The following is a 55597-nucleotide window of genomic DNA, read 5'->3' as shown; positions in this document are numbered from 1 at the left end:
GACCCTTGTCGCCGAAGAGCTCGCCGTAGGCGAGGTAGGGCGCGTCCCTGCGCAGGTCGACGTCGAGGCCACTGGCGCGCGCGATCGGACCGGAGACGCCGTAGGCCTCGACGGTCGCCAGGGGCAGCACGCCGACGCCCCGGGTCCGTGCCTCGAGGATCTCGTTGCCGACGATGAGGCGCTCGAGGTCGGGCAGACGCTTGCGCACGTTGGCGATGGCCTTGTCGACACGGCCCATCCAGCCGGCCGGGAGGTCATCCTTGAGGCCGCCGACGCGGTTGAACATGTAGTGCATGCGCCCGCCCGAGACCTCCTCCATCACGGCCTGGAGCTCCTCGCGCTCGCGGAACGCGTGGAAGACGGGCGTGATGGCGCCGAGCTCGAGGGGGTAGGAGCCGAGGAACATCAGGTGGTTGAGCACGCGGTTGAGCTCGGCGAGGGCGGTGCGCGCCCAGACGGCGCGCTCGGGCACCTCCATGCCGAGCATCTGCTCGACGCCGAGCACGACGCCGAGCTCGTTGGAGAAGGCGCTGAGCCAGTCGTGGCGGTTGGCGAGCACGAGGATCTGGCGGTAGTCGCGCACCTCGAAGAGCTTCTCGGCGCCGCGGTGCATGTAGCCCACGATCGGCTCGGCGCTGATGATCCGCTCGCCGTCGACGACGATGCGCAGCCGCAGGACGCCGTGGGTGGCCGGGTGCTGCGGGCCGATGTTGAGCACCATGTCGGCGGTCGCGAGCCCACCCGCGCCGAGGCCGACGGTCAGGGCCCGATGCCGTCCCGGCGCCGAGGCGGTGGTCTCCGTCATGCGCCCGAGCCTACGGCCCACACCCGGGTCGTATGCCGTGTGGCCCCTCCCCGGGGCGCGCCCGGTCGGGCAGAGTGTGGGGGTGACCGCCTCGTTCGACCTCACCGACCCCGCGTTCGTCGCCGACCCCTACCCGGCGCTCGCCGAGGCCCGCCGGCAAGGACCGGTCCTGCGACACGAGGGCCTCGGGCTGTGGGTGACGACGACGCACGCGGCGGCGAACGACGTGCTGCGCGACCGGAGGCTCGGTCGCATCCTGCGGCCGCGCTCGCCGGGGGACGACGCGTGGACGACGTTCGACTGGTTGCACGCCGACTCCATCCTCGACTCGGAGCCGCCGAAGCACACGCGGCTGCGACGCCTCGTTGCCGGCGCCTTCGCGCGTGGCCACGTGACGCGGCTTCGCCCCCGGGTCGAGGAGATCGCGGCCGGCCTGCTCGACGAGGTGGAGCGGGTCCTGGCACGTGATGGCCGGGTCGACGTCATCGCCGGCTACGCGGAGCCGCTGCCCGTCCTCGTCATCTGCGAGCTGCTCGGCGCCCCGACGGCCGACTGGAAGGTGCTCCGCGACTGGTCCCAGGCGATCGTCCGGATGTACGAGGTCGACCCGGACGACGAGGCCCAGCGGGACGCCCAGCGCGCGTGCGACGAGTTCGCCTCTTACGTCGAGGCGCTCGCCGCCGAGCGGGCCCAGGCTCCCGGCGACGACCTGCTGACCTCGCTCGTCCAGGAGCGTGACGGCGGCGACCGCCTCTCGCCGCGCGAGCTCGTCGCGACCGTCGTGCTGCTGCTCAACGCCGGGCACGAGGCCAGCGTCAACGGTTTCGGCAACGGCCTGGCGTCGCTGCTCGTGGACACCGCGCAGCGCGACGCCGTGAACGCCGGACTCGATCACCCGGTCGTCGTCGACCGGCTCGTCGAGGAGATGCTGCGCCACGACTCGCCGCTCCACCTCTTCGAGCGCACCGCCACGGCCGACGTCGAGCTCCACGGCGTGACGGTCCGGGCCGGTGAGAAGGTCGCCGCCCTGCTCGGCGCCGCCAACCGGGACCCGGCCGTCTTCGCCGAAGCCGACCGCTTCGTCGCCGACCGCGACCCGAACCCGCACCTGGCCTTCGGCGCCGGCATCCACTTCTGCCTCGGGGCGCCGCTGGCCCGGATGGAGCTGCAGATCTCGACGCGGGCGCTGCTCGAGCGGCTGGGGTCGCTCGAGGTCGTCGAGGCGGTGCGTCGCCCGACGTTCGTGCTCCGCGGCTACGAGCGGCTCGTCGTCGCACGGGCCGGTCGCTCGACCTGAACGGACCCACAGGAACAGGGAAGGAGAACGCCATGGGTGAGCTGACGCCCTACATCTGCGTGGCCGACTCGAGGGCCGCGATCGAGTGGTACCGCGAGCACCTCGGCGCCGAGGTGACCGTCGACCCCATCGTCATGGAGGACGGGCACGTCGGACACTGCGAGCTGGCCGTCGACGGCGCCCGCTGGATGATGTCGGACGCCTTCGAGGCCGTGGGCGTCGCGCCCCCGGACCCCGCCCGCGGCAACGCCGTGACGCTCCACCTCACGGTCACCGACGTCGACGAACGCTGCCGCCGGGTGCAGGAGGGAGGGGCGACGCTCGACCGGGGGCCGGAGGACAACCCGCCGATCGGCCGCCTCGCGGTCTTCCACGACCCCTTCGGGCACCGCTGGTTCCTCAACCAGCCCCTGCCGGAGCCCGACTGACGGCGGCAGGGCGAGGTCAGGCCGGGTCGCTCCGTCAGGCCCGGTCAGGCCCGGTCAGGCCCGGTCAGGCCCGGTCAGGCCCGGTCAGGCCCGGTCAGGCCCGGTCAGGCCCGGTCAGGCCCGGTCAGGCCCCGCTGTCGGCGCCGCGACCACGGAGCACGAGGAACCCGCCGACCCCCAGCAGCACGACGGTGCCGACGATGGTGAGCAGGATCGGCACGAGGAGCGAGCCCTGGGCGTCGTCGGCGCCGGAGACGGGCTTGACGTGCACCGTCGCACCCGCGGTGGCGGTGGACCCGTCGAGCCCGATCGTGGCGTGGAACGAGAAGGTGCCGGTGACGGGGTGGCCGTCGTCGGAGGTGACGCGGTAGGAGACCGTGTAGTCGCCGCCCGGTGCGTTCGGGGCGAGCGCCTGCGTGACGGCGCGGCCCTCGATCGTCGGGCTGCCGGACGACACGGGCCCCGACGGTCCGGTGACGACGACCTGGGTGCCGATTTCGAGCGGGGCCTCGGAGAAGGTGAGCACAACCGCTCCGGGCAGCTGCGCCACCGTCGTCCCGTCGGCCGGGTCGGTCCGCTCGAGGACGTCGTGGGCGAAGGCCGTCGTCGGCAGTGCGACGAGAAGTCCGAGGGCGAGCAGCGCAGAGGCGAGACGACGCATGCCGCTCAGGTTACGTCGTGCCCGGGGACGCGCTTCACCGCCCACCAGAAGCCGCCGAAGCCGTGCCGGTCGAGCAGCCGTGCCTCCGTGCTGGCCCGCTCGAGCGCGGCGAGGTACGAGAGCGGGTCGCTGCCGGCGAGTGCGTGCGCCGGGGTGGCTCCCGTGAGCCCGAGTGCCCGCAGCGCCTCGCGCTGGGTGCGCACCTCGTCGACGTCGAGGGTGTCCATGGCGACGTGGGCCGTCACGTCGCACGAGCCGTCGGGCACGGGTGCCGTCAGCCGACCGCTGGCGTATGCCGTGAGCGTCCCTCCGGGGGGACGTGTCGTCGCGACGTGGCCGTAGTCCACGGCGAGCAGGAGGCCGGAGCCGACGCGCGAGACGAGGTCGGCCCAGGCCTCGTCGCGGGCGAGGCCGATCTCGAGGCGGTCACCGGGGATCCTCGTGGGCCAGTGGGCCTGCGCCCAACGTCGGTCGGCGCCCGCAAGCGCATCGCCGAGCGACTCCTCGCCGGTCGCGGGGTCGACGAGCACCTCGCGTGCGGTGCCGTCGGCGTCGACCTCGGCGACGGTGCACGGCACGACGTCGAGCCACTCGTGGGCGATGACGAGGGCGTCGTGCAGGCCGGGCAGCTCGGGCGGCAGGGCCGCGCCACCGGGGGAACGGAGCCACTCGACCCGATCGTCGAGGCCCTCGGGCCGCTCGACGACGTCGACCGCGACCACCCGCGGTCGAGGTGGTCCGTCGTGACCGGCCGCGACGGCATACCCCGACCCGGAGGAGGCGTCGTGGGGTCGAGGTGCTTCGTCGTGACCGGGCGCGACGACATCCCTCGAACCGAGGTGGTCGAGGGCGGCGAGCAGGTGCGTCGCGAGCTCGCCGCGTCCTGCGCCGACGTCGACGACGACCGAGGGGGCGGCGGTTCCGTGCTCCGCGGTCCACAGCGCCAGCAGGGCCTCGGCGAGCACCCGGCCGGTCGGGCCGTGCGTGGCGGTGGTGAAGTGGGCGGCCGGGCCGCCGCGCGTCACGTAGAAGCCCCGCCCCACGGCATACAGCGCCTCGTGCCACGCGTCGCGCCAGGGAAGGGGATCCACGCCTGCCGACTGTAGGCGATAGCGTGCCGTGGGTGAGCACCCCGCACGAGCGTCCCGCGCGCTTCGACGTCGGCGTCGTGGGCGCCGGACGCGTCGGATCCGTCCTCGGAGCCGCCCTGGCCCGGGCCGGCCACGTCGTCACCGGCGTCTCCGCCGTCAGCGAGGAGAGCCTCGAGCGGGCGGCGGCACTGCTGCCCGGGGTGCCGGTCAAGCCGATCCCCGAGGTCGTCTCGGGCGCGGACCTCGTCGTGCTCGCCGTGCCGGACGACGCCCTCGCCGACCTCGTCGCGGGCCTCAGCGCCACCGGCACCTTCACACCGGGCCAGCTCGTCATGCACACGTCCGGGGCGCACGGCATCTCGGTGTTCGAGGCGGCGGTGGACAGCGACATCGTGCCGCTCGCGCTGCACCCGGCCATGACGTTCACGGGCACTGAGCTCGACCTCGACCGGCTCCACGACTGCTGCTTCGGCGTGACGACGACCGACCTCGCGCGACCGCTCGGCGAGGCGCTCGTCATCGAGATGGGCGGTGACCCGGTGTGGATCTCCGAGGAGGACCGCGTCACCTACCACGCCGCCCTCGCGCACGGCTCGAACCACCTCGTCACGCTCGTGGCCCAGTCGATGCAGCTGCTCGGCGAGGCCGGCGTCGACGACCCGGCGCGTGTCCTCGAGCCGCTGCTGACGGCGGCGCTGTCCAACACCCTCCAACGAGGTGACGCAGCCCTCACCGGTCCGGTGGCGCGCGGCGATGCCGGTACCGTTGCCGGGCACGTCGCGATGCTGCGCAAGGTCGCCCCGGACATCCGCCCGACCTACCTGGCGCTGGCCCGCGCGACGGCACAGCGGGCCCTGCTCAGCGGGCGCCTCCGCGCCTCCGACGCCGGCCCGCTGCTCGAGCTGCTCGCGCACGAGGAGGACCAACCGTGACCGACACCACCGCAGACACCACCGCACACACCGCCACCGACACCGTGGCCGACACCCCAGACGTCGACGCCGCCGAGACGAGCGCCGACACCACCACGCCGCCCACGGCTCCCGTGGTCGCCCGGACGAGGGACGAGCTGCGCGAGGCGCGCGCGGCGCTCGACGACGGCGACGTCGCCGTCGTCATGACGATGGGAGCCCTGCACGAGGGGCACGCGACCCTCATCCACCAGGCCCGCAAGACCCACCGCCACGTCGTCGTGACGATCTTCCTCAACCCGCTCCAGTTCGGGCCCAAGGAGGACCTCTCGCGCTACCCGCGGACGTTCGACGCCGACCTCGACATCTGCACGGCCGCGGGCGTCGACCTCGTCTTCGCCCCGACGCCCGACGTCATCTACCCCGACGGCGACCCGGGGGTGCGCGTCTCGGCAGGACCGCTCGGCGACGTCCTCGAGGGCCAGGCCCGTCCCGGGCACTTCGACGGCATGCTCACGGTCGTCGGCAAGCTCATGCACCTGACCCGGTGCAGCGCGGCCTACTTCGGGCAGAAGGACGCCCAGCAGCTGCTCCTCATCCGCCGGATGTGCCGCGACCTCGACTTCCCGGTGCGCGTCGTGGCCGTGCCGACCGTGCGCGAGCCCGACGGCCTCGCGATGTCGAGCCGCAACACCTACCTCACCGACTCCGACCGTGAGACGGCCCTGTGCCTCTCGGCCGCTCTCCGCGCCGGGGCCGACGCCGCCGTCGAGGGCCCGTCGGCCGTCCGTCGCGCCGCCCGGGCCGTCCTCGTGCGCGAGCCGCTCGCCCTCGTCGACTACCTCGTGCTCGTCCACCCGGACACGCTCGAGGACGTGCCGGAGTGGTACCGCGGCGAGGCACTGCTCGCCGTGGCGGGGCGAGTGGGTACGACTCGTCTCATCGACAACCTGCCGGTGCTCGTCGGACCGGGCGGCGGCGCGCTCGAGACCTTCTCCCAGCCCTGACCGACCAGAGTCCCCCTCTCGCGCAACGACGCTCCAGCCAGCAACCCGAGGAAGCCACATCGTGCAGCGTTTCATGCTCCACTCGAAGATCCACCGGGCCACCGTGACGCAGGCCGACCTGCACTACGTCGGCTCACTGACGATCGACCGCGACCTGCTCGACGCCGCCGACCTGTGGCCGGGCCAGCAGGTCGACGTCGTCGACGTCGACAACGGCAACCGCCTGACGACCTACGCGATCGAGGGCGAGCGCGGCACGGGCATCGTCTGCATCAACGGGGCTGCCGCCCGGCTCATCTCGCCCGGTGACACGGTCATCATCATCGCGTACGCCGCGATGGACGATGCCGAGGCACGCACCTTCGAGCCGCAGGTCGTCTTCGTCGACGAGCACAACCGGGTGGTCGAGGTGGGGCACGATGCAGGTGACGTGCCCGACGGCTTCGGTCTGCTGACCTCGGCCGTCACCGAGCGTCACCACGAGTACCAGGACTGAGAGGCCAGCCGTATGCCGCAGAGCGGGCTCCCCGACGTGACCGTCCCCCGGCGGCTGCGCGCGCCCGCGCCCGGCTGGACGGCGACCGCCGACGTCATCGTCGTCGGCTCCGGCGTCGCCGGTCTCACGACGGCCCTGCGGCTGAGGCGCCGTGTCGACCGCGTGCTCCTCGTGACGAAGACCGTGCTCGACGAGGGCTCGACGGCGTGGGCGCAGGGCGGCATCGCCGCCGTCATGTCCCCGGAGGACAGCGCCGCCGAGCACATCCACGACACCCTCGTCGCCGGCGTCGGCCTCTGTGACGTCGACGCCGTGGAGGCTCTCGTGCACGAGGGCACCGACGCCGTCTGGGACCTCATCGCGCTCGGCGCGGAGTTCGACCGCGGCGACACCGGCGGGCTGTCGCTGACGCGCGAGGGCGGCCACCACCGCGACCGCATCCTCCATGCCGGTGGCGACGCGACCGGCCGCGAGATCAGCCGTGCCCTCATCGCCGCCCTCGACCGGGTGCGCGACGACCCCGGCATCGAGGTCATCGAGCACGCCCTCGTCGTCGACCTCCTGGCCGACTCCGACGCCCGCGTGTGCGGCGTGACGCTCCACGTGATCGGGGAGGGCCAGGTCGACGGCGTCGGCGCCGCGCACGCGCGCGCCGTCGTGCTCGCGACCGGTGGCCTCGGCCAGATCTACGCCTCGACGACGAACCCGTCCGTCGCCACGGGTGACGGCATGGCCGCCGCGCTGCGGGCCGGCGCCGTCCTCGCCGACCTCGAGTTCGTCCAGTTCCACCCGACGGTCCTCTGGCTCGGTGAGGGCTCGCGCGGGCAGCAGCCGCTCATCTCCGAGGCGGTGCGCGGCGAGGGCGCGTTCCTCGTCGACGAGGCGGGCGAGCGCTTCATGCAGGGCCAGCACCCGCTCGCCGACCTCGCACCCCGTGACGTCGTGGCCCGCGCCATCATCGCCCGGATGCGCGAGAGCGGCACCGACCACGTCTACCTCGACTGCCGCCACCTCGGCGCCGAGTTCCTCGAGCAGCGCTTCCCGTCGATCGTGCAGCGCTGCCGCGAGCTCGGCTTCGACCCGGCCACGCAGCTGCTCCCGGTCGCACCCGCACAGCACTACGCGAGCGGCGGCGTGCGCACCGACCTGCGTGGACGGTCGTCGCTCGAGGGGCTCTACGCGTGCGGCGAGACGTCGTGCACCGGCGTCCACGGCGCCAACCGCCTTGCCAGCAACTCGCTCCTCGAGGGCCTCGTCTTCGCCCGCCGCATCGCCGACGACCTCACGGCCCGGCTCGGTGCCGGCGAGCTGCCGGAGACCGCTCCCGTCGCGGTCGACGGCGAGCCGGAGCTGATCCGCGGCAAGCGTCGCCTCGACGTGCAGCGCGCCATGACCGCCGGTTCCGGCACCGTGCGCTCGGCCGCCTCGCTCGCGGCGACGCAGGAGACCCTGGCCGCGCTCGCGACCCGCGCCGTCACCGACGACGCCGACAAGCCGGGCGGACCCAAGAGCTGGGAGACCACCAACCTGCTCCACCTCGGACGAGCGCTGACGTATGCCGCCGCGCTGCGTGACGAGACCCGCGGCGGTCACGTGCGCGAGGACTTCCCGGCCCGCGACGACGAGCACTTCCTGCACCACGTGCACCTCCAGCGCTCCGACGCCGGCGTGCTGGAGGCCATGGTCGTGCCCGTGCCGCGCTCCAACCTCGACGGCCTCGACCTCGACGGCTCGGTGCCGCTCGACGTGCTCGACGAGGACCGCGCGGACGGGACGCGACCCGCGAACGGGGCCGGACGGCATACGCAGCCGGTGGGATCGACGGAGGAGACGCAGTGAGCGACGACGGTCTGAGCGGGTTCCCGCACGCGTGGGCGCGCGAGCTCGTCACGGTGGCGCTGCGCGAGGACCTCGGCCCCGAGGGCGTCGACGTGACGACGCTCGCGACCATCCCCGCCGACCAGACGCGCACGGCCGAGATCGTCGCACGGGCACCGGGCGTCGTCGCCGGCGTGCCCGTCATCGGGCTCGTGCTCGCGGCGGTCGCCGAGCAGATCGGCGGCGCGGTGCCGACGGTCGAGGTGGTGAACGACGACGGTGCGCGACTCGTGCGCGGTGACGTCATCGCGCGACTGACCGGGCCGACCCAGGTCGTCCTCGTGGCCGAGCGCACCATCCTCAACATCCTGAGCCGGCTCTCCGGCGTCGCCACCCACACGCGGCGCTGGGCCGACGCGCTCGAGGGCACCTCGACGATGGTGCTCGACACCCGCAAGACGACACCCGGCATGCGCTGGCTGGAGAAGTACGCCGTGCGCTGCGGTGGCGGCACCAACAAGCGCATGGGCCTCTACGACGTCGCGATGATCAAGGACAACCACAAGCTCGCGGCCGGCTCGGTCGCCGCGGCGTACGCGTTGGTGCGCGAGCGCTTCCCCGACGTCGACGTGCAGGTCGAGGTGACGACGCCGGCCGAGGCGCAGGAGGCGTACGACGCGGGGGCGCGCTTCATCATGTGCGACAACATGTCGGTCGACGTGCTGCGCGAGACCGTCGGGCTGCTCAGGGCCGCAGGCGAGCCCGTCGAGATCGAGGCCACCGGCGGGCTCACCCTCGAGGTCGTCGCCGAGCACGCTGCGACGGGGGTCGACTTCGTGTCGGTCGGCGGTCTGACGCACAGCTCGCCCATCGTCGACATCGCCCTCGACCTCGTCGACTGACCCGTCGAGAGGCCACAACTGGCCGCCCGTGACCCGTCGAGAGGCCACCACTGGCCGCCCGTGACCCGTCGAGAGGCCACCACTGGCCGCCCGTGACCGTCGAGAGGCCACCTGTGGCCGGGGACTGGAATGGCCACTCGACCGCCGCGAAGCGGCCGATCGTGGCCTCTCGACGGTTGGTGATGGGGTGACGCTCCGGGCGGCGGGCGTAGCCTGCGACGGAGGAGGGTGCCGTGGGTGTCGTCGACGAGCTGGTCCGCGCGAGAGCCGAGTTCGAGCGCGGTGAGTGGTCTGCCGCCCTGGACCGGTGGTCCGCCGTCGACGCCGACGGCCTCACGGCGGACGACCTCGAGTCCTCCGCTGCCGCGGCCCACCTGCTCGGTCGGATGGGCGACGCCGTCGAGCGCTACCGACGCGCCTTCGACTCCCGCGTCTCCGAGGGCGACACCGCTGGAGCCGCGCGGTGCGCCTTCCACCTGTCGATGATCGGGCGCACGAGCGGTGACCAGTCCGCGGGCGCGGCCTGGCTGGCGCGCGGCGAACGCCTCGTCGAGGCGCTGCCCGAGGGGAGCCTCGAGTCCGGCTACGTGGCCTTCGCCCGCATGTTCTCTCACCTCGGCGCCGGCAGGTTCGCGGAGGCCGGCGCCTGTGCGGTCGAGGCGACCGAGGCGGGCCGCCGCCACGACGACGCGGCCCTCCTGGCGACCGGGCTGTGCGCCCAGGGGCGGATGGCGATCTACGGCGACCGCGTCCCCGACGGCCTCTCGCTGCTCGACGAGTCGATGCTCGAGGCGACGAGCCGCCGGGTGGCGCCCGTCATGCTCGGACACGTCTACTGCACGGCCATCGAGGGCTGCCAGGAGGTGTCGGACCTGCGCCGGGTCGTGGAGTGGACGCAGCTGCTGCACCGCTGGTGCACCGAGCAGCCCGGGCTCGTCACCTTCACCGGCCAGTGCAGTCTGCACCGCGCCCAGGTCATGCGGGCACACGGGGCGTGGGATGCCGCCCTCGACGAGCTCACCGCCGCGATCGAGCGCTACCGGCTCGCGGGCGCCACCGATGCCGTCGGCCAGGCCGCGTGCGAACGCGGCGACCTCCTGCGGCTGCGCGGTGACCTCGAGGCTGCCGAGGCGGCCTACCAGCGCAGTGCCGAGCACGGCTACGACCCGCAGCCCGGTTCGGCCCTGCTGTGGCTCGCTCGGGGGCGGACCGCAGCGGCGCTCGGGGCCGTCCGGCGGCTCCTGGCCGAACCCGGGCCGTCGGTGCGTCGCAGCCGGGTCCTGCCCGCCGCCGTCGACGTCCTCCTCGCCGCGCACGACGTCGACGCCGCTCGCGACTGTGCGCGGGAGCTCGACGGACTCGCCGAGTCGTTCGGCTCCGAGGTGCTCGCCGCGGCGGCCTCGACGGCGTGGGGTCGGGTCCAGCTCGCCTCGGGCGACCCGGCGGGGGCGCTGCCGTACCTGCGCAAGGCGCACCAGGCGTGGGTGCGCCTGGACATGCCCCACGAGGCGGCGCTCGCGCAGGCGGGCACGGGTCGGGCGTTGGTCGCCCTCGGTGACCACGAGTCCGCCCGCCGCGCGCTCGCGTCGGCGCGCGGGGTGCTCGTGTCGGTGGGGGCCGGTCCGGACGTGGTCGACCTCGACGGCGTGGGCTCGACCGCCTCACGCCCCGCCCGTCTCACCGAGCGCGAGGTCGAGGTGCTGGGTCTCGTTGCCGAGGGGCGGAGCAACGCGCAGATCGCGTCGGCACTGGTGCTCAGCGACCGGACCGTGGCCCGCCACCTCAGCAACATCTTCACCAAGCTCGGGGTCGGGAGCCGAACGGCCGCAGCGGCTTTTGCCTTCGAGCACGACCTCGTACGCCGTCAGGGCTGACCGTCCGGCGCCCGACGGGTGCCCACCGTGCCAACGGACGGCGGACCGTGCAAGACGGGTGCCGGACCGGTCGCACGCATCCGACCGGTCCGGGACCGTCCCTCCCCGGACGGTCAGCGGCCCGCAGCCTCGACCGCGGGCGCCCTCGAGGTCGTGGCCGAACGCCGGGCGATGTGGCTCGCGACGTGGGCGGCGTCGCGACCGACGCCGGGCAGCACCATCGAGGCGAACGCGTACTGGAAGGCCAGCCCGCAGAAGAAGAGACCCGGCACGTCGCTCGAGACGCCGCGGTACTCCCGCGGCCACCCGTCCTCGCCGAGGACGGGCAGGTCGATCCAGTCGAAGCGCTGGTCGAAGCCGGTGGCCCAGACGACGTTGGCGGCGTCGACCACCGTGCCGTCGTCGAGGGTGGGGCGGCCGTCGGTGACTCCGGCGACGCGCTGCACGTGGCGCTCGACGCCGCGGGCGGCGAGGTCCTCGCGCTTGACCCGCAGCATCGGGCCGCCGTGGTGGCGGATCTCCGCCATCATCCTCCGGCCGACCGGTGTCCGGCGCGTCAGAAGGTGGCGCCACGCGAAGAGCAGGACGGGGAAGGCGACGTGCACGGCAGGCGTGTCCCAGCGCACCGGGATCTGCCCGCAGTCCCGACCGGCCAGGACGGTCGCTCGGCTCTCGGCGAGCTCGTAGGCGATGTCGCAGCCCGAGTGCGAGGCGCCGACGACGAGCACCGGGCCGTCCCGCAGCTGGCTGGGGCGCCGGTACTGGCTCGAGTGCAGCTGGAGGATCGACGGGTCGAGGTCGGAGGCGAAGGCCGGCACGTGAGGCGCACGCCCGAAGGTCCCGGTCGCCACGACGACGTTGCGACAGGCGATGCTGCCGCGGTCCGTCGTCACGACGAAGCCGTCACCGGCCGCGGCGGCGGCGAGCTGCTCCACGCGCACACCCAGCCGGACGGGCAGGCGGAAGTGGGCGGCATAGGACTGGAGGTAGGCCGCGACGTCGTCCTTGCCGGGGAAGGACCGCGGGTCGCCGGGGAAGGGCATCCCGGGCAGCGAGTCGTGCCGCACCGAGGAGTAGAGCCGGAGCGAGTCGTACTGCTGTCGCCAGCCGTCCCCGACGGCCTCGTTGCGTTCGAGCACGACGCACTCGTGCCCGCGGTCGACGAGCTCGCGCGCCGTGGCGACGCCGGCCTGGCCTGCGCCGATGATGACGGTCTCGATGGTCTCCATGGTGTCCCTCCGGGTGGTCGATGTCTCGACCGTAGGAAGGGCAGGGCCGTCACCGCGTCGGCCGCGGTGCCCATCCCCGGGGCAGGGCATGGGTAGGAATGACCACGCGCCCTGGCCTCTCGACCGGGTCGGGGCGGCCAGAGGTGGCCTCTCGACGGGTCAGTAGCGGCGGTGCCAGAGGTTGAGGGCGTAGTCGACGCCGGTCGCGTCGGGGTGCTCGGCGAGGATGAGGTCGGCGTGCTCGGGGGCGAACTCGATGCCGACGACGGCCTCGAAGTCCGCCCGCGAGTCGAAGTCCCAGCGGATGTCGAGCCGCTCGCGCTGCCAGCCCTGGCGCTCCCAGAACCGCTCGACCGCGCGCGGGTCGTAGCCCGGCAGGGCCCGCCGGAACCACTGCCCGAACGTCGACCGGGTCGCGTCGTTGTCGATGACGAACGCCGCCCCACCCGGGCGGACGATGCGTTCGAGCTCGGCGAGACCGGGCTCGCACCCGGGCCCGAAGAAGTAGGCCCACCGTGCGTGCGCCACGTCGAACGACCCGTCGGGCACCCCGATCGCGGCGGCGCCCTCCTCGCGGACCGACACGGACGGCATACCCGAGACGCGTTGTGCCGCAAGCGAAGCGAGCGGTGGGTGCGGTTCGACGCCGACGACCGAGCGGGCGTCGTGCGCGAAGAAGGGCAGGTGGTAGCCCGTGCCGCAGCCGATGTCGACGACGTCGAGCCCCGACCAGTCGAGCACGGCACGCATGGCGTCCTCGATGACGTGGGCGCGGTCGACGCCGCGGTTCTCGACCTCGTAGACGTCGGGTGTCTCCCAGACGTTGGGGGACGGGATGATCTCCGGCGCGCCGCTCACGTGGACCGCTGGGCCTCGATGGTCGCCGGGTGCACGAGCAGCGGCAGCAGCTTGCGCACACCGCGCGCCCGGACGGCCTTGACCTGGGCCAGGTGCGCCTCAGCGCGGATCGCCAGCTCGGCGTAGGCGAGCGGCCCCATCAGCTCGGTGAGCTCGGGCGCGTTGGACCGGTAGACGGGCTCGCGACCGACGTGCGCCTCGGGGTTGCCCGAGCAGTACCAGTCGAGGTCGTGGCCACCCGGACCCCAGCCGCGGCGGTCGTACTCGGTGATCGTCACCTCGAGGTAGCTCGTGTCGTCGGGCAGCTCGACGGTACGGAAGGTGCGTCGGATCGGCAGCTGCCAGCACACGTCGGGCTTGAGGGTGTGCGGCTCGACGCCGGTCAGGACCGCGTGCTGGTGCAGGGCGCACCCGGCGCCGGCGGGGAAGCCGGGACGGTTGAGGAAGATGCAGGCGCCGTCGACGACCTTCGTCTTGCGCGCACCGTCCTCCTTCTCGGTCCAGTCGTCCTTGCTGCCCGTGGCTCGACCGACGGAGTGGTACTCCCACTCGTCCTCGCCGAGCTCCTCGACGGCCTTCGCGACGCGCTTCCAGTCGTCCTTCTCGGTGAAGTGGGCGCCGAGGGTGCAGCAGCCGTCGTCGGGCCGGCCGGCGTAGATGCCCTGGCAGCCGCTTCCGAAGATGCACGTCCAGCTGCTCGTGAGCCACGTCAGGTCGCAGCGGTAGCGCTGGTTCGTGTCGGCGGGGTCGGTGAACTCGACCCAGACGCGGGGGAGGTCCAGAGGTGCTTCAGCCACCGGCTCACCCTATGCCGCGGAGGTTTCCGGCGCGCCGACGAGGACCACCTCGTGGATGGTGCGTCTCGGGCGGAGACCGCCGGCGTATGCCGTGTGCTCCCGCGTGCGGGGACGCGAGCGTACGCTGGCGGTGGCGTCCAGGTCGCCTCCGGTGCGCGGGAAGGGGCTCAGCCTCCCTGGGCACGACAGCATGCGGTCCGACCTCCTTTCGGCCCGGCGAGCGCACGCGGGCACGACGAGAGGAGGCCGTCATGGCCCTGTCCCTGCCCGGCAACCCCGACCTCGAGCGCCTGCGACGCGATGCGCGTCGGCTGCAGCGCGGTGTCCGGTCCGCCGATCCCGCTGCACTGGCCCTCGTGGCACGACACCACCCCGCGGGGCTGCCGGACAAGACGGCGTCGTTCTCGCTGTCCGACGCGCAGCTGGTCGTGGCGCGCGGGTACGGCTTCGCGAGCTGGCCGCGACTGCGCGCCTACCTCGCGGTGGCCGCAGACCTTGGTCGTGACCCGGTCGTGCTCGATCCGGTCGCGGCCGATGGAGTCGATACGGAGGCCGAGTCTGCCTCTGTCACAACGGCGCTCGCGTGCCTGACGTACACCGACCGTGACGAGCCGGCACGGTGGGCCCGTGCCGCCGAGCGGCTCGCGGCCGACCCGAGGCTCGTGGAGCGCGACGTTTTCGTGGCGGCGGTCGCCGGTGACGCCGAGGCCCTGCGCGCCCACGTCGCCGCCGACCCCGGCGCGGCGACGAGGGAAGGGGGGCCGTTCCGGTGGGCACCGCTCCTCTACGTCGTCTACTCCCGGATGCCCCAGGTGGACCCCGTCGCGTCGGCCCGGCTCCTGCTCGACGCCGGCGCCGACCCCGACAGCGGCTACCTCTGGCAGGGGTTCCCGAGCGCGTTCACCGCACTGACCGGCGCCTTCGGCGAGGGCGAGGCGGGACCGTCGCGCCAGCCGCGACACCCGCAGTGGCGCGCCCTCGCCGAGCTGCTGCTCGATCGCGGCGCCGACCCCAACGACCGGCAGACGCTCTACAACCGGATGTTCAACCGCGACGACAGCCACCTCGAGCTGCTCCTCGCGGGCGGGCTGGGCCGGCCGGCCTCCGAGGTGTGGGCCCGACGCACGGGCGAGCCGGCCGAGACCATCGACGAGATGCTCACCCGTCAGGTCGAGTGGGCGCAGGGCCACGGGTTCGCGGCGCGGCTGGAGCTCCTCGTCGCGCACGGCCTGGCCGATCCCGAGGTGACCGCCGCCGCCCCCGGGACGGCGGCGTCGCCGGGCAGGACGCCTCTTCACGAGGCTGCCTTCATGAACGACGTCGAGCTGGTGCGGGCGCTCCTCGGCTCCGGGGCGGATCCGGAGGCGCGCGACGCGGTGCACGGGACCCGACCCTACGAGTGGGCGGCGTGGGCGCGTGCCGACGACACCGCGGCCGTGCTGCGCGAGGTCACGAGCGGCCTCACCGCCGAGGGCTAGCGTGAGGGCATGACGTCGAGGGCGAGCAGCGAGGCGACGCCGAAGGGGCGCGGACGTCGCCCGGGCGGCGTCGACACGCGCGCCGCCATCGTCGACGCCGCGCGAAAGTCCTTTGCCGCCAAGGGCTACGACAAGGCGAGCATGCGTGGCATCGCTCGCGAGGCGGGCGTCGACCCGGCCCTCGTGCACCACTACTTCGAGGGCAAGGCGGCGCTCTTCGCGGAGACGCTCGACGTGCCGGTCAACCCCGCCGAGCTCATCGAACGGATCACGGCGGGCGACGTCGACCGGCTCGGCTGGCGGATCGTCGAGACGTTCCTGACGGTGTGGGAGCCTCCGGAGCGGCGCGACGCCCTCGTGGCCCTCGTGCGTTCGAGCATGACGAGCGAGGAGGCCGCGCGGATGCTGCGGGAGTTCCTCGGGCGGGAGGTGTTCGGACGCATCGCGGCGAGCACGGGCGCGGCCGACCCGCAGCTGCGTGGCGCCCTCGCCGCGTCGCAGATGATCGGGCTCGTCGTGGCGCGCTACGTCATCCGGGTGCCGGCGATGGCCGAGGCGACGCGCGAGGAGCTCGTCGAGCGGATCGGCCCGGTGCTCCAGCACCATCTCGTGGACAGGCTGCCCGAGCAGGAGTAGATTTCATCACATGATGAATAACAGTGGTCCGGCGGTCGCCGTGAGCGGCCTGCAGGTCGTGCGCGGGAAGCGCCGCGTGATCCCGGACCTCGACCTCGAGATCCCCGCCGGCCAGGTGGTGGGCCTGCTCGGGCCGTCCGGCTCGGGCAAGTCCACGCTCATGCGCTGCATCGTCGGCGTGCAGATCATCGAGTCGGGCACCGTGACCGTGCTCGGCCATCCGGCAGGCTCGCCCGTGCTGCGCGACCGCGTCGGCTACGTCACCCAGAGCCCCAGCGTCTACGCCGACCTCAGCGTCCGCGACAACGTCGTCTACTTCGGCCGCGCGGTCGGCCTGCGCGGGACCGAGCTGCGCGAGGCCGTCGACCGCACGCTCTCCGAGGTCGACCTCGTCTCCTACGCCGACCAGCTCGTCCAGGACCTCTCGGGCGGCCAGGAGTCACGCGTCTCCCTCGCCGCCGCGCTCGTCGGCCGCCCCAGCCTGCTCGTCCTCGACGAGCCGACCGTCGGCCTCGACCCGGTGCTGCGCCGCGACCTGTGGGAGCTCTTCCGCCACCTCGCCGAACGCGGGCACTCGCTCGTCGTGTCGAGCCACGTCATGGACGAGGCCACCCGCTGCGACCGGCTCGTCCTCCTGCGGGAGGGTCACGTCCTCGCCGACGTCACGCCCGCCGAGCTGCTCCAGCAGACCGGGGCCGTCGACGCCGACGCCGCCTTCCTCGCCCTCATCGACGCCGAGACCACCCGGTCCGGGGAGAGGAGCGCGTCGTGAACGCCGGGCTCACCGCTGCCACCTCGGGCCGCGTCCTGCGCCAGGTGCGCACCGACCACCGCACCATCGGGCTCATCATCATCGTGCCGTGCGTCCTGCTCGGCCTGCTCGCGTGGATCTACAACGGGACGCGGGTCTTCGACGCGATCGGCCCGGCCCTGCTCGGGGTCTTCCCGATGGTCGTCATGTTCATCGTCACGTCGGTCGCGACCCTGCGCGAGCGCCAGTCCGGCACCCTCGAGCGCCTGCTCACCACACCGATGGGCAAGGGCGACTTCATGCTCGGGTATGCCGTCGCGTTCGGAGCGCTCGCCGTCGTGCAGGCCGTGATCGCAACGGGATTCGCCGTCTGGGTGTGCGGCCTCGGCGTCGCCGGGCCGGTGTGGCTGCTCGTCGTCGTCGCCGTCTTCGACGCCGTCCTCGGCACCGCGCTCGGGCTGCTCGCGAGCGGCTTCGCGCGCACCGAGTTCCAGGCCGTGCAGTTCATGCCGGCGTTCCTCCTGCCGCAGTTCCTGCTCTGTGGGCTGCTCATCCCGCGCGACCAGCTGCCGACCGTCCTCGAGTGGGTGAGCAACGTCCTGCCGCTGTCCTACGCCGTCGACGCGATGAAGGAGATCGCGCGCAACCCCGACCCCGTGACCGCGGTGCTCGGCGACCTCGGCATCGTCGCGGCCTTCATCGGCGGGGCCCTCGCCCTCGCCTCGCTCACCCTGAGCCGCCGCTCCGCCTGACGGGCCCACCCCGCAACACGGCATACGCCCCCTCGCCCCGCTTCCCCCACCGAACGCAGCGTTCGGTCGCGAACTCAGCGTTCTGCCAACGCGTTCGCCGCCGAGGGCCGCGTTCGGTGGGGAAGGGAGTCGGGGCTCGAGGGGGCCGGAGGTCGCGGCACTAGGGTTGGGGCATGCGCCTGGGCGTCATCGACATCGGGTCCAACACGGTCCACCTCCTCGTCGTCGACGCACACCCCGGCGCGCAGCCGCTGCCGGCGTTCTCGCACAAGACCGAGCTGCGCCTGTCGGAGAGCCTCGAGGCCGACGGAAGGGTCAGCGACTCGACGGCCGACCGGCTCGTCGCCTTCATCCTCGAGTGCCTCGGGGTCGCCGAGGACCAGGGCGTCAGCGACCTCTTCGCCTTCGCCACGTCGGCGCTGCGCGAGTCGCCGAACGGTGACGTCGTCATCGAGCGCGTGCGCGCCGAGACCGGCGTGGAGCTCGAGGCGCTCAGCGGCGCCGACGAGGCGCGCATGACCTTCCTCGCGGTGCGTCGCTGGTTCGGCTGGTCGAGCGGGCGCCTGCTCGTCGTCGACATCGGCGGCGGGTCGCTCGAGCTGGCGAGCGGTCTCGACGAGGAGCCGGACGTCGCGCTCAGCCTGCCGCTGGGAGCCGGACGCCTGACCCGCGAGCGCCTGCCCGGGGACCCGCCGAGCGTGGCCGCCGCGCGCGAGCTGCGCGCTCACGTCCGCTCGGCCCTCGCCGAGCACGTGCGCCCCCTGCTGACGTCCGGCAGCCCCGACCGCGCGGTCGGCACCTCCAAGACGATGCGATCGCTGGCCCGCATCGCCGGTGCCGCGCCGCGCGCCGACGGCCAATTCGTGCCGCGCACCCTGTCGCGCGACGACCTCCACGCGATCGTGAACAGGCTCGCGGGCCTCGACACGGCCGCGCGCGCGACCCTGCCCGGGGTCTCCGAGGGCCGCGCCCGCCAGCTCTACGCCGGCGCGCTCGTCGCCGAGGCGGCGCTCGACCTGCTCCAGGTCGAGCAGCTCGACATCTGCCCGTGGGCCCTGCGCGAGGGCCTCATCCTCCGGCGGCTCGACCACCTCATCTCGTGACGCACCCGCCCCGCCCGCCGCACCTGCCCCGCCCGCCGCACCCGGACCGGCCCGCGGCCGCCCTGGGACGGTGGCGCAGAATGGCCGCATGACCATCCGGGTCGGACTGTCGACCGCCTCGCTCTACCCCGACAACGCGGCGACCGCCTTCGCGACCGCTGCGCGGCTCGGCTACGACGCGATCGAGGTCATGGTCTGGACCGATCCGGTCACGCAGGAGGCGGGGGCCCTGCGGGCGCTGTCGGAGCTGCACGCCCTGCCGATCGTCTCGGTGCACGCGCCGACCCTGCTCCTGACCCAGCGCGTGTGGGGCACCGACCCGTGGGGCAAGGTCGACCGCTCGATCGACCTCGCGCTCGAGGTCGGCGCGGGCACCGTCGTCCTGCACCCGCCCTTCCGCTGGCAGCGGGAGTATGCCGCCGGGTTCGTCGACGGGGTGGCCCTGCGTGAGCACGAGTCGGGCATCAAACTCGCGGTGGAGAACATGTACCCCTGGCGCACGGCGCGACGCGAGGTGATGGCCTACCTCCCGCACTGGGACCCGGTCGCCCAGCCCTACGACAACGTGACGCTCGACCTCTCGCACACCGCGACAGCCGGGTCCGACGCGCTCGCCATGGCACGGGGGCTGGGCGAGCGGCTGGCGCACCTGCACCTCGCCGACGGTCTGGGCTCGTTCCTCGACGAGCACCTCGTGCCGGGGCGTGGAGCCGAGCCGTGCGGGGCCGTGCTCGAGCACCTGGCCGACAGCGGCTGGGTCGGCGACGTCGTCGTCGAGGTGTCGACGCGCAAGGTGGGACGCGAGCAGCGGGAGGTCGACCTCGCCGAGGCGCTGGCCTTCGCGAGGCTCTCCCTCGTGCCGACCCGCGGAGCCAGCCGCATCTGACGCCCCCACCTCGCAACACACCGAGAAGGTCGCAACACACCGGCACCCGATCCCGGTGCGTCGTGACCTTCTCGGTGTGTTTTGCCCGGGGCGACGATCGGATGGTCAGTCGGCGGACGGGCGCCAGCCACGCGGGCGCACCGACACCATGTCGACGCTCGCATCGGGCCCGGCGTCGATCGCGAGGCGTGCGGCCCGCACGACCGAGTCGACGTCGAGGTAGGAGTCCGCGTCGTACTCCGCGCCCTCGAACTCGACGAGCTCGTGCTGCATGTCCGTGTCGACGCGGCCGGGGTGCAGCGACGTGACCCGGACGCCGTGCTCGCGCTCCTCCTGACGCAGCGAGTCGCTGAACGCGCGGAGGGCGAACTTCGAGGCGCAGTAGGCGCCAGAGGCCGGCGTCGCCGTGAGGCCCGACCCGGAGTTGATGGTGACGACGAGGCCGTGGGCGGTGCGCAGCGCGGGCAGGAGGGCCTGCGTGACGGCCGCGACGGCGACGACGTTGACGGTCATCGAGTCGGCCCAGTCCTGGACCGGCGAGTCGGCGACCGTGCCGTTGCGCAGGACGCCGGCCGAGTGGACGAGCACCTCGACGCGGGGGAGGTGACGCACGATGGAGTCGAGCGCGGTCGCGAGCGACCCGCCGGGGGAGCAGTCGGCCAGGTCGGCGATGAACCCCTCGGCCGAGGGGAGGGATGCGACGACGTGGGCGACCGAGTCGGCGCTGCGACCACCGATGACGAGGTGGTGTGTCGGCGCCAGGTCCCGGGCGATGGCGAGCCCGATGCCGCGCGTCCCACCCGTGACCACCGCGACCGGCCGGCGGTCCGGGTTGGTTGCGCGGGCGTCGGACAGGGGCGCAGGGCTCATGGCGCCACCCTACGAGCCCACCCCCACTCGAGTGAGCGCGCAGCCTCACGATCCGGGGTGCCGGTGTGGAGGGGCGCTCACTCGACGGGGAGGGTGGGGGCTGACTCGCAGAGGGAGGCGACGGCATACGCCATCGGTCGGGCGGGCGGGAGGTCAGGCGAGGCCGAGGGCCTGCGCCTCCTCCCACAGGTCGTCGCGGACGCGCGGGTGGGCGCACTTCTCGATGATGTCGTGGCACTGGTCCTTCTCGCTGCGGCCCCACAGCGGCGCGACGCCCAGCTCGGTGACGATGGCGCTCTGCTGGAAGCTCGTCACCGGCTCGTCGAGCAGCGGGACGATCGTCGACACGTCGGCCCGCGGGTGCCATGAGCGCAGCGCGATGAACGACTGGCCACCTGCGGAGTGCAGCGCGCCGACGATGAAGTCGGTCTGTCCGCCGAAGCCGGAGTGGATGCGGGCGTTGATGCGCGAGGCGTTGGCCTGCCCGAAGAGGTCGACCTCGAGCGCGGTGTTCACCGACGTCATCTGCCGCTGCGAGGCGATGAGACCGGGGTCGTTCGTCTTCTCGGTGCGCATCATCCGGACGCGCGGGTTGCCGTCGAGCCAGGCGTAGAGGTCGGTCGAGCCGAAGCTGAACGACGTGACGAGCGGGTGGTCCGGGTCGAGCGCGCCGGCCTCGTCGAGCGCGAGGACGCCGTCGGAGAACATCTCGGTCCACATCCGGATACCGCGGCGCGAGGTGAGGGCCGAGAGGGTCGCGTCGGGCACCGCGCCGATGCCGAGCTGCATCGTGGCGCCGTCCTGGACCATGGCGGCCACGCGCTCGCCGATGAGACGGCTCTCGGGGTCGGGCTCCGTCGCGGCGTGCGAGGGCATGGGCGCGTCGACCTCGACGAGCAGGTCGACGTGCTCGAGCGGCACCTGCGCGTCACCGAAGGTGTAGGGCATCTGCGGGTTGACGACCGCCACGACGAGCCCACCACGGGCCCGGCACGCCTCGAGGGCGGCAGGGAGGACGTTGACCTCGAGCCCCATGCTCACCTGGCCGTCGCGCGGGGGCGCGCAGTGCAGCAGGACGGCGTCGGGTGGCAGCGCCCGGTCGTAGAGCAGCGGCACGAGCGAGAGACGCGACGGCACGTAGCGCAGCCGCGGGTGCCGACGCATACCCGGGCCGACGAAGCACGTCTCGACGGTCACGCCGTCGCGGTCGGGCAGCCCCGCGGGCGCGTTGAGCGCGTGGAGCACGTAGGTCGGCTGGGCCGCGTCGAGCGCCCGGACCGCCTCCCACGGGACCGCCATGTTGCCGCTGACGACGACACGAGGGTTCTCCGGGAGCGCTCGAAGCCGTTGGGTGAGCTCGTCGATCGTCGCCGTTCGCACCCCTTCATCCTCGCGCGGCGCGTGCCGCGGCGAGGGCGTATGCCGTCCGACGTGACCAACGTCGCTCGGCGGGGGCGACGAGAGGCGAGTGGCGAGCGACGAATGGCGAGCGGCCGAGGGGTCAGCTGGCCTTCTTGGCGGCGGTCTTCTTCGTCGTGGTCTTGGCGGCGGACTTCTTGGCCGTCGTCTTGCTGGCGGCGGTCTTCTTCGTCGTCGCCTTGGCGGTGCTCTTCGATGCGGACTTCGCCGCCGTCTTCGACGCGGTCTTCTTCGCCGGCCCGTCGGCCGACGATCCGGACTCGTCGGAGGACCCACCGGTCCTGGCCGCCTTGGCCTTGTCGACGCTGCGCTGCAGGGCGGCGAGCAGGTCGACGACCTCGGTCTCCTCGCCCTTGGCCTCGGGCGTCTCGGTGATGTCGCCGCCTTCGATCTTCGTCGCGACGAGCTGGGTCACGGCCTCGGCGTAGTCGTCCTCGAACTCCTCGGGCTCGTAGTCGCCCGACAGGGAGTCGACGAGCGAGGAGGCCATCGCGAGCTCCTTCGCCGTCGCGTGCGTCTCCTCCGACAGCGACTCGAACTCGGGGGCGCGCACCTCGTCGGCCCAGAGCAGCGTCTGGAGCACGATGACGCCGTCGCGCACACGGAGCACGGCGAGGGTCATGCGGGTGCGCACCGACACGGTGACGAGCGCCATCCGGTCGGCCTTCTCGAGGGCGTCGCGCAGCAGCACGTACGGCTTGAGGCCGGTCTTGTCGGGCTCGAGGTAGTAGCTCTTGTCGAAGAGCAGCGGGTCGATCTGCTCGGACGGCACGAACTTCTCGATCGAGATCTCCTTCGTCGACCGCGTCGGGAGGCTCTTGAGGTCCTCGTCGGTCAGCACGACCATCTGGCCGTCGGCGGCCTCGTAGCCCTTGGCGATGTCGGCGTAGGGCACCTCCTCGCCGTCGATCGAGCAGACGCGTTGGTACTTGATGCGGCCGCCGTCCTTCTCGTGGACCTGCCGGAACTGCACGTCGTGGTTCTCGGTCGCCGAAAAGAGTCGGACCGGCACATTGACGAGGCCGAACGACACGGCGCCTTTCCAGATGGCTCGCATGAGAACAAGAATGCACCCATGCGCCCCATGCTCGCGACGCCCACGACGACCATTCCGGTCGGCGACCGCTGGCAGCACGAGGTCAAGTGGGACGGCATGCGGGTGCTGGCCGACGTCGTGGACGGCGAGATCCGCCTCTTCTCCCGCACGGAACGCGACGTCACCGTGGCCTTCCCCGAGCTGCGGGGGCTCGCCGACGAGTACGCCGACATGCTCCTGGACGGCGAGATCGTCTCGATGCGCGACGGCGTGCCGTCGTTCGCCGCGATGGCCGAGCGCTTCCACGTCACCGATGCGCGCCGGGCGACGATGCTCGCCGAGGCCGCGCCCGTCACCCTGATGACCTTCGACCTGTTGCGGCTCTACGGCGTCGACCTCATGCCGCGCACCTGGTCCGACCGGCGCGCCACCCTCGAGCGGCTCGAGCTGGCGGGCCCCCGGTGGCAGACGCCGCCGACGTTCGGCGACGGGGTGACGCTCCACGCCGCGACGAAGGAGCAGGGCCTCGAGGGCATCGTGTCCAAGCGTGTCGACTCGGTCTACGTGCCCGGCCTCCGGTCGCCCCACTGGCTCAAGTCTCCCCACCGCGGCACCGTGTCCGTCGTCATCGGCGGGTGGCGCCCGGAGTCCACGGGCACCGTGTCCCGCCGCCTCGGCGCGGTCCTCGTCGGCGTCCCCGGCCCGGGTGGCCTGCGCTACCTGGGACGCGTCGGCTCGGGCCTCGCGGGCAAGACCGGACAGGCCCTGATGCGTGACCTCCAGACCCTCACCTCCGCCGAGTCCCCTTTTGCCACAGACGTCCCCGCCGAGGACGCGAACGGCGCGACGTGGGTGCACCCGGTCCTCGTCGCCGACGTGCAGTCGCTGGGACTGAGCAGTCAGGGGAGACTGCGCCAGCCGGCATACAAGGGCCTGCGCAGCGACCTCACCCCCGGTGACGTCGACGACCACGGGGACGGTGAGTGATGCCCTACGAGGCGCCGAAGGTGACCGTCGAGGTCGACGGACGGCGGATGAGGCTGTCGAGCCTCGAGAAGGTGATGTACCCGAAGGCCGGCACGACCAAGGCCCAGGTCATCGACTACTACGCGCGCATCGCGCCGGTGATCCTCCCGCACCTGCGCGACCGTGCCGTCACGCGAATCCGCTTCCCGCACGGGGTGGGCGACATGCAGTTCTTCGAGAAGAACATCCCCGCCGGCACCCCGTCGTGGATCCGCCGCGCGGGACGCGACCCCGTCTTCCCGCTCATCGACGACCTCGCCGGGCTGACGTTCTTCGCCAACCTCAACTCCCTCGAGCTGCACGTGCACCAGTGGCGCTACGCGGGGGAGGGGCGCGACGCGGAGGCGCTGAAACCCGACCGTCTCGTCATCGACCTCGACCCCGGGCCGGGGACCGGCCTGCACGAGTGCGCCCGCGTCGCGCTCGTCGTGCGCGAACGGCTCGGCCGCATCGGGCTCGACACGGTCCCGGTGACCAGCGGCAGCAAGGGTCTCCAGCTGTATGCCGTCCTGCCCGGGGCGCACACGAGCGACGAGATCCGCGACACCGTGCAGCAGCTCGCGCAGGAGCTGACCAAGGCCCACCCAGACCTCATCGTGTGGAAGATGGCCAAGGAGCTGCGCCCGGGCAAGATCTTCCTCGACTGGAGCCAGAACGTCGCCGCCAAGACGACGGTCTGCCCGTACTCCCTTCGCGGACGAGACCGTCCGACCGTGGCGGCGCCCCGCTCGTGGGACGAGATCGAGTCGGGCGCCGACGGCGGAGAGCTCGAGCAGCTGACGGCCGACGAGGTCCTCGACCGGGTGGCGCTTGACGGCGACCTCGCCGCCGAGATCAGCGCCTGAGGCGTCCACGGCCCGCGGCCGCCCCAGCCGCAGCAGTCAGGCGACGCACATGTGCACGTGGCCGTCGTGGACAGGCTCGAGGAGGTCGTATGCCGTGTGGTGGCCCGGGTGCCCACGGCGGGGTGTGCCCGCCGGAGAGAGCGCAAGGGACGTGACGGCATACGCCCTCGGAGCATGCGAGAGGGCCCGGCACGTGGAGTGCCGGGCCCTCTGACTGCGTCGGTGACCGGAGGTCAGTGCGCCTTGTCGTAGGCCGCCTGGACGTCGGCCGAGATGCGGCCGCGGTCCGAGACCGTGTGGCCGTTGGCGCGGGCCCACTCGCGGACCGCACCGAGGTCGCTCCGCTTTGCCGTGCTCGCGCCGGCCCGACGACGCGAGGCGGCCTTGGCTGCACCCGCCCGACGTGCATGGCCCGTCCACGTCGCGAAGTCATCGCGAAGCTTGCGGGCATTCTTGTCGGACAGGTCGATCTCGTACGAGACGCCATCCAGGGCGAAGGTCACCGTCTCGGCAGCCTTTCCACCGTCGATGTCGTCGATCAACACCACTTCGACACGCTGAGCCATGTTTCTCCATCTGAAGTTGTCTGCTATTCGGAGGGGATTCCGCGAATGCGCGACTCGCGGGCAGCATCAATTTAGCGCGAAGAGCCCGCAATTGCATTTCCTTCGAAAGCAATGGCGCGCATCGATAGGTAAAAGAGATGCGCCAAACTGTGCCGGAATGACAGAAAAGCCCCTGTCCGTGCCGTGTGCGGCGAACTGTCAGCGCTCCGTCGTCGGGGTCACGGAGTCGGCCTCGGTCGAGGTTTCGGCGGCCTTCGCCCGGCGGTCGTGCTCGGACTCCCACCGGGCCTGGGCGAGGCGCTCGCGACGGTCTCCTTCGAGGATGCTCTTGATGACGAAGTAGAAGAGGACGCCCACACCGACCGTCGGGACGATGGCGAGCACATAGGGCATGACCGATTCCATGCCGACATTTTCTCACGCCGCCACGCCCGCCCCTCACGAGCGGTGTCGCACCCCGGCCCTACGGTCATGCCATGGCTACAAGGACGACGACCCGACGCACGCCCGGCTTCCGCTGCGGTGAGTGCGGGTGGACCACCGCCAAGTGGGTCGGCCGCTGCGGTGAGTGCCAGGCCTGGGGCACGGTGGCCGAGACGGGTGCGCCCGCGGCCGCTCGCACCACCGCCGCCTCCGTCGTGACCCCGGCGCTGCGCATCGCCGACGTCGACGTGACGCGCGCGGCCGCCAGACCGACGGGCGTGGCGGAGTTCGACCGCGTCCTCGGTGGCGGCCTCGTGCCGGGCGGCGTGGTCCTCGTCGCCGGTGAGCCCGGCGTCGGCAAGTCGACGCTGCTCCTCGACGTCGCCGCGCGCGCGGCCCGTTCGGGCTCCGAGGTCCTCTACATCAGCGGTGAGGAGTCGGCTGCGCAGGTGCGCACCCGCGCCGAGCGCATCTCGGCGATGGCCGACACGCTCTACCTCGCCGCCGAGACCGACCTCGCCACCGTGCTCGGCCACGTCGAGGCGCGCGCGCCCGGACTGCTCGTCGTCGACTCCGTGCAGACCATCGCCAGTGCCGACGTCGAGGGCCAGGCCGGCAACGTCTCGCAGGTGCGTGAGGTGGCCGGTGCCCTCATAGCGGCCGCCAAGGCGCGCGGCATCGCGGTCCTCCTCGTCGGACACGTGACCAAGGACGGCTCGATCGCCGGTCCCCGCGTCCTCGAGCACCTCGTCGACGTCGTCATCCAGTTCGAGGGCGACCGACACTCGCGGCTGCGCCTCGTGCGCGCCGTCAAGAACCGCTTCGGGCCGACCGACGAGGTCGGCTGCTTCGACCTGTCCGACGTCGGCATCACCGGGCTGGCCGACCCGAGCGGGCTGTTCCTGTCGACCCGCGACCACGCGGTGCCGGGCACGTGCGTCACCGTGACCCTCGAGGGCCGACGCCCGCTCGTGGCCGAGGTGCAGGCGCTCGTCGCGACCTCGACGCTGCCGTCACCCCGGCGCACGTCCAGCGGGCTCGACGCCTCTCGGCTCGCGATGATCATCGCCGTCCTCGACAAGCGCGCCGGGGCGCCGGTGGGCTCGCGAGACATCTTCGCGGCCACCGTCGGAGGGGTGCGCATCACCGAGCCGGCCGCCGACCTCGCCATCGTCTGCGCCGTCGCCTCGTCCGTCATCGACAAGCCCCTCGCCACCGACGTCGTCGCCTTCGGGGAGGTGGGGCTGGCCGGTGAGGTGCGACGCGTCACGGGCCTCGACCGCCGCCTGGCCGAGGCGGCCCGGCTCGGCTTCCGGCACGCCCTCGTGCCCGCCGGCAGCCTCACCGACTCGTCCGTGCCCTCCGGGATCCGTGCCGTCGAGGTCGCCGACGTCCCGAGGGCCATCGAGGCGATGGGACGCCTCGCCGGTGGACGGTCAACGAACGCACCGGCCGTCGGCACCGTCTAGACTGCGACCGACCGGGGTGGACGCGCTCGGCGCCCCCATTGCGAACAGGGAAGTGATGGACCGGAACGACGAGCTGCTGCTGCGTGCGGCCCTCGCCGCCGTGGCACCCGGAACGGAGCTGCGCGACAGTCTCGAACGCATCCTCCGTGGACGCACCGGAGCCCTCATCGTGCTCGGTTTCGACCGCGTGGTCGACTCGATCTGCACGGGCGGCTTCGTGCTCGACATGGAGTTCTCGGCGACGCGCGTGCGCGAGCTGTGCAAGATGGACGGCGCCGTCGTGCTCGACCGTGAGGGCACCCGCATCCTGCGCGCCGCGACCCAGCTCGTGCCCGACTCGCGCATCGAGACCACCGAGTCCGGCACGCGCCACCGCACCGCCGAGCGGGTGGCCAAGCAGACCGGCTTCCCCGTCATCTCGGTCAGCCAGTCGATGGGCGTCGTCGCGCTCTACGTCGGCGACCTGCGCCACGTCATCGAGGGCTCGCCCACGACGCTCTCGCGCGCCGACCAGGCGCTGCAGACCCTCGAGCGCTACAAGGCGCGCCTCGACGAGGTCACGGGCACGCTGTCGGCGCTCGAGATCGAGGACCTCGTGACCATCCGCGACGTCACCGCGGTGCTCCAGCGCCTCGAGATGGTGCGGCGCATCTCGGCCGAGATCCAGGACTACGTCGTCGAGCTCGGCACCGACGGGCGCCTGCTCAGCCTGCAGCTCGAGGAGCTCGTCGGCGGCCTCGGCAACGACCGCGAGCTCGTCATCCGCGACTACCTCCCGGCGACCAAGTCCGGGCTCAGCCTCGGCGACGCCCTCGCCAACCTCCAGGCCCTCAACTCCGTCGAGCTGCTCGACCTCGCCGCGGGCGCCCGGGCCGTCGGCTTCTCCGTCGTCGGCGACAGCCTCGACGCCCCCGTGTCGCCGCAGGGCTACCGCCTCCTGACCAAGGTGCCGCGTCTGCCCACCGCGATCGTCGACCGGCTCGTGTCGCACTTCGAGTCGCTCCAGCGTCTGCTCGCCGCCGGCATCGAGGACCTCATGCTCGTCGAGGGCGTCGGCGAGGGACGGGCCCGCGCCGTGCGCGAGGGCCTCTCGCGACTCGCCGAGTCGAGCATCCTCGAGCGTTACGTCTGACCGGCTCTGCCGCCGCTTGCCGTATGCCGTCCCGTGAGGTCCCGCTGTCGCTGCTCCACGAGCGCGTCAACGGGTGGTACGCCGAGGCCGGGCGCCAGCACCTGCCGTGGCGCGAGCCCGACTGCAGCCCCTGGGGCGTCTTCCTCTCCGAGGTGATGTCGCAGCAGACGCCGCTCGCGCGGGTCGAGCCGATCTGGCGCGAGTGGATGGAGCGGTGGCCGACGCCGGCCGACCTCGCGGCCGCTGCGCCGGGAGATGCCGTGCGGGCCTGGGGACGGCTCGGCTACCCGCGCCGGGCCCTCCGGCTGCACGAGGCGGCAGGGGTGATGGTCGAGCTCCACGGCGGCGAGGTGCCGGACACGCCCGAGGGGCTGCTGGCCCTTCCCGGGGTCGGTGCCTACACGGCCGCAGCGGTGTCGTGCTTCGCCTTCGGCATCCCCGAGGTCGTCGTCGACACCAACGTCCGGCGTGTGCTGGCCCGCACCCTCGAGGGCAAGGCCTTCCCGAACCTCACGCTCAACCGGGCCGAGGCACGGCTGGCCGCGGACTCGATGCCCGCCGACCGCGCGACCGCGAACACGTGGAACGTCGCCGTGATGGAGCTCGGTGCCCTCGTCTGCGTGGCACGAGGTCCGCGCTGCGACGAGTGTCCGATCGCCGACCTGTGCGCGTGGAACGTCGCCGGTCGGCCGGCCTACGACGGACCGCCCCGGCGCGGCCAGTCCTGGCACGGGACCGACCGTCAGGTCCGGGGCGAGCTGCTGCGCCGCCTGCGCGACGCCCACGCGGCGCTCCCGCTCTCGCGTCTGGAGGACTCCGCCGACGACCGGGTGCAGGTCATGCGCTGTCTCGACTCGCTCGTGGCCGACGGTCTCGTCGAACCCCTGTCCCGCAACCGCTTCAGCCTCCCCACCTGACGGACTCTCCTTCCCGCCCCGACCACCCTCGAGAGCGTGGGACGCAGCGCCCAGTCGACTGTGACCAGGCGCTCACCCGAGGCGGCGGGGGCTCGGTCGAGGGGACGGGCGGGCGTTCAGAGGTTGCCGAGGACGGACCGCACGTCGACGGCGATCACCACGCGCTCGGGGTTGGGGCGAGGCTCGCGGTAGCGGGCGGCATACCGCTGCTCGGCATCGGCCACGGACGCCGGGTCGTCGAGGACGCGCGCCGTGCCCTGGAGCGAGAGCCAGTGGCGGCCGTCGACCTGACAGAGCACGGCCGGGCAGCCGGCAAGGGCGTTGCGCGCCTTGCGGCTGCCCCGGCTGGTGATGACCCGGGCGATCGACGTCTCCGGGTCCCACGTGAACCCGACGGGCACGACGTGCGGCGAGCCGTCCGGTCGCAGCGTCGTCAACGTGGCGAGGTGGCGCACCGACATGAACTCGAGGGCGGCAGAGGACAGGTTACGGGGAGGGGTCGCCACCCGGGCCAGACTACGAGACGCCGTGTCCGGCGGTCCCGGACGTGTCCCGTTGAAGCCGAGCCGGCTCCTCGGTAGCGTGGCCCCTTGTGCCTGCCCTCGTCCGACCGTCGTGAAGACCTTCTGGCTGCTCGTCCGAGCCGGCTTCAGGAGGCACTCGACGTACCGGTTGGCGCTCCTCGCCGGGATGACGACGAACTCCGTCTTCGGTTTCATCCGCGCCTCGATCCTGCTCGCAGCGCTCGCCTCGGCGGGCACGGCCATCGGCGGCTACGACGCTCCCACGACGATCGCGTTCGTCTGGTGGGGTCAGGCGCTGCTCGGCACGGTCAACCTGTGGGGATTCGCCGAGGTCAAGGACCGGGTGCGCACGGGTGACATCGCCGTCGACTTCCTGAGGCCCGTCAATCCCCAGATGGCTTATCTCGCAGGCGATCTCGGACGGGCGGGCATCAACCTCGTCGGTCGCGGCCTGCCTGCCCTCCTGCTCGGTGCGCTCCTCTTCGACATGGCCTGGCCGCCGTCCGCCGTCAGCTGGGCCTCGGGCGCGGTGTCGGTCCTGCTCGCGGTCGTCGTCGCCTTCGCCGGCAACTTCGTCATCAACCTGCTCGCGTTCTGGCTCGTCGAGATCCGCGGCATCACGCTCCTGTGGATGATCACGGGTGGCCTGCTCTGCGGTCTCTACCTGCCCGTGCCGTGGTTCCCGGACTGGCTGCGCACCATCGCCAACTGGTCGCCCTTCCCGTCGATGCTGCAGAACCCGATCGACATCCTGGCCGGTCGCGTGGTCGGGGTCGACATCGTGTCGGCGGTCGGGGTGCAGGTCTTCTGGGCCGCCTCGCTGCTCGTCCTCGGCCAGGTCGTGCTGCGCGCCGGTCGCCGCCGTCTGGAGGTGCAGGGTGGCTGAGGTGACGCTCTCCCAGCGGCTGCGCCCCTACCGGGTGCTGCTCGCCTCCCGTGCCCGCGCGCAGATGCAGTACCGCGCCTCGTTCGTCACCGACATCCTCGGAACCGTCGGCGTCGGTCTCGCCGAGTTCGCGGAGGTGTGGGTGATCTTCCACAACGTCGACGTGCTCGGCGGGCTCGACTTCACCGCGGCCCTGCTCGTCTTCGCCCTGTCCAACCTGGCGTTCTCGCTCGCCGACATGTTCGTCGGTCACCTCGACCAGCTGCCGCGCTACATCCGCGCCGGTCAGGTCGATGCCTTCTACGTCCGTCCGCTGCCGCTGCTGGCCCAGCTCATGACGAGCGACCTGTCGCTCCGGAGAGTCGGGCGCCTGTCCGTGGCACTCGTCGCCCTCACCGTCGCACTGACGACCGCCGACATCACCTGGTCGGCGGAGACCGTGGCGCTCATCGTGCTGAGCGTCGTCAGCGGCACCGCGATCTTCTCGGCCCTCTTCACCGCCGCGGGCGGCCTCCAGTTCTTCCTCGTGGACGGCGCCGAGTTCACCAACGCCTTCACCTACGGCGGGTCGTATGCCGCCCAGCAGAGTCAGCAGGTCTTCCCCGACCCGCTCCGCATCTTCTGGACGTTCGTCGTGCCGACGGCGTTCGTCGCCTACATCCCGGCGGTCGCGATCCTCGACATCGAGGACCCTCTCGCGCCCACCTGGCTCGCCTGGCTCACACCCCTGGCCGCACTGCTGGCCTGGGGCATCGCGGCGGCGTGCTGGCGACTCGGGACCCGTCACTACCAAGGAGCAGGCGGATGAGCATCATCGAGACCCGCGACCTCGTGCGCGACTTCAAGAAGACGCGCGCCGTCGACCGGATGACCTTCTCGGTCGAGCCCGGTGAGGCGGTCGGCTACATCGGCGCCAACGGCGCCGGCAAGTCGACGACGATCAAGATGCTGACCGGCATCCTCAAGCCGACGTCCGGGCACGTGCGCACGTGCGGGCTCGACCCGATGCGCCAGCGGGTGGAGGTCGCGCGTCGCGTCGGGGTGGTCTTCGGCCAGCGCTCGCAGCTGTGGTGGGACCTGCCGCTCCGCGACTCGTTCGCGATCCTCGGGGCGATCCACCGGATGGACGAGCCGTCGACCCGGGCCCGCACCGACGTGCTCGTCGAGCAGCTCGAGATGGGGCCGCAGCTGGGCACGGCGGTGCGCTCGCTCTCGCTCGGCCAGCGGATGCGGGCCGAGATCGCCGCCGCGCTGCTGCACTCGCCGGAGCTGCTCGTCCTCGACGAGCCGACGATCGGTCTGGACGTGCTGTCCAAGCAGCGGCTGCGTGAGTTCCTCGTGGCCGAACGTCGGGAGCAGGGCACCACCCTGCTCCTGACGACGCACGACATGGGCGACATCGAACGGCTCTGCGACCGGGTCCTCGTCGTCGACCACGGCCGGCTCGCGTTCGACGGCACGTTGACCGGCCTCGCCGGCACGGTCGGCGCTCAGCGCATCCTCGTCATCGACCTGGCGCAGCCGACACCCGACCTCGCCGACGTCCCCGGCGCGACCCTGGTCGAGAGCGAGTCGGACGGGCTGCGCCAACGGCTCTCCTTCGACGCCGAGGCCACGACGGTGGCAGCCGTGCTCGCCCACGTGTCCTCGCGCCACGAGGTGCGCGACCTGACGATCGAGGAGCCCGACATCGAGGACGTCGTCCGGCGCATCTACGCGGCCTCCGGTCGCGGCTGACGTCAGCGTAGAGAGACCACGTCCCCGCTTCGTCGCCTTTCGACGGTGGGGAGGGGGCCGGACGTGGCCTCTCGACGGTCAGAGGGCGCGGAGCATCCGGGTGTTGCCGAGGGTGTTGGGCTTGACGCGCTCGAGGTCGAGGAACTCGGCGACACCCTCGTCGTAGGAGCGCAGCAGCTCGGCGTACACGTCCATCGGGACGGCCTGGCCCTCGATGACCTCGAAGCCGTGCCGGACGAAGAAGTCCGTCTCGAAGGTCAGGCAGAAGAGCCGCTCGACACCGATCTCCCGCGCGTCCTGCACGAGCTCCTCGAGCAGCCGGCCACCGAGGCCGGTGCCGAGCTGGTCGGGGGCGACGGCCAGGGTACGGATCTCGGCGAGGTCCTCCCACATGACGTGCAGCGCGCCGCAGCCGACGACGCGACCGTCGAGCTCGGCGACCCGGAACTCCTGGAGGCTCTCGAAGTACGTCACAGCCTCCTTGCTGACGAGCACCCGGCGCTCGGCCAGCGGCGCCACGAGGGCCCGGATGGCACGGACGTCGGAGGTCCGGGCCCGCCGGATCACGGGAGTGTCGCCGCTCACGAGAGGTTCCCGTCGCGGAACTCGGCGAAGAGGCTGCGCGCCTGGTTGCCGAGGACGACGATCGACTGCTGGCCCGCCCAGCCGAAGGCCCCCTGGGCGACCCCCCGTCCCACCTTGAGCGGGCTCAGCTGGTGCAGGCCTGCGGTGAAGGTGAGGATCTGCTCGGCCGAGAGGTTGCTCTTCCCGACCTTGCTGAAGCTCGTCAACGCCGACGGGATCGCGATCGGCCCGGCGAGCTTGGCCTTGATCGCCGCGGCCAGGATGACCTCACCCTGGTGTCGAGACCTGCCGAAGTCCCCGTCGGGCAGGGTCTTTCGCTCGCGTGCGTAGGCGAGTGCCTCGGCGCCTGACAGCGTCTGGGCGCCCGCCTTGATGACGAGGTTCTTGGCGTGCGATGCCACCACGGTCTTCGGGATGACGATGGGGACGCCGCCCTCGGCGTCGACGATCTTCTTGAAGCCGCTGAAGCCGAGCACGACGTAGCCCTCGAGGGGCAGTCCCGTCACGGACCGCACGGTGCTCACCTGGGCGCGCGGGCCGCCGAACACCATGGCCGAGTTGATCTTGCCCTTGCCGCCGGTCGACAGGGGGACCCACAGGTCGCGGGCCATGCCCATGACACCGCCGCCGCCCTTGCCGTCGACGCCGATGACCTGGAGCACGTCGGCGCGGGTGCGCTCGAGAGGCTGGCCCTTGCGAGCGTCGGACCCGATGGCGAGCACCCAGCGCGGGCCACCGCCGAGGCTCGGCGTCGGCACCCCCAGGGACGGCCACCAGCCGCCGACGACCTTCCACGTCGGTCCGACGGCCAGGGTCACGTCGTCGCCGGCGGTGACCACGGCGACGGGCGTGCCCATCCACGACCCCACCTTCGCCGTGGCGTCGACCGAACCCGTCGCGGCCTTGCGCGTCGTGAGCGCCTTCGCCGCGGTGGGGGAGGACGTATGCGTGAGGTCGCCTCCGGCATACAGGGTGGAGACGAGCGCGGCGAGCGGCGCAGGCGCCCCGCTGACGTGGACACCCGAGGTCGCGGAGCCGGATCCCGACGGGCTTCCCTCGGACGAGGAGGCGGGGCCCGACGACGCGCCGGGACTGCTCGGGGCGCCGCTCGAGCACCCGGCGAGCGCCAGGGCTGAGACCGTCACCGCCGACCCGACGCGCACCACGACGGACCTGTGAGCACGCGCCGGACGACGGACGACGGACGGGGTCACGGGCGGGTCCACGGGGTCGGCGGGGCGGTGCTCTGAGATCACCGCCCCACCGTAGACGAACCGTTCATGCGACGCGGGACGCCGTCCGCACGAGCGACCGCGATGCCAGCACGGAGGCCAGGACGACCGCCCCGGCGACGGCCGACGTCACGACGAACCGCACGACGAGGGCCCCGTCGAGAGCGCTCGAGAAGGGCAGCATGAGCACGAGCACGAAGCCGGCCGACAGGGCGATCGTCATCGCCAGGGGCAGCGCGACCTCGAGGGCGCGGGCACGGTGCAGCGAGCGCTCGCTCGTGCCGGCGAGGGCCAGTGCGCGGTACTGCTCGCGCTGGTCGAGGACCCGGGCTGCCTGGACGACGCCCGTCGACGTCGCACCGACGATGGTGATGATGACGAGCGTGACGAGCGCGCCCGTGCCGAGGTCGTCGGCGAGGTAGCGCTCGAGCGGCGTCGTGGGGTCGTCGACCGAGGCGAGGCTGGTGAACCCCACGATGACGACGGCGAGGCCGAGGGCGCCCACGGCGCGCCACGTGCTCTTCGGGTCGTCGGCGATGCGCCTCGCTGCGAGCAGGCTCGCGGCGGTGGGGGCGAGTCGGGCTGCGACGCGGCCGGCCACCATGACGACCCACGGGCCGACGGCGTTGACGGCGAGGATCATCGCGCCGAGGACGAGCACGATCGTCATCCGCTGCGGCTCCTTCATCGGGGTGATGACGAGCATCCAGGCGGCCCCGGCAGCCAGCGCGAGGACCACGCGCAGGACGCTGAGGCGCTTCGGGCTCGTGCGCGCCGCGACGCCGAGCGGGCTGATCGCGACCCGTGCGAGGCTCGACGCGCCGGACACGATCGCCACGACGACGACGGCGGCGACCACGGCGAGCGTCTGCCCGAGGGGCAGCACGAGTTCGCGCAGCTCGAACGGCCGGCCCTGGAAGCTCAGCCGGGCCACGAGCGGGAGGACCGCGAGGTAGACGACGACGCCGGCCAGCGCGCCGAGGACGGCCTGGGCCGCGGCCTCGGCGAGCGTCATGAGCGTGACCTGTCCGGACGTGGCCCCGGCGAGCCGGAGCGCGGCGAGGCGCTGGTCGCGGCGGGCGATGGCGAGGCGCGCGGCGACGCCGCCGAGAGTGAGGATGGGGATGACCATGCACGTCGTCGCGATCCAGGCGAGCGTCACGTAGAGGTTGCCGAGCGCTGCCTCGTCGGACAGACGGCCCTCGAGTCCCCCGGGCGGGAGCGGGTTGCGCGCCTCGAAGGCCCGGAGCCCCGCGACGCAGACGAGCAGGGCCGCCGTCGCCACGGCGAACGAGACGACCGCGAGGACCCCGGGCACGCGGTTGTCCGCCGCTCCCGCGCGACGGAGTCGCCACCACAGACCGGTCGCAGCCCTCATCGCGCCACCACCGCAGCCGGATCGGCCGGGTCGACAGCGTCGACAGCGTCGGCTGCGTCGGCCTCGGCGGCGATGCGACCGTCGCGGACGCGGACGACCCCGTGGCACCAACGGGCGACGTTCTGGTCGTGGGTCACGACGACGAGGGAGGCGCCGGTGTGCGTCGCGAGCTGCGTCAGGTGGTGCATCACCTCGGCGCTCGTCGTCTGGTCGAGCGCACCGGTCGGCTCGTCGGCGAAGACGACGCCGGGACGGGCGACGAGCGCGCGGGCGATGGCCACCCGCTGGGCCTGCCCTCCCGAGAGCTCGCCCGGGCGGCGCTTCTCCAGGCCGGAGAGACCGAGGGGTGGGAAGAGGGCCGCCGCTCGTGCCGTGGCCTCCGAGCGGGACGTGCCGCCCAGCATGAGCGGCAGGGCGACGTTCTCGATCGCCGGCAGCTCGGGCAGCAGCATCCCCTGCTGGAAGACGAAGCCGAAGTCCTCACGGCGCAGCACCGTCCGCTCGCGGTCGGACATGCGTGCGATGTCGCGGCCGCGCCACAGCACCTGGCCGCCCGTCGGTCGCAGGATGCCGGCGAGGACGTGCAGCAACGTCGTCTTGCCCGAGCCGGACGGACCCATGACGGCGAGGCTCTCGCCGGCCCGGATCGTCAGGTCGACACCGCCCAGCGCCGGCGGACCCGCGGAGGCCGAGCGTCCGTAGGTCATCACGAGGCCGCGGGCCACGAGGTCGCTCCCGGGGTCGCCGCCGGGGTCGCGGCCGGAGTCGCGCCCGGGGCTGCGCCCGGCGTAGACCGCCGGCGCAGGCGACGGGACGGGCGGGGCGAGCGAGGGGGAGGTCGGGCGCTCGGGGGCACCGGCCGGCATACGGGACGGGTCGTAGTAGCTCATGGACCCACCCTCGTCGCGGCGGGACCGGCCGCACATCGGGCCGTGGTCGCGTTCCGCGCGGGACGGCATACGACCCCGGTATGAGCTCGGGAGGGCGGCGTACGCCGAAGGGGCCGGGGACGTGATGTCCCCGACCCCTTCGGTCAGTCGCGCGACTCGCGCCGGTCAGCGCTCGGTGCCGGCCAGACCAGCATCCGGGTAGATCTGGTCGTCGGGCACGGCCGGACCGGTGGTGATGTTGACCCCGAGCGCCTCGTCGAGGGCAGCACCCTCGGGAAGCTCCGGGAGGTCGTCGGCCGGCCGGTGCGCGGCGTCCGGGTGGGCCATGTTGGAGAAGGTGAACGTCTCCGCCTTGCCCTCGCCCTCCGTGTCGACCTTGACGTACTGGCCGGAGGAGAAGTCCCCGAAGAGGATCCGCTCCGACAGGGCGTCCTCGATCTCGCGCTGGATGGTGCGGCGCAGCGGGCGAGCACCGAGCACGGGGTCGTAGCCCTTCTTGGCCAGCAGGTCCTTGGCGGCCTGCGTGAGCTCCATGCCCATGTCCTTGTCCTTGAGCCGCTTGTCGAGCTTGGCGATCTCGAGGTCGACGATCTGGATGATCTCGGCGCGGCTCAGGTGCGGGAAGACGATCGTGTCGTCGACTCGGTTGAGGAACTCGGGCCGGAAGTGCTGCTTGAGCTCGTCGGTGACCTTCGCCTTCATCCGCTCGTAGTCCGAGCGGCTGTCGGGTCCGGCCGAGAAGCCCATGTTGGCCTTGGAGATGTCTCGCGTGCCGAGGTTGGTCGTCATGATGATGACGGTGTTCTTGAAGTCGACCATCCGACCCTGCGAGTCGGTGAGGCGGCCGTCCTCGAGCACCTGCAGCAGCGAGTTGAAGATCTCCGGGTGGGCCTTCTCGACCTCGTCGAAGAGCACGACGGAGAACGGCTTGCGGCGCACCTTCTCGGTGAGCTGGCCGCCCTCCTCGTAACCGACGTAGCCGGGAGGCGAACCGAAGAGCCGGCTCACCGTGTGCTTCTCGGAGTACTCGGACATGTCGAGCTGGATCAGCGCGTCCTCGCTGCCGAAGAGGAACTCGGCGAGCGTCTTGGCGAGCTCGGTCTTACCGACACCGGTGGGGCCGGCGAAGATGAACGAGCCACCGGGGCGGCGCGGGTCCTTGAGGCCGGCACGGGTGCGGCGGATCGCCTGGGACAGCGCCTTGACGGCGTCGTCCATGCCGACGATGCGCTTGTGCAGCTCGTCCTCCATGTGGAGCAGGCGGCTGGACTCCTCCTCGGTCAGCTTGAAGACCGGGATGCCGGTGCTGGCCGCCAGGACCTCGGCGATGAGCTCCTCGTCGACCTCGGCCACGACGTCCATGTCGCCCGACTTCCACTGGGCCTCACGGGCGGCCTTCTCCTGGCGCAGCCGCTTCTCGTCGTCGCGGACGCGCGCCGCGCGCTCGAAGTCCTGGCCGTCGATGGCCGACTCCTTCTCGCGCACGAGCGCGGCGATCTTCTCGTCGAACTCGCGCAGGTCCGGCGGAGCCGTCATGCGGCGGATGCGCAGTCGCGCGCCCGCCTCGTCGATGAGGTCGATCGCCTTGTCGGGCAGGAAGCGGTCGTTGACGTAGCGGTCGGCCATGTTGGCCGCCGCGACGAGGGCGCCGTCGGTGATCGTCACGCGGTGGTGTGCCTCGTAGCGGTCACGCAGACCCTTGAGGATCTCGATGGCGTGCGGCAGCGTCGGCTCCTGCACCTGGATCGGCTGGAAGCGCCGCTCGAGGGCCGAGTCCTTCTCGATGTGCTTGCGGTACTCGTCGAGCGTCGTCGCACCGATCGTCTGCAGCTCACCGCGGGCGAGCATCGGCTTGAGGATGCTCGCGGCGTCGATGGCACCCTCGGCAGCACCGGCACCGACGAGGGTGTGGATCTCGTCGATGAAGATGATGATGTCGCCGCGGGTGCGGATCTCCTTGAGGACCTTCTTCAGCCGCTCCTCGAAGTCACCGCGGTAGCGGCTGCCGGCCACGAGCGAGCCGAGGTCGAGGGTGTAGAGCTGCTTGTCCTTGAGCGTCTCGGGCACCTCGCCCTTGACGATGTCCTGGGCGAGGCCCTCGACGACGGCGGTCTTGCCGACGCCGGGCTCGCCGATGAGGACGGGGTTGTTCTTGGTGCGGCGAGACAGCACCTGCATGACCCGCTCGATCTCTTTCTCACGTCCGATGACCGGGTCGAGCTTGCCCTCGCGGGCAGCCTGCGTGAGGTTGCGACCGAACTGGTCGAGCACGAGGGAGCCCGCGGGCGTGCCCTCGGCCTGGCTCTGGCCGACGCCGGCGCCGGCCTTCTCGCCGCTCTGCCCGCCCTGGTAGCCGGAGAGCAGCTGGATGACCTGCTGGCGGACCTTGTTGAGCTCTGCGCCGAGCTTGACGAGGACCTGGGCGGCGACGCCCTCGCCCTCGCGGATCAGGCCGAGCAGGATGTGCTCGGTGCCGATGTAGCTGTGGCCGAGCTGGAGCGCCTCGCGGAGCGAGTACTCGAGGACCTTCTTCGCGCGGGGCGTGAAGGGGATGTGGCCGGTCGGGGCCTGCTGCCCCTGGCCGATGATCTCCTGGACCTGGGCCCGGACCGCTTCGAGCGAGATGTCGAGCGATTCGAGGGCCTTCGCGGCGACGCCTTCGCCTTCGTGGATCAGACCCAGGAGGATGTGCTCGGTCCCGATGTAGTTGTGGTTGAGCAGGCGAGCTTCCTCCTGCGCGAGGACAACCACCCTTCGGGCCCTGTCGGTGAACCGTTCGAACATGTTCTTCTCCTGACTGATCGAGAGACATCTCGATGCTATCCGTGCCCGCTGTGGACGAGCACACCCCGACCAACGCCGGTCGTGTCCCTCCTGTTCCCATCCTGAGCGTGATCGGCTCAGGTTCGGCTTCTGTTCGCCGTGAGCGGACAGATGCCGAGAGGCGTGTCCTGATCCTTGCGTATGCCGTGTCGTGCCCGCACGTCGCGACGGCGCGTGTCCCCCCGGGCTTGCCTGCACCTGCGCGCCGACGCCATTCCGGCGCCATTCCGGCGTCAGGCCGGGACGGCCAGGTCGCCCGGTCTGCTCGGGAAGTACCGGCGCCACTCGTCGTTCAGTCGCGGCACGATGACGAGCCGCCGGATCCGCGCGTCGTCGAGGGCCTCGTCCCGACCGAGGTCGGTGAGCCACTGCTCGTCCGACTCGGCGTGCTGCCGACCGTCGTACTCGATGATGTGGGGAAAGGGGAGGTACGTCAGGTCGTAGCGGCGTAGCAGGGTGCCGTCGTCGTCGTGGACCCTGTGGTCGACCTCGGGCTCCGGCAGGCCGGCGAAGACGATGAGCAGTCGCAGCCGCGTCTCCATCGGTGAGTCGACGCCGGCCCGGACGAGCGTCGCTGCGCGGCGAGCCAGTCGGGAGTAGGGCCCTCGATGCTCGCGGGTCGCCGACACGAGCTCCTCGGGCGTCGTGCGACGCCGTCGCACGAGCGAGTCCCCGAGCACGACGAGGTCGACGAGCGAGAGCTGGTGGGCGAGGTCGAGGAACGTCTGCACCGGCGATGTCATCCGGATGCCTCGCCAGCGCACGACCCGCTGCCCGACCTTCGCTCGGTGGCCGGCGAGCCCCTCGCCCCTGACTCGGTGACGACGCGACGTGACGTGGACGTCGGGATCATCGGGCACCACTGCGCCGAGCAGCCGCGCGGCCGTGTGGTGCGAGACGTAGCTGTCCGGTTCCGCGACCAGAAGTGCGGCACGGGCGAGCAGGGCAGCGGTGAGCGGCTCGTAGACGGACACGTACACACCGTGGAACGGTGCGCGGTACCGACGCCGCAGGTCCCAGGCGGTGAGCCCCGCAGGCGCCTCGGATCGCCGGAAGGGCGAGCCCGCTTGTACTGTCATGCAACCGACGATCCAGCACATCGTGAGGCTCGCGCCGTCGTTCTCCACAGCCCTCCATCTCGGGGCCGCGGCGCGGGTGTGGGCTGGGTTCTTGGCTCCGGCCCTCCATCTCGGGGCCGCGGCGCGGGAGGGGTGGTGACTCGAACCGTTCTGCCACCACTCGGGGGCCGCGGCGCGGGTGTGGGCTGGCTTCTTGGCTCCGGCCCTCCATCTCGGGGCCGCGGCGCGGGAGGGGTGCGCGGAAGGGTGGTGACGTGACGGCTGGCTGGGTGCGGTCGTATGCCGGGGGGCTGCGTCAGGGGCGGCCGTGGGCGAAGCGGTCGTGGAGGTCGCGGACCTCGGCCTCGAGCTCCGGGGCCGGACCGTCGACGACCGCGCCCGGCACGACGTCCCGGATCGACAGCGCGGCGACCGGTGACGCCGCCGCACCCCACGCCGACCGCCACGCGCCCAGCTGGGCCGAGCTCACGGCATACGCGATCCGGCCGAGGCCGACCCAGGCGTGGGCGGCCGAGCACATGGGGCAGTGCTCGCCGGAGGTGTAGACGGTGGCGGCCGCGCGCTCCTCGGCGGTCAGGTGCGCTCCAGCCCAGCGGGCGATGGCGAACTCGGGGTGCTGCGTCGCGTCGAGCGCCACGACGTGGTTGTGGTCCTCGAAGAGCACCTCGCCGTCACCCGAGACGAGGACGGAGCCGAAGGGCTCGTCGCCGCGCTCGAGGGCGAGGCGGGCGAGCTCGACGGCCCGTCGCAGGTGGACGAGGTCGGTGGCGTCGAGGCTCATGCGACCCTCCCGGTGACGAGCGCGAACGTGACGAAGGCACCGCCGTCGGCCTCGAGCATCCCCTGCACGGGCGAGGTGGGCGCTCCCTTGAGCTCCATGACGGCACGTTCCCACAGCAGCCAGTTCGCGCAGGCGTCCGGCTGGTTGCGGGCGGTGACGGACGCGAAGGCGCGGCTGAACTCCCACTGGCTGCGCAGCCAGTCGGCGGTGTGCCACGCCGCGGACTCGGCGCCGACGACGCGGTCGATGTGCTCGGGGATCTCGCCGAGCTCGCGCACCTCGCTCGTCAGGGCGGGCGTCGCGACGCCGACCTGCCCACCGGGCTTGAGGAAGGTCGCGAGGTAGGGCGGGTAGTGGTCGCCGGTGCCGAAGTACTCCCACGCGTCGATGCTGACGATCGCGTCGAACGAGCCGCGGCCGAAGGGGAGCGCGTGCGCATCGACGCGCATCGCGAGCACACGGTCGTCGACGCCCTCCTTCCGGAACACTGCGGCTGCCTCGGTGGGGTCGACCCACAGGTCGGCGGCGACGACGCTGACGCCGTACTCCCTGGCGAGGAAGACCGACGTCGCCCCGAGCCCCGAGCCGAGGTCGAGCACGCGCATGCCGGCGCGCAGGTCGAGGTCGGCGGCGAGGTCCTCGAGCAGCCACAGCGGGTGCGGGCCCATGTCGAGGTCGACGAGCCACTTCGCGTCGTAGCCGTTCGACTTGGGGTAGGCGTCGCGGGTCAGGTGGTCGAGAGCGGGCATGCCTCGATCCTCCGGGATGGGACCTGACGGCGTCGACTCCGTTCCATGCGGCGAGAAGTGGCCGCTCGACCAGGACGAGGTGGCAACAGTTGGCCTCTCGACGGTGTCAGGGGGCGGGAACCAGGCGTTCCGGGGTGAGGTCGGCGAGCGACGTGCACCCCGTCAGCGCCAGCTGGAGGTCGAGCTCGGCCCGCAGGTTGCGGAGCACCTCCGACACCCCGTCAGCGCCGGCCAGGGCCAGGCCGTAGACGTGCGGTCGCCCGATGCCGACGGCCGTCGCGCCGAGGGCAAGGGCGACGAAGGCGTCTGCGCCGCAACGGATCCCGCTGTCGAAGATCACTGGCACCGACGACCCCGCCTCGCGTACGGCCTCGACGACGCCAGGCAGGGCGTCGAGGGCGGCCACCGTCCGGTCGACCTGCCGGCCGCCGTGGTTGGAGACGTAGACGCCGTCGACCCCGGCCTCGACGGCACGACGGGCGTCGTCGGGATGGAGGATCCCCTTGAGCACGATCGGCAGGCTCGTCAGCGCCCGCAGCCGCGGCAGGTCGTCCCACGTCAGCGACGGACGGCTGAAGACGTCGAGGAAGGTCTCGACGGCCGCGCGCGGCTCGGGTGCCGTGAGGTTGTGGCGGGTGTCGCCCGGGTGGTTCCGGCTCATCGACACGAGGGTCGCGACCGCCGCGGGCGTGGGACGTGGCCGGACCGTCGGCCCGGCGGCCGCCACCCGCTGGCGAACGAGCCGCTGGAAGACGGGGTCCGACGTGTACTGCGCGATGCCCTCGCCCCGGGCGAACGGCAGGTGCCCGAGGTCGAGGTCGCGTGGACGCCACCCGAGGTATGCCGTGTCGAGCGTGACGACGAGGGCGTCGCTGCCGCACGCCTCGGCCCGCGAGACGAGGCTCTCTACGAGGTCGTCGTCGCTGCTCCAGTAGAGCTGGTACCAGTGCCCGGTCCCGCCGAGGGCGCGGGCGACGTCCTCCATCGGCACGGAGGCCTGGGTGCTGAGGATCTGGGTGACGCGCTGCTCCCGGGCGCCACGGGCGACGGCGAGGTCGGCCTCGTCGTCGGCCATCGACAGCACACCGACGGGTGCGACGAGGAAGGGGCTCTCGTGCCGTCGACCGAAGAGCTCGACCGACGTGTCGCGCTCGGTCGTGTCGACGAGCATCCGCGGCACGACGCACCACCGGGAGAAAGCGGCCACGTTGGCATCGGCGCTCGCCTCCGAGCCGGCCGAGCCTGCGACATAGGCGAACCCGCGTTTCGACATCACCTTGCGGGCGGCCGCCTCGAGCCGTGTGCCGTCGGTGGGGACCGCCGGTCGGTGGCCGAAGGCGCCGGCCCGGTAGATGGCGGACTGGACGGTCCTGCCGATGCCCTCCTGCGGCATACGAGCTCCTCTGGTCGCGCGGGTCCCGGTGCTGCGGGGGTGCGGCCCGGACTGGGCCCATCCTGCTACGCGGCCGACCCGGGGGTCACCAGGTGACGGAGACGGTCTCGCGCCACCAGCGTTCGAGCTCGTCGACGGGCTCGGCGGCGCCTCGGGTCCACAGCCGGAGGTAGAGGTCGACGGGGTCGCCGGTCAGGGTGTGGTCGGCGGCGGCCTCGGGAGACCCTGGCCTGACCCGACGGGTCCGGATCGGCCGGCCGGTGTTGAGCTCGACGAGCCAGGCGACGTCGGCGCCCTCGGGACTCACGAGGAGTCGGGTCGGCGCGCCGGGTGACGCGCCCTCCCTGCGGCGGGTGACGAAGCCGACGAGCAGCTCGTCGATGCCGTCGAGCGCGATGGCCGGCCGGATCCAGGTCTCGTCGGCGCGGGCGGGCCGTCCGAGCCGGGCCCCGAGCGCGTCGACGGCGTGGATCGTCGTCTCGTGGCACTGCCGGCGGGTCCAGAAGAGTCGCGCCGGCGGAGCCTCCTTGAGGAAGACGAACGCGTGGAGGTCGTCGGGGGCATCGACGACCGCCTGAAGCAGCGCGGTCGCGCCGTCGTCGAACCAGCCGAGCACGTCGGCTGACTCCCGTCCCTCGCGCTCGAAGGGCTCCGCCTCGTCGACGGTCTCGCTGCGCAGGTGGCCGGCGGCCCAGCGGTGGACCATGCCCTGGTGCGCGACGAGGTCGAGCACCGTCCAGCCGGGGCACGTCGGGACGGGGGCGTCGAGACCGGCGGCCATCGCGTTGGCGCGCAGGACCGTCGCCGCGGCCCCGAAGGCCTCACCGAGATCGTCGAGGCCGACGCCGAGCGGTCCCGGCGCGGCGAGGGCGGCATCGTCGGTCGTCATCAGAGCTCCTGGACTCCGCGGGCCAGCAGCGCGAGGGCCGTCGACCCCTTCTCGGTGGCGACCTTCGCGTCGGGGGCCGAGTAGGTGAGGCGCACGAGCACGTTGCCCACCTGCACGACGCCGACATAGTCGTGACGCGTCTCGTCCGGGGAGGTGCGCGTCACGTCGACCCGGCCGAGCGGCATACCCTCCGCCACGTCGCGGCGCTGGTTGGCGACGGTCGTCGTGACGCCCTGCGCCGGCCGGGGCGCCCGGCAGGCCGCCGCGGCGTCGAGCAGCGGCTCGACCGCCGTGGCGGCGGACGCGAGGTCGGGGTAGGTGATGGCGGCGACGTCGGCGCGGACACCTCCCGGGCCCTCCCAGGCCCTGGCGTATGCCGGGGGGCCGACGTCCCGGGCCACCGTGGGCCCGCCGGGGCACGACCTGACGACCGCCTCGGTCACGGCTTCCCGGTCCGTGCGGGTCAGTCCGCTGAGGTCGTGGCCGGCGAGGTAGGAGGCGACCGCAGCCCGGTCGTGGACACGGGGCGGCACCAGGCTCGCCGGTGGCGTGAGGGGCGCGTCGGACGTGGGCCCGCTCGAGGTGCTGCCGGCGCGGGTCGTGCCGGAGTCCGGGGGCGTCGCCGACCCGGTGGCGGCGGGCGCCGCGGAGCACCCGGCGAGCGCGAGCGGCACGGCAGCGACCGCGAGGGCAGCGGCTGCGGATCGGCGGGCGGCGGTCGGTCGTCGCATGCCAGCGAGTCTGCCCCATGGCCCGACCGGCACCGCGTGCGGCACGGGGAGGCGGGCGAGTGGAGGGGACGGGCCGGCGCAGGATCCCGGCGGCGGTAGATTTGCCCGGCGGGATGGTCACCACCGCCCGCCGCCGTCACCCGAGCGACATCCCGAGCACCACCCGGAGGCCCCCGTGGACGCCAGCGACCTGCTGCGCAACTCGCTCCTGCAGCTGTCCAAGCAGGAGAAGATCCGAGACGTCATCGAGAAGGCGCCCGTGTCGCGCTCGGTCGTCAAGCGCTTCGTGCCCGGCGCCGAGCGCGCCGACGTCGTCGGGGCCGCCTCCGAGATCGCGGCGTCCGGCCGCCTCTCGACGATCGACTACCTCGGCGAGGACACGACCGACCTCGCGCAGGCGCGAAACACCCGTGACGCGTACGTCTCGCTGCTGACGGCGCTGCGCGACCAGGGGCTCACCGAGGGCGGCACCGTCGAGGTCTCGCTCAAGCTGAGCGCCCTGGGCCAGGCCCTGCCCGGCGACGGCAACGCGATCGCCCTCGACCACGCCCGCGAGATCTGCGAGCTGGCCAGGCAGTCCGGCACGACCGTGACCCTCGACATGGAGGACCACACGACGACCGACCTGACGCTCGACGCCCTGCGCGAGCTGCGCGCCGACTTCCCGACCGTCGGCGCCGTGCTGCAGGCCTACCTCTACCGCACCGAGGCCGACTGTCGGGACCTCGCCCACGCCGGGTCCCGCGTGCGCCTGTGCAAGGGCGCCTACAAGGAGCCCGAGTCGGTCGCCTTCCAGGCCGGCGCCGACGTCGACAAGTCCTACGTGCGCTGCCTCAAGATCCTCATGCAGGGCGAGGGCTACCCGATGGTGGCCTCGCACGACCCGCGGCTCATCGAGATCGCGGGAGCGCTCGCGGGCCAGGCCGGTCGCGACCCGAGGTCGTTCGAGTACCAGATGCTCTACGGGATCCGGCCCGAGGAGCAGAAGCGGATCTCCGACCGCGGCGACCAGATGCGCGTCTACATCCCGTACGGCCAGGAGTGGTACGGCTACCTCATGCGTCGGATGGCCGAGAAGCCCGGCAACGTCATGTTCTTCCTGCGCGGCATCGCGACCAAGAGCTGAGCGGGGCCCACGATGACGACGACGGCCATCTTCGGTGCGGGAGTCATGGGCGAGACCCTCGTCTCCGGCCTCATCCGGTCGGGCCGCACGCCGGGCGACCTCGTCGTCACCGGACGCACCCCCGACAAGGTCAACGCGCTCGCCGAGCGCTACGGCGTGCGCGTGCTGGCCAACGCCGAGGCGGCCGACGTCGCCGACACGCTCGTGCTCTGCGTCAAGCCGCAGGACATGGCGGCGCTGCTCGACGAGATCCACGACCACGTGGTCCCCGGCAACGCCGTCATCTCGCTGGCCGCCGGCATCACGACCGAGTTCCTCGAGTCGCGGCTGCCCGACGGCACGTCGGTCATCCGCGTCATGCCCAACACGCCGGCGCTCGTCGACCAGGGCATGGCGGGCATCTCGCCCGGCAGCCACTGCACCGACGACCACCTCGCCGAGGCCGAGGCGCTGCTCAGCTCGTGCGGCCGGGTCGTCCGGCTCGCCGAGAAGCACCTCGACGCCGTCACCGCCATCTCCGGTAGCGGGCCGGCCTACATCTTCTACGTCGTCGAGGCCATGATCGAGGCCGGCGTCGTGCTGGGCCTACCGCGGGCCACGGCTACGGAGCTCGTCGTCCAGACGCTCTACGGTGCGGCGACGATGCTCAAGGAGACCCGGGAGCACCCGACCGTGCTGCGCGAGCAGGTCAGCTCGCCCGGTGGCACGACCGTCGCCGCCCTGCGCCAGCTCGACGATCACAAAGTCCGGGCCGCGTTCGTCACGGCCATCGAGGCCGCGGCGGCACGCTCCAAACAGCTGGCGTCCGGCCAGGTCTGAGGGCATCGTGGGGTGATGGCCGAGCCCCAGCCCCACGACCAGCGCCTGCACCTGCACCCCGTCTCGCCCGACGACTGGGAGTCGCACCGCGACGTCCGTCTCGCGATGCTCCAGGACGCCCCCGACGCGTTCTGGTTCACCTACGCCGACGAGGCCGCCTACGACGAGGCCGACTGGCGCGAGCGCATCGAGGGCGCGTGGCTCGTGCAGGCCCGGGACGCCTCGGGAGTGCTCGGCAGCGCCGGCCTCGGCTCCCACTGGGAGCCCGAGCGGGCCACGACCGCAACGTTGTTCGGCATGTACGTCGCACCGCAGGCGCGCGGCCGCGGTGTCGGCGAGGCCCTCGTCCGGGCCGTCCTCGAGCACGCGCGACGCCTCGGCAAGTCCGAGGTCGTCCTGGAGGTGACGAGCTCCAACACGGCCGCGGAGACGTTGTACGCGCGGTGCGGGTTCGTGCGCTCCGGCGCGGTCCACGACCACCCGCGACGGCCGGACCTGCGCGAGATCGAGATGGTCCACCGGCTCTGAGTCGCACTGTCGGGCAGTCGGTCCCGGCGTGCACCCGAACGTTCACCGGCCCGCGGGTGCGATCCGGATGCCTGTCGTGCGAAGGTGGACCCATGAGCGACATCACCGTGCGTCCCCTCGGCGAGGACGACTGGGAGGACTACCGGTCCGTCCGCCTCGCCGCACTGCGTGAATCGCCCGAGGCGTTCGTGGCTTCGGTCGACGACGAAGAGTCCTACGACGAGGACTTCTGGCGTGAACGCATGCAGCGCTCCGCGCGGCTGGTCGCCGAGCGCGACGGCCTCGCCGTCGGCGTGGTCAGCGTCGGCACCGCCAAGGAGAGCGACGGCTCGGCCGGCGAGCTCTTCGGGCTGTGGGTGCGCCCCGAGGCCCGCGGTTCCGGTGTCGCGACGCACCTCGTCAAGGACGGAGCCTCGCTCGCCGCCGAGCGCGGCCACTCCCACCTCGTCTACTGGGTCGGCACCGAGAACGGCCGTGCCGTCGCCTTCGCGAGCGGCATGGGCTTCCGCCCGACCGACTACCGCCGACCGATGGGCGTCGTCAGCGAGGAGGACGGCGAGGAGGAGATCGCCATGGTCCTGCCGCTCGGCGTCGACAACGGGCCGCAGCTGCGCCTCTGACCCGGGCCGAGGCGCTGCGCCTCCGCTGGACGGCACGAACCCACCCCCTGCGCTCGGGGACGGTGGGTTCGCCTGTGCCACAGGGCGGGTGAGCGCTCAGGGGCGAGCGGCGAACCGTTCGATGAGCTCGACGGGGCCGCTGACGATGAGCATGTGGTGCGCCGAGATCTTCGTCTGGGGCACGGCATACGTGAAGTCGTCGCCGGGCGCCTTGACGCCGACGACGGTGACGCCGTACTTGCGGCGGATCTGGCTCTGCTCCAGCGTGAAGCCGATCGTCTCGCTCGGCGGTTTCAGCTTGACGATGGCGAAGCCGTCGTCGAACTCGATGTAGTCGAGCATCTTGCCGTTGACGAGGTGGGCGACGCGGCGGCCCGAGTCGGCCTCGGGGGAGATCACGTGGTGCACCCCGATGCGGTCGAGGATGCGCTTGTGCTCGGGCGACAGGGCCTTGGCCCAGATGGACGGCACTCCGGCATCGACGAGGTTGGCCGCCGCGAGCACCGAGGACTCGACCGACGACCCGATGCCGACGATCGCGATCCGCGGCTGCGCGGCGCGGATCATGTCGAGCGCCGTGGACTGCGCCATGTCGGCGTGGACGACCTTGGCCACCTTGTTGACGTAGCTCTCGGCGATGGCGTTGTCGCGCTCGACGGCGATGACCCGGTGGCCCAGCTTGGTGAGCTCGAGAGCGACGGCCGAGCCGAAGCGCCCCAGCCCGATGACGATCACGTCGTCGTCGAAGAGCCGGTTGCGGCCCATGGGTGTTACCTCCGTCGTCCGTGGCGCGTTTCCGCGATAGCGTCTCAATCATGCCAACTCAGGCCCGGGTCGTCTGGGACTCCTCCTTCACGAGGTACGACTTCGGTCCTACGCACCCGATGGCACCCGCACGTCTCGACCTCACCGCCCGACTCTGCGACGCGCTCGGGGTCTTCGACGTCGACGGCGTCGAGGTGGTCGGGGCCGACGTGGCCTCCGACGAGCTGCTCGCCACCGTCCACGACGACGACTACGTCGCCGCCGTCAAGGCCGCGTCGGTCGACCCGTCCGTCGCGGACGACGCCTACGGCCTGGGCACCGACGACGACCCGGCGTTCGTGGACATGCACGATGCCAGCGCCCGGGTCGTGTCGGGCACCGTCGACAGCTGCCGCGCCGTCTGGGGGGGCGAGGCCGAGCACGCCGTGAACTTCACCGGCGGCCTCCACCACGCGATGCCGGGCAAGGCGAGCGGCTTCTGCGTCTACAACGACATCGCCGTGGGCATCCAGTGGCTGCTCGACCACGGCGCCGAGCGCGTGGCCTACGTCGACGTCGACGTGCACCACGGCGACGGCGTCGAGCGCATCTTCTGGGACGACCCGCGGGTGCTGACGATCTCGGTCCACGAGACCGGGCGGGCGCTCTTCCCCGGCACGGGCTGGCCCAGCGACATCGGCGGCCCCGACGCCGAGGGCACCGCGGTGAACGTCGCCCTGCCGCCCGGGATCGGCGACGCCGGCTGGCTGCGCGCCCTGCACGCCGTCGTCATGCCGCTGGTCCGCGCCTTCAAGCCCGACGTGCTCGTGACCCAGCACGGGTGCGACACCCACGCCGAGGACCCGCTCGCACACTTCGCCGTGACGGTCGACGCCCAGCGGGCCGCGGCCGACGCTCTCCACCGCCTGTCGCACGAGGTGTGCGAGGGCCGCTGGGTCGCCCTCGGCGGCGGTGGCTACGAGGTCATCGGCGTCGTGCCCCGGACGTGGACCCACCTGACCGCCATCGCGGCCCACGCCCCGATCCAGACGACCGCCCCGATCCCTGAGGACTGGCGCGCCCACGTCGAGCAGGTCTTCGGCCGACCCGCTCCGCGACGCATGGGCGACCTGACCGCCGAGGACGGGCCGCTGTGGTGGCGCTCGTGGGAGATGGGCTACGACCCCGCGAGCGAGGTCGACCGCGCGGTCATGGCCACGCGCACGGCCGTCTTCCCGCTGCACGGCCTCGACGTCCACTTCGACTGAATCTTCTGCGCCTCGCTTCGCTGCGGCGCGTGCCGCGGCGCCCTGCTGTCGGCGCCTCGCTTCGCTGCGGCGCGTGCCGCGGCGTCCGTCAGCCGTTGCCTTCCTCCGCTCCGCTCGCTCGTTCCTCGCTCGCTGCACTGCGTCCAGGCAACGCCGACGCCGCGGCCGTCTGCTGTCGGCACCTCGCTTCGCTGCGGCGCGTTCCTCGCTCGCTGCGCTGCGTCCAGGCAACGCCGACGCCGCGGCGATCCTGATAGGGCCCGCCGAATCCCGGTCGCACGCCGGCCGCGATCGCACGTATCCTTGCTGGACACGGCGACGACGGGCCTGACGATCCTGAGCCGAGCACGACCAGAGGCCGTCCGCGATCCGCGGCGGCGAAGGTGTGGTGGCACAGCGACATTCCCCATCGCCCACACCTCCGGGGCACCAACCCTCTGGAGGTGAACGGAATGCAACCAACCCGACCCACGACCCGTGCTCCGCGCGTGCTCGCGCGTGACCTCACAGCCGTGCGACCCGGCGAGCGGGCCACGCTCGCCGGCTGGATCCATCGACGACGCGTCCTCGCGAGCGTCACGTTCCTCGTGCTGCGCGACCGCTCCGGCCTGGCACAGGTCGTCGTCAAGGACCGCGAGACCGTCGAGCAGCTGGCCGGGCTGCCCGAGGAGACCGTCGTCGAGGTGACCGGCTCCGTGTCGGCCAACGAGTCGGCTCCCGGTGGTGCCGAGCTCGTCGAGCCCGTGGTCACCGCGCTCACCGAGCCGGCCCTCGCGCCACCGACCGAGCTGTGGCGCCCGACCTTCGGAGCGGGACTGCCGACGCATCTCGACCATGCGGCGGTGACCTTGCGCCACCCGCGCCACCGGGCGGCCTGGCAGCTGGCGAGCGCGTCGATGCGAGGCTTCCGAACGGCTCTCAGCACTCGCGAGTTCACCGAGATCGCGACGCCCAAGCTCGTCGGCACCGCCACCGAGTCGGGCGCCAACGTCTTCACCGTCGACTACTTCGGGCGCACCGCCTACCTCGCGCAGAGCCCGCAGCTCTACAAGCAGATGCTCGTCGGGGTCTTCGAGCGCGTCTTCGAGGTGGGGCCGGTCTTCCGTGCCGAGCCGCACGACACCGTGCGTCATCTCGCGCAGTACACCTCGCTCGACGCCGAGCTCGGCTTCATCCGCGACCACCGCGACGTGCTGGCCGTCCTGCGCGAGGCCGTCGCCGGAATGGTCGAGGGCATCCGCGAGCATGCCCCCGACGCCGCTGCACTCCTCGGCGTCGAGCTGCCGCAGGTGCCCGAGGAGTTCCCGGTCATCCACTTCAGCGACGCCCTGGCCAAGGTCGGCGCCGACCCCGACGAGCCGGACCTCAGCCCGGCCCACGAGCGAGCGCTCAGCGAGTGGGCCAAGGCGGCGTACGGCTCGGACTTCCTTGCGGTGGAGGGCTACCCGATGGGCAAGCGGCCCTTCTACACGCATCCGCAGCCGGGCGACGAGCGGTGGAGCAACAGCTTCGACCTGCTCTTCCGGGGCCTCGAGCTGACGACCGGCGGGCAGCGTCTGCACCGGCCGTCGGACTACGCCGCGGCCCTCGAGCGCACCGGCACCGACCCCTCGGTCCTCGCCGGCTACCTCGACGCCTTCGCCCACGGCATGCCTCCGCACGGCGGGTTCGCCATCGGTCTGGAAAGGTGGGTCGGGCGCCTGACGGGCGCCGAGAACATCCGCGAGGTGACGCTCTTCCCGCGTGACCTGCACCGTCTGGAGCCGTGACGAGCCGGGAGATCCACAACGGTCCCACCGGCGTGTCGAGTTGCGCGCGAGCGATTCGTTCTGCTGTTCGCTTCCCCTCCAGTCACATCTGCCCCTAATGTTGCTTCTTGCACCTGCGTGCTGTTTCGCCGGAGGGGAAGCCGTCGACGCGCGGGTGCAACCCACCGAAGATCGGGGTAACACATGTCGAATGAGCGCCAGCTCGCCGAGGTGCGGTTTCTGACCGTCGCCGAGGTCGCCTCGATCATGCGCGTGTCGAAGATGACCGTCTACCGGCTCGTCCACGGCGGAGATCTTCCGGCCGTACGCGTCGGCCGCTCCTTCCGTGTTCCGGAGGATGCGGTGCACAAGTACCTCCAGACGTCCTACATCGACACCGCGTGACAGCACGCGTCACCACGCACCCGAGGGGGCGGCCGCGACCACCCGGTCCGGCCGCCCCCTCGGCGTTCACGCAGGTGGGCACTGGTGTGCTTTTGGGGTAGTGACCCCGCACGCGCTACCCTGTGAGCCTGTTCGGCTCGTGAAGTTCGACCTACCCTTCCTCGAGGGGTGTCGACGCAGGTCGGCACCAGCTCAGTTCAAGGACAAGTCTCACGACAAGGACAAACATGGGTTCTGTCATCAAGAAGCGCCGCAAGCGGATGGCGAAGAAGAAGCACCGCAAGCTGCTGCGCAAGACGCGTCACCAGCGTCGCAACAAGAAGTGACCTGACCAGCTCAGGTACCGGCGGCATCGCCCCGCACGCTCTCGACCCTCACCATCGGTGGGGGTCGTTCGCGTTCCCGGCCCCGGAATCCGCCGAGAGTCTCGACACATCGGGCCATCTGCCACCGCGCCCGGGCACGGATGCAGCAGGCTCTCGGTAGGCTTCGAAAGCGGGGGAGCGAGAACTCCTCCGCAGTGCGCGCAGGCTCGGGCCCACCCGGGCAGCGCCCGCGCACGACGCGTCCCAACCGACCGACGACAGGAGGAGCCGATGGCCAAGGTCGTCCTGGTCACGGGGGTGTCCCGCTACCTCGGTGGTCTCTACGCCCGCCGGCTCTCGACCGACCCCTCGATCGAGCGCATCCTCGGCGTCGACGTCGTGCCGCCCAAGCACTCCATCGGTCGGGCCGAGTTCGTCCGCGCGGACATCCGCAACCCGATGATCGGGCGCATCATGGCGCAGGCCGAGGTCGACACGGTCGTGCACATGAACGTCATCGCGACGCCGAAGGACACGGGCGGCCGCGTGACGCAGAAGGAGATCAACGTCATCGGCACGATGCAGCTGCTCGCCGCGTGCCAGAAGTCCGAGTCGGTCTCGCGGCTCGTCGTGAAGTCCTCCGCAGCCGTCTACGGCTCCTCGCCCCGCGACCCCGCGATGTTCAGCGAGGACATGAACCCCAAGACGCTGCCGCGCACCGGCTTCGGCAAGGACTCCGTCGAGGTGGAGGGCTATGTCCGCGGCTTCTCGCGGCGCCGTCCCGACGTCGAGATCACGATGCTGCGCCTGGCCAACGTCGTGGGACCGAGCATCCACACGGCCATCACCGACTACTTCTCGCTGCCCCTCGTGCCCATCCCGCTCGGCTACGACGCGCGGTTCCAGTTCATCCACGAGGACGACGCGACGGCGGCCATGATCCTCGCGACCACGGGTCCGCCCGCCGGGATCGTCAACGTCGCGGGCGACGGCTTCCTGACGGTGACCCAGTGCACCGCGATCGCCCGTCGGCCGGTCGTCCCGGTCCCGCTCTCGGCCGCCGGCCTCATCGGCAACATCGTCAAGCGCAGCGGCTTCGCCGACTTCTCGTCCGACCAGCTGACCTTCCTCGCCTTCGGCCGCGGGCTCGACACCACGCGGATGCGCTCCGTCCTGAAGTTCGAACCGCACTTCACCACGCGCGAGGCCTACGAGGACTACGCACGTCACCTGCGTCCCGCCGTGCCCGGCGTCGAGGGCGTCGGTGAGGTCGTCAGCGACGCCGCCGGTGGCACCGCCGCAGCCCTCTCCCGCGTCTTCGACAGGATCCAGCCGTGACCGCCGACCCGAGCAAGGCCGCCGACACCACGCAGGCGACGTCCGGGCCGGCGCCGGCCCAGACGCCCGGGACATCGTCCCCGAAGAAGAAGAAGGCGACGAAGGCGTCCGCTGCCGCGAAGGGGTCCCCGAAGAAGGCGTCGGCCGCGGCCGGTGCGAAGCCCGGCACGAAGCAGGCCTCAGCGCAGCAGGCCTCAGCGAAGAAGGCTTCAGCGAAGACGGCCGCGCCGAAGAAGGCCGAGCCGGGCTCCGGCACGACCACGACCGCCACGATGACCGCGTCGACGTCCGCTGCCGATCCCGCGGTCGCGACTCCCGTCAAGGCCACCTCGACGTCCGTGCGCCCGTCCCGCGGTGCCTTCGCCAAGGGCGCGGCGCGGGCCTCCGGTGAGCGCCGGCGACGCAGCGGCACCCCCCTCATCCCCACGGCGCCGGTCGAGGTCAGCGCCGCCCGACGCCTCGCGACCGGCGCGAACCCCGACTCCGCCGCCGACGACGTCATCGAGGCGGCCGTGACCGAGGGCCCGACCGAGCCCGAGGCGCGCCCGACGACGACGAGGGCCGGCGCCGCGGGGCACGACGACACCGCGCGGGCAGGCACCGAACCCGTCGAACGCGTCGAAACCGCCGAGCTCGTCGCACCGGTCCCACACGACGAGCCGGTCGACGTCTCCGACGGCGGCGACCCCGCCGATACCCTGCCCGCCGAGCCGACGCCGCCGCGCACCCGGCCGAGCCGGGCCTCGATGCGTTCACCGCGTCGTGCGGCGGCCGGTGAGCCGGCGCGGCTGCGCGCCGTCCCGCCCGTCGAGGAGGCACCCCCACGCGACGAGCCGTTCGAGGCGGAGCCGGACACCCGGCACACGGCAGCTGTCGAGGGCGGTGCCCGGGAGCACGCGCTGACCTCAGGGCTGCAGTCCCGGGCCGAGAAGCTCGTCGGCGCGGTGCTCGAGGGTGCCGAGTTCTCGTCGGAGTCCCGCCCCGGCCCCGCCGAGCTCGTCGAGCTCGCCGTCAACGTGTTGCGGGCCGCCGCCACCTCGGCCGGGATGCCCGCCGAGGAGGTCGAGCGCCAGGTCGCCGAGACGCTCGCCTACCTGCGGCGCCGGCTCACGGGCGACTACGTCGTCGACGAGTTCGGCTTCGACGAGGACTACACGATCAACGTCCACCTCCCGCTGCTGCGCCCGCTCTACCAGAAGTGGTTCCGGGTCGAGGTGCGCGGCATCGAGAACATCCCCGACGTCGGGGGAGCCCTCGTCGTGGGCAACCACTCCGGCACCATCGCGATGGACTCGCTCATGACGCAGGTGGCCGTCTACGACGAGCACCCGCGCAACCGGCACCTGCGGATGCTCGGCGCCGACCTCGTCTTCCAGATGCCGTTCATCGGCACCATGGCCCGCCGCTCCGGCACGACCCTCGCGGCCAACTCCGACGCCGAGCGGCTGCTCAGCGGCGGCGCCCTCGTCGGGGTCTGGCCAGAGGGCTTCAAGGGCGTCGGCAAGCCGTTCAGCGAGCGGTACAAGCTGCAACGCT

At 72.4% G+C, this 55597-nt stretch carries 56 protein-coding genes (2 of these 56 only partly in view); 32 read left to right on the top strand and 24 right to left on the bottom strand.

The window, feature by feature from the left end; translation table 11 throughout:
• Positions 1 to 805: the 5' portion of an NADH-quinone oxidoreductase subunit D gene (locus ASD90_RS19280; RefSeq protein ID WP_056760009.1), read on the bottom strand. Its footprint begins 383 nt before the window's first position; 805 of the gene's 1188 nt are visible here — the first part of the coding sequence; it begins with the start codon at positions 803 to 805; its stop codon lies off the left edge, out of view.
• Positions 806 to 887: 82 nt separating this feature from the next.
• Between ASD90_RS19280 and ASD90_RS19275 the strand changes: the two genes are divergently transcribed.
• Both ASD90_RS19275 and ASD90_RS19270 read left to right on the top strand, forming a co-directional pair.
• A complete protein-coding gene (locus ASD90_RS19275; protein WP_056760008.1) occupies positions 888 to 2102 on the top strand; it encodes a cytochrome P450 in 1215 nt (404 codons plus the stop codon).
• A 32-nt stretch (positions 2103 to 2134) separates the two neighbouring features.
• Positions 2135 to 2530 carry a glyoxalase/bleomycin resistance/extradiol dioxygenase family protein gene (locus tag ASD90_RS19270; RefSeq protein WP_056760005.1) on the top strand — a complete coding sequence of 132 codons (396 nt, stop codon included), beginning with the start codon at positions 2135 to 2137 and terminating at the stop codon, positions 2528 to 2530.
• Positions 2531 to 2654: 124 nt separating this feature from the next.
• Here the strand turns inward: ASD90_RS19270 and ASD90_RS19265 are convergent, their stop codons facing one another.
• Both ASD90_RS19265 and ASD90_RS19260 read right to left on the bottom strand, forming a co-directional pair.
• Complete coding sequence (locus ASD90_RS19265; RefSeq protein WP_056760004.1) at positions 2655 to 3191, bottom strand: copper resistance CopC family protein; 537 nt, start codon at positions 3189 to 3191, stop codon at positions 2655 to 2657.
• A gap of 5 nt (positions 3192 to 3196) precedes the next feature.
• Entirely contained in the window at positions 3197 to 4282 is a 1086-nt protein-coding gene (locus ASD90_RS19260; protein WP_056760002.1) for an SAM-dependent methyltransferase, read from the bottom strand.
• A gap of 23 nt (positions 4283 to 4305) precedes the next feature.
• Here ASD90_RS19260 and ASD90_RS19255 point away from each other — a divergent pair, with 23 nt between their 5' ends.
• The 6 genes from ASD90_RS19255 (at position 4306) to ASD90_RS19230 (ending at position 11290) form a co-directional block, all read left to right on the top strand.
• On the top strand, positions 4306 to 5214 hold the full coding sequence (locus tag ASD90_RS19255; RefSeq protein ID WP_056760000.1) for a Rossmann-like and DUF2520 domain-containing protein: 909 nt from the start codon (positions 4306 to 4308) through the stop codon (positions 5212 to 5214).
• Between the two features lie 44 nt (positions 5215 to 5258).
• Positions 5259 to 6200, top strand: coding sequence for a pantoate--beta-alanine ligase (gene panC / locus ASD90_RS19250; protein WP_056760299.1), 942 nt, complete (start codon positions 5259 to 5261; stop codon positions 6198 to 6200).
• 61 nt (positions 6201 to 6261) lie between these two features.
• Positions 6262 to 6696, top strand: a complete 435-nt coding sequence (panD, locus tag ASD90_RS19245; RefSeq protein ID WP_056759998.1) for an aspartate 1-decarboxylase — start codon at positions 6262 to 6264, stop codon at positions 6694 to 6696.
• Positions 6697 to 6708: 12 nt separating this feature from the next.
• Positions 6709 to 8535, top strand: coding sequence for an L-aspartate oxidase (locus ASD90_RS19240; RefSeq protein ID WP_056759995.1), 1827 nt, complete (start codon positions 6709 to 6711; stop codon positions 8533 to 8535).
• The gene (nadC, locus tag ASD90_RS19235; protein ID WP_056759994.1) at positions 8532 to 9416 is read left to right on the top strand and encodes a carboxylating nicotinate-nucleotide diphosphorylase; all 885 of its coding nucleotides are present in this window, start codon (positions 8532 to 8534) and stop codon (positions 9414 to 9416) included. The genes ASD90_RS19240 and nadC overlap by 4 nt, the downstream gene beginning before the upstream one ends.
• 233 nt (positions 9417 to 9649) lie before the next feature.
• Entirely contained in the window at positions 9650 to 11290 is a 1641-nt protein-coding gene (locus ASD90_RS19230) for a LuxR family transcriptional regulator (protein WP_056759992.1), read from the top strand.
• Positions 11291 to 11403: 113 nt separating this feature from the next.
• Here ASD90_RS19230 and ASD90_RS19225 read toward each other — a convergent pair whose 3' ends face one another.
• From ASD90_RS19225 to ASD90_RS19215, 3 genes are all read right to left on the bottom strand, one after another.
• Positions 11404 to 12519 (bottom strand): NAD(P)/FAD-dependent oxidoreductase, encoded by a 1116-nt coding sequence (locus ASD90_RS19225; RefSeq protein ID WP_056759990.1) that lies wholly within the window; start codon positions 12517 to 12519, stop codon positions 11404 to 11406.
• 159 nt (positions 12520 to 12678) lie between these two features.
• Positions 12679 to 13377, bottom strand: a complete 699-nt coding sequence (locus tag ASD90_RS19220; protein WP_056759988.1) for a class I SAM-dependent methyltransferase — start codon at positions 13375 to 13377, stop codon at positions 12679 to 12681.
• Positions 13374 to 14174 (bottom strand): hypothetical protein, encoded by an 801-nt coding sequence (locus ASD90_RS19215; protein WP_056759986.1) that lies wholly within the window; start codon positions 14172 to 14174, stop codon positions 13374 to 13376. Before ASD90_RS19215 ends, ASD90_RS19220 begins: the two co-directional genes overlap by 4 nt.
• A 251-nt stretch (positions 14175 to 14425) precedes the next feature.
• Here ASD90_RS19215 and ASD90_RS19210 point away from each other — a divergent pair, with 251 nt between their 5' ends.
• The 6 genes from ASD90_RS19210 to ASD90_RS19185 all read left to right on the top strand — a co-directional run bounded on the left by ASD90_RS19210 (position 14426) and on the right by ASD90_RS19185 (position 19780).
• Entirely contained in the window at positions 14426 to 15652 is a 1227-nt protein-coding gene (locus ASD90_RS19210; protein ID WP_082588869.1) for an ankyrin repeat domain-containing protein, read from the top strand.
• 9 nt (positions 15653 to 15661) lie between these two features.
• Positions 15662 to 16288, top strand: a complete 627-nt coding sequence (locus ASD90_RS19205) for a TetR family transcriptional regulator (RefSeq protein ID WP_056759984.1) — start codon at positions 15662 to 15664, stop codon at positions 16286 to 16288.
• 10 nt (positions 16289 to 16298) lie between these two features.
• On the top strand, positions 16299 to 17060 hold the full coding sequence (locus tag ASD90_RS19200; RefSeq protein WP_056759982.1) for an ABC transporter ATP-binding protein: 762 nt from the start codon (positions 16299 to 16301) through the stop codon (positions 17058 to 17060).
• Positions 17057 to 17791: an ABC transporter permease gene (locus ASD90_RS19195; RefSeq protein WP_056759980.1), complete on the top strand. Its 735-nt coding sequence runs from the start codon at positions 17057 to 17059 to the stop codon at positions 17789 to 17791. The genes ASD90_RS19200 and ASD90_RS19195 overlap by 4 nt, the downstream gene beginning before the upstream one ends.
• Before the next feature lie 173 nt (positions 17792 to 17964).
• Positions 17965 to 18894 (top strand): Ppx/GppA phosphatase family protein, encoded by a 930-nt coding sequence (locus ASD90_RS19190; protein ID WP_056759978.1) that lies wholly within the window; start codon positions 17965 to 17967, stop codon positions 18892 to 18894.
• Positions 18895 to 18982: 88 nt separating this feature from the next.
• The gene (locus ASD90_RS19185) at positions 18983 to 19780 is read left to right on the top strand and encodes a sugar phosphate isomerase/epimerase (RefSeq protein WP_056759976.1); all 798 of its coding nucleotides are present in this window, start codon (positions 18983 to 18985) and stop codon (positions 19778 to 19780) included.
• A gap of 105 nt (positions 19781 to 19885) precedes the next feature.
• On the opposite strand, the gene ASD90_RS19180 is transcribed toward ASD90_RS19185, so the two are convergent.
• From ASD90_RS19180 to ASD90_RS19170, 3 genes are all read right to left on the bottom strand, one after another.
• On the bottom strand, positions 19886 to 20650 hold the full coding sequence (locus tag ASD90_RS19180) for an SDR family oxidoreductase (protein WP_056759974.1): 765 nt from the start codon (positions 20648 to 20650) through the stop codon (positions 19886 to 19888).
• Between the two features lie 153 nt (positions 20651 to 20803).
• On the bottom strand, positions 20804 to 22030 hold the full coding sequence (locus tag ASD90_RS19175; protein WP_056759972.1) for an acetyl-CoA hydrolase/transferase family protein: 1227 nt from the start codon (positions 22028 to 22030) through the stop codon (positions 20804 to 20806).
• Positions 22031 to 22151: 121 nt separating this feature from the next.
• Complete coding sequence (locus tag ASD90_RS19170) at positions 22152 to 23126, bottom strand: Ku protein (protein WP_056759970.1); 975 nt, start codon at positions 23124 to 23126, stop codon at positions 22152 to 22154.
• Positions 23127 to 23144: 18 nt separating this feature from the next.
• On the opposite strand from ASD90_RS19170, the gene ligD (ASD90_RS19165) reads away from it, so the two are divergent.
• The gene (gene ligD, locus ASD90_RS19165; protein ID WP_056759968.1) at positions 23145 to 24092 is read left to right on the top strand and encodes a non-homologous end-joining DNA ligase; all 948 of its coding nucleotides are present in this window, start codon (positions 23145 to 23147) and stop codon (positions 24090 to 24092) included.
• Positions 24092 to 24976, top strand: coding sequence for a non-homologous end-joining DNA ligase (ligD, locus tag ASD90_RS19160; protein ID WP_056759966.1), 885 nt, complete (start codon positions 24092 to 24094; stop codon positions 24974 to 24976). Before ligD (ASD90_RS19165) ends, ligD (ASD90_RS19160) begins: the two co-directional genes overlap by 1 nt.
• A 233-nt stretch (positions 24977 to 25209) precedes the next feature.
• Here ligD (ASD90_RS19160) and ASD90_RS19155 read toward each other — a convergent pair whose 3' ends face one another.
• Both ASD90_RS19155 and ASD90_RS19150 read right to left on the bottom strand, forming a co-directional pair.
• On the bottom strand, positions 25210 to 25542 hold the full coding sequence (locus tag ASD90_RS19155; protein WP_056759964.1) for an Lsr2 family protein: 333 nt from the start codon (positions 25540 to 25542) through the stop codon (positions 25210 to 25212).
• Positions 25543 to 25740: 198 nt separating this feature from the next.
• On the bottom strand, positions 25741 to 25947 hold the full coding sequence (locus ASD90_RS19150; RefSeq protein WP_056759962.1) for a hypothetical protein: 207 nt from the start codon (positions 25945 to 25947) through the stop codon (positions 25741 to 25743).
• 71 nt (positions 25948 to 26018) lie between these two features.
• Between ASD90_RS19150 and radA the strand changes: the two genes are divergently transcribed.
• From radA to ASD90_RS19135, 3 genes are read left to right on the top strand one after another with little or no spacing between them, the layout of a single operon-like run.
• Positions 26019 to 27434 (top strand): DNA repair protein RadA, encoded by a 1416-nt coding sequence (gene radA, locus ASD90_RS19145; RefSeq protein ID WP_056759960.1) that lies wholly within the window; start codon positions 26019 to 26021, stop codon positions 27432 to 27434.
• A gap of 55 nt (positions 27435 to 27489) precedes the next feature.
• The gene (disA, locus tag ASD90_RS19140) at positions 27490 to 28566 is read left to right on the top strand and encodes a DNA integrity scanning diadenylate cyclase DisA (protein WP_056759959.1); all 1077 of its coding nucleotides are present in this window, start codon (positions 27490 to 27492) and stop codon (positions 28564 to 28566) included.
• A gap of 23 nt (positions 28567 to 28589) precedes the next feature.
• Complete coding sequence (locus ASD90_RS19135) at positions 28590 to 29483, top strand: A/G-specific adenine glycosylase (protein ID WP_056759957.1); 894 nt, start codon at positions 28590 to 28592, stop codon at positions 29481 to 29483.
• A 116-nt stretch (positions 29484 to 29599) separates the two neighbouring features.
• Here ASD90_RS19135 and ASD90_RS19130 read toward each other — a convergent pair whose 3' ends face one another.
• Positions 29600 to 29989, bottom strand: a complete 390-nt coding sequence (locus ASD90_RS19130) for a PPOX class F420-dependent oxidoreductase (protein ID WP_304437904.1) — start codon at positions 29987 to 29989, stop codon at positions 29600 to 29602.
• Positions 29990 to 30098: 109 nt separating this feature from the next.
• Between ASD90_RS19130 and ASD90_RS19125 the strand changes: the two genes are divergently transcribed.
• From ASD90_RS19125 to ASD90_RS19115, 3 genes are read left to right on the top strand one after another with little or no spacing between them, the layout of a single operon-like run.
• Positions 30099 to 30893 carry an ABC-2 family transporter protein gene (locus ASD90_RS19125; RefSeq protein WP_056759955.1) on the top strand — a complete coding sequence of 265 codons (795 nt, stop codon included), beginning with the start codon at positions 30099 to 30101 and terminating at the stop codon, positions 30891 to 30893.
• A gap of 1 nt (position 30894) precedes the next feature.
• Entirely contained in the window at positions 30895 to 31701 is an 807-nt protein-coding gene (locus ASD90_RS19120; RefSeq protein WP_369793633.1) for an ABC transporter permease, read from the top strand.
• On the top strand, positions 31698 to 32630 hold the full coding sequence (locus ASD90_RS19115; protein ID WP_056759952.1) for an ATP-binding cassette domain-containing protein: 933 nt from the start codon (positions 31698 to 31700) through the stop codon (positions 32628 to 32630). The genes ASD90_RS19120 and ASD90_RS19115 overlap by 4 nt, the downstream gene beginning before the upstream one ends.
• 78 nt (positions 32631 to 32708) lie before the next feature.
• Here the strand turns inward: ASD90_RS19115 and ASD90_RS19110 are convergent, their stop codons facing one another.
• The 11 genes from ASD90_RS19110 to ASD90_RS23830 all read right to left on the bottom strand — a co-directional run bounded on the left by ASD90_RS19110 (position 32709) and on the right by ASD90_RS23830 (position 45160).
• Complete coding sequence (locus ASD90_RS19110; protein ID WP_056759951.1) at positions 32709 to 33215, bottom strand: amino-acid N-acetyltransferase; 507 nt, start codon at positions 33213 to 33215, stop codon at positions 32709 to 32711.
• Positions 33212 to 34360 carry an LCP family protein gene (locus ASD90_RS19105; protein ID WP_157623234.1) on the bottom strand — a complete coding sequence of 383 codons (1149 nt, stop codon included), beginning with the start codon at positions 34358 to 34360 and terminating at the stop codon, positions 33212 to 33214. The genes ASD90_RS19110 and ASD90_RS19105 overlap by 4 nt, the downstream gene beginning before the upstream one ends.
• 133 nt (positions 34361 to 34493) lie before the next feature.
• Positions 34494 to 35825 (bottom strand): FtsX-like permease family protein, encoded by a 1332-nt coding sequence (locus ASD90_RS19100; protein ID WP_056759946.1) that lies wholly within the window; start codon positions 35823 to 35825, stop codon positions 34494 to 34496.
• A complete protein-coding gene (locus tag ASD90_RS19095) occupies positions 35822 to 36715 on the bottom strand; it encodes an ABC transporter ATP-binding protein (RefSeq protein WP_235506801.1) in 894 nt (297 codons plus the stop codon). Before ASD90_RS19095 ends, ASD90_RS19100 begins: the two co-directional genes overlap by 4 nt.
• A 165-nt stretch (positions 36716 to 36880) precedes the next feature.
• Positions 36881 to 39499, bottom strand: coding sequence for an ATP-dependent Clp protease ATP-binding subunit (locus tag ASD90_RS19090; protein WP_056759944.1), 2619 nt, complete (start codon positions 39497 to 39499; stop codon positions 36881 to 36883).
• 272 nt (positions 39500 to 39771) lie between these two features.
• Positions 39772 to 40512: a hypothetical protein gene (locus ASD90_RS19085; protein WP_056760296.1), complete on the bottom strand. Its 741-nt coding sequence runs from the start codon at positions 40510 to 40512 to the stop codon at positions 39772 to 39774.
• Positions 40513 to 40912: 400 nt separating this feature from the next.
• Entirely contained in the window at positions 40913 to 41398 is a 486-nt protein-coding gene (locus ASD90_RS19080) for a nucleoside deaminase (RefSeq protein WP_056759943.1), read from the bottom strand.
• Positions 41395 to 42147 (bottom strand): cyclopropane-fatty-acyl-phospholipid synthase family protein, encoded by a 753-nt coding sequence (locus ASD90_RS19075; RefSeq protein ID WP_056759941.1) that lies wholly within the window; start codon positions 42145 to 42147, stop codon positions 41395 to 41397. The genes ASD90_RS19080 and ASD90_RS19075 overlap by 4 nt, the downstream gene beginning before the upstream one ends.
• Before the next feature lie 106 nt (positions 42148 to 42253).
• On the bottom strand, positions 42254 to 43540 hold the full coding sequence (locus ASD90_RS19070) for a lactate 2-monooxygenase (RefSeq protein ID WP_056759939.1): 1287 nt from the start codon (positions 43538 to 43540) through the stop codon (positions 42254 to 42256).
• 85 nt (positions 43541 to 43625) lie between these two features.
• Positions 43626 to 44429: a maleylpyruvate isomerase N-terminal domain-containing protein gene (locus ASD90_RS19065; RefSeq protein WP_235506798.1), complete on the bottom strand. Its 804-nt coding sequence runs from the start codon at positions 44427 to 44429 to the stop codon at positions 43626 to 43628.
• Entirely contained in the window at positions 44429 to 45160 is a 732-nt protein-coding gene (locus ASD90_RS23830) for a hypothetical protein (protein ID WP_162260219.1), read from the bottom strand. The genes ASD90_RS19065 and ASD90_RS23830 overlap by 1 nt, the downstream gene beginning before the upstream one ends.
• A 175-nt stretch (positions 45161 to 45335) precedes the next feature.
• On the opposite strand from ASD90_RS23830, the gene ASD90_RS19060 reads away from it, so the two are divergent.
• The 4 genes from ASD90_RS19060 to ASD90_RS19045 all read left to right on the top strand — a co-directional run bounded on the left by ASD90_RS19060 (position 45336) and on the right by ASD90_RS19045 (position 48253).
• Positions 45336 to 46286, top strand: coding sequence for a proline dehydrogenase family protein (locus ASD90_RS19060; protein WP_157610602.1), 951 nt, complete (start codon positions 45336 to 45338; stop codon positions 46284 to 46286).
• A gap of 12 nt (positions 46287 to 46298) precedes the next feature.
• The gene (gene proC, locus ASD90_RS19055) at positions 46299 to 47105 is read left to right on the top strand and encodes a pyrroline-5-carboxylate reductase (protein WP_056759936.1); all 807 of its coding nucleotides are present in this window, start codon (positions 46299 to 46301) and stop codon (positions 47103 to 47105) included.
• A 15-nt stretch (positions 47106 to 47120) separates the two neighbouring features.
• On the top strand, positions 47121 to 47633 hold the full coding sequence (locus tag ASD90_RS19050; protein ID WP_056759934.1) for an N-acetyltransferase: 513 nt from the start codon (positions 47121 to 47123) through the stop codon (positions 47631 to 47633).
• A gap of 92 nt (positions 47634 to 47725) precedes the next feature.
• Positions 47726 to 48253 (top strand): GNAT family N-acetyltransferase, encoded by a 528-nt coding sequence (locus tag ASD90_RS19045; RefSeq protein ID WP_056759932.1) that lies wholly within the window; start codon positions 47726 to 47728, stop codon positions 48251 to 48253.
• 96 nt (positions 48254 to 48349) lie between these two features.
• Here ASD90_RS19045 and ASD90_RS19040 read toward each other — a convergent pair whose 3' ends face one another.
• A complete protein-coding gene (locus ASD90_RS19040) occupies positions 48350 to 49018 on the bottom strand; it encodes a TrkA family potassium uptake protein (protein WP_056759930.1) in 669 nt (222 codons plus the stop codon).
• Positions 49019 to 49068: 50 nt separating this feature from the next.
• Here ASD90_RS19040 and ASD90_RS19035 point away from each other — a divergent pair, with 50 nt between their 5' ends.
• The 6 genes from ASD90_RS19035 to ASD90_RS19015 all read left to right on the top strand — a co-directional run.
• Positions 49069 to 50265 carry an acetoin utilization protein AcuC gene (locus ASD90_RS19035; RefSeq protein WP_056759928.1) on the top strand — a complete coding sequence of 399 codons (1197 nt, stop codon included), beginning with the start codon at positions 49069 to 49071 and terminating at the stop codon, positions 50263 to 50265.
• A gap of 452 nt (positions 50266 to 50717) precedes the next feature.
• On the top strand, positions 50718 to 52034 hold the full coding sequence (aspS, locus tag ASD90_RS19030; RefSeq protein ID WP_056759926.1) for an aspartate--tRNA(Asn) ligase: 1317 nt from the start codon (positions 50718 to 50720) through the stop codon (positions 52032 to 52034).
• A gap of 183 nt (positions 52035 to 52217) precedes the next feature.
• Complete coding sequence (locus ASD90_RS19025) at positions 52218 to 52418, top strand: helix-turn-helix domain-containing protein (protein WP_020145054.1); 201 nt, start codon at positions 52218 to 52220, stop codon at positions 52416 to 52418.
• 227 nt (positions 52419 to 52645) lie between these two features.
• Entirely contained in the window at positions 52646 to 52744 is a 99-nt protein-coding gene (locus ASD90_RS23135) for a 30S ribosomal protein bS22 (RefSeq protein WP_003792170.1), read from the top strand.
• A gap of 270 nt (positions 52745 to 53014) precedes the next feature.
• Entirely contained in the window at positions 53015 to 54061 is a 1047-nt protein-coding gene (locus tag ASD90_RS19020; protein WP_056759924.1) for an NAD-dependent epimerase/dehydratase family protein, read from the top strand.
• A protein-coding gene (locus ASD90_RS19015) for a 1-acyl-sn-glycerol-3-phosphate acyltransferase (protein ID WP_056759922.1) crosses the window boundary here: on the top strand, positions 54058 to 55597 show its 5' portion. Its footprint extends 359 nt past the window's final position; only the first 1540 of its 1899 coding nucleotides appear in the window; it begins with the start codon at positions 54058 to 54060; the stop codon falls past the right edge of the window. Before ASD90_RS19020 ends, ASD90_RS19015 begins: the two co-directional genes overlap by 4 nt.

The sequence above is a fragment of the Terrabacter sp. Root181 genome (assembly GCF_001428505.1).
Classification (GTDB): Bacteria; Actinomycetota; Actinomycetes; order Actinomycetales; family Dermatophilaceae; genus Terrabacter.
Note: the sequence above shows the minus strand (reverse complement) of the source record. Positions and strands in the feature narration are given on the sequence as shown.

Bases quoted from the DNA above. Each gene is read 5' to 3' on its own strand.
- ASD90_RS19075 (WP_056759941.1), bottom strand. From the start codon at position 42,147: ATGCCCGCTCTCGACCACCTGACCCGCGACGCCTACCCCAAGTCGAAC.
- ASD90_RS19100 (WP_056759946.1), bottom strand. From the start codon at position 35,825: ATGAGGGCTGCGACCGGTCTGTGGTGGCGACTCCGTCGCGCGGGAGCG.
- ligD (WP_056759968.1), top strand. From the start codon at position 23,145: ATGCGCCCCATGCTCGCGACGCCCACGACGACCATTCCGGTCGGCGAC.
- ASD90_RS19205 (WP_056759984.1), top strand. From the start codon at position 15,662: ATGACGTCGAGGGCGAGCAGCGAGGCGACGCCGAAGGGGCGCGGACGT.
- ASD90_RS19090 (WP_056759944.1), bottom strand. From the start codon at position 39,499: ATGTTCGAACGGTTCACCGACAGGGCCCGAAGGGTGGTTGTCCTCGCG.
- ASD90_RS19035 (WP_056759928.1), top strand. From the start codon at position 49,069: ATGCCAACTCAGGCCCGGGTCGTCTGGGACTCCTCCTTCACGAGGTAC.
- ASD90_RS19135 (WP_056759957.1), top strand. From the start codon at position 28,590: ATGCCGTCCCGTGAGGTCCCGCTGTCGCTGCTCCACGAGCGCGTCAAC.
- ASD90_RS19050 (WP_056759934.1), top strand. From the start codon at position 47,121: ATGGCCGAGCCCCAGCCCCACGACCAGCGCCTGCACCTGCACCCCGTC.
- ASD90_RS19020 (WP_056759924.1), top strand. From the start codon at position 53,015: ATGGCCAAGGTCGTCCTGGTCACGGGGGTGTCCCGCTACCTCGGTGGT.
- ASD90_RS19240 (WP_056759995.1), top strand. From the start codon at position 6,709: ATGCCGCAGAGCGGGCTCCCCGACGTGACCGTCCCCCGGCGGCTGCGC.
- ASD90_RS19115 (WP_056759952.1), top strand. From the start codon at position 31,698: ATGAGCATCATCGAGACCCGCGACCTCGTGCGCGACTTCAAGAAGACG.
- radA (WP_056759960.1), top strand. From the start codon at position 26,019: ATGGCTACAAGGACGACGACCCGACGCACGCCCGGCTTCCGCTGCGGT.
- proC (WP_056759936.1), top strand. From the start codon at position 46,299: ATGACGACGACGGCCATCTTCGGTGCGGGAGTCATGGGCGAGACCCTC.
- ASD90_RS19040 (WP_056759930.1), bottom strand. From the start codon at position 49,018: ATGGGCCGCAACCGGCTCTTCGACGACGACGTGATCGTCATCGGGCTG.
- ASD90_RS19045 (WP_056759932.1), top strand. From the start codon at position 47,726: ATGAGCGACATCACCGTGCGTCCCCTCGGCGAGGACGACTGGGAGGAC.
- ASD90_RS19070 (WP_056759939.1), bottom strand. From the start codon at position 43,540: ATGCCGCAGGAGGGCATCGGCAGGACCGTCCAGTCCGCCATCTACCGG.
- ASD90_RS19200 (WP_056759982.1), top strand. From the start codon at position 16,299: ATGATGAATAACAGTGGTCCGGCGGTCGCCGTGAGCGGCCTGCAGGTC.
- ASD90_RS19065 (WP_235506798.1), bottom strand. From the start codon at position 44,429: ATGACGACCGACGATGCCGCCCTCGCCGCGCCGGGACCGCTCGGCGTC.
- ligD (WP_056759966.1), top strand. From the start codon at position 24,092: ATGCCCTACGAGGCGCCGAAGGTGACCGTCGAGGTCGACGGACGGCGG.
- ASD90_RS19265 (WP_056760004.1), bottom strand. From the start codon at position 3,191: ATGCGTCGTCTCGCCTCTGCGCTGCTCGCCCTCGGACTTCTCGTCGCA.
- ASD90_RS23830 (WP_162260219.1), bottom strand. From the start codon at position 45,160: ATGCGACGACCGACCGCCGCCCGCCGATCCGCAGCCGCTGCCCTCGCG.
- ASD90_RS19025 (WP_020145054.1), top strand. From the start codon at position 52,218: ATGTCGAATGAGCGCCAGCTCGCCGAGGTGCGGTTTCTGACCGTCGCC.
- ASD90_RS23135 (WP_003792170.1), top strand. From the start codon at position 52,646: ATGGGTTCTGTCATCAAGAAGCGCCGCAAGCGGATGGCGAAGAAGAAG.
- aspS (WP_056759926.1), top strand. From the start codon at position 50,718: ATGCAACCAACCCGACCCACGACCCGTGCTCCGCGCGTGCTCGCGCGT.
- ASD90_RS19170 (WP_056759970.1), bottom strand. From the start codon at position 23,126: ATGCGAGCCATCTGGAAAGGCGCCGTGTCGTTCGGCCTCGTCAATGTG.
- ASD90_RS19225 (WP_056759990.1), bottom strand. From the start codon at position 12,519: ATGGAGACCATCGAGACCGTCATCATCGGCGCAGGCCAGGCCGGCGTC.
- ASD90_RS19270 (WP_056760005.1), top strand. From the start codon at position 2,135: ATGGGTGAGCTGACGCCCTACATCTGCGTGGCCGACTCGAGGGCCGCG.
- ASD90_RS19185 (WP_056759976.1), top strand. From the start codon at position 18,983: ATGACCATCCGGGTCGGACTGTCGACCGCCTCGCTCTACCCCGACAAC.
- disA (WP_056759959.1), top strand. From the start codon at position 27,490: ATGGACCGGAACGACGAGCTGCTGCTGCGTGCGGCCCTCGCCGCCGTG.
- ASD90_RS19180 (WP_056759974.1), bottom strand. From the start codon at position 20,650: ATGAGCCCTGCGCCCCTGTCCGACGCCCGCGCAACCAACCCGGACCGC.
- ASD90_RS19080 (WP_056759943.1), bottom strand. From the start codon at position 41,398: ATGAGCCTCGACGCCACCGACCTCGTCCACCTGCGACGGGCCGTCGAG.
- ASD90_RS19190 (WP_056759978.1), top strand. From the start codon at position 17,965: ATGCGCCTGGGCGTCATCGACATCGGGTCCAACACGGTCCACCTCCTC.
- ASD90_RS19150 (WP_056759962.1), bottom strand. From the start codon at position 25,947: ATGGAATCGGTCATGCCCTATGTGCTCGCCATCGTCCCGACGGTCGGT.
- ASD90_RS19210 (WP_082588869.1), top strand. From the start codon at position 14,426: ATGGCCCTGTCCCTGCCCGGCAACCCCGACCTCGAGCGCCTGCGACGC.
- ASD90_RS19095 (WP_235506801.1), bottom strand. From the start codon at position 36,715: ATGAGCTACTACGACCCGTCCCGTATGCCGGCCGGTGCCCCCGAGCGC.
- ASD90_RS19155 (WP_056759964.1), bottom strand. From the start codon at position 25,542: ATGGCTCAGCGTGTCGAAGTGGTGTTGATCGACGACATCGACGGTGGA.